Source organism: Gymnodinialimonas sp. 57CJ19 (assembly GCF_038396845.1).
In the GTDB taxonomy this organism is placed as follows: domain Bacteria; phylum Pseudomonadota; class Alphaproteobacteria; order Rhodobacterales; family Rhodobacteraceae; genus Gymnodinialimonas.
Genome location: NZ_CP151587.1, coordinates 808428 through 864814, shown reverse-complemented (window position 1 = coordinate 864814; position 56387 = coordinate 808428). Strand labels below are relative to the sequence as shown.

Below are 56387 nucleotides of genomic sequence, written 5' to 3'. Positions count from 1 at the left end.
CTCGATGGGTGGGTTGGCGGTCAACTTACCGCAATGCTGAAAGGCGCCGCGCAATTGGCGCCAGTGTGAGGCGCGCTTTTTCACTTCCCCTTGAGTTTGGCCCTCTGATCTCGAAGGCTACCATGCCGGTGATGGTGGACACGACGTCAACGTTCGGTGCTGACGTTTCCATGCGCCCTTTGGCGTGCGCGGCGAATGCCGTTGTCTTGGGTCGTGACCTTATCGCAATGCGCTTGGCACCGGCCTGAACCGCGTGGCCTCCTGTAGCATGGGGCGGCTTTCCAAATGGGGCCGCACCCCTCGCCCTTCGCGGTGAGGGCGCTATAGTCGCCCCGAAGATCGGGGGAGGACACCGAATGGCTGACCTAAAACGCGAAAGCGAGACCCACCAAAGTTTCGCCACCGCCGCCGAGTTGGAAAGTTGGCTTGCCGCTCACCACGCGACGGAATCCGTGCTTTGGGTGCGTATCTACAAAAAGGGCTCTGACGTTGCGTCGGTCACGTGGGACGACTGCGTAGTGGCCTGCCTGATCTGGGGCTGGATCGACGGCCAAAAGCGGTCCTTTGATGCCGGTTCCTACCTGCAACGGATCACCCCACGCCGGGCGCGATCCGGCTGGTCCCAGCGCAACGTGAAACATGTCGAACGGCTGATGGCCGAGGGTCGCATGAGGCCCGAAGGGTTGGTGCAGGTTCAAGCTGCCAAAGACAGCGGGCAATGGGGAAAGGCTTATGCCGGGTCTGCGGACATGGAGTTCTCCGCCGATTTTCTGGCGGCCCTAGCAGCGCAACCCTTGGCGGTGGAGCGTTTCGAGAGGCTGACCCGATCCAAAAAGTTCGCGATCTACGCAGCGCTCACCTCGGCCCGGAAAGAGGAAACACGCCAAAGACGCATGGCCAAGATCATCGCAGAACTGGCGGCGCCTTAGCTTTTGCGCACAGTGTCGCCGGGCAGGAACTCTGGCTCTAGTCGCACGACTTCTTCGGTCAGCTCATTGGCGACCATCAACTCTGCGGCGCGGCGACCAATCGCTTCGCGCTGGCTATCCATCGTGGCGATGCGCATCGGCAAACCGTCCAAAACTTCAAAGGAATTGAACCCGGCCAAACCGATCTGGTTTGGAATATCCATCCCCTTTTCAAGGCAGTAGAGCAGCCCACCCGCGGCATTCATATCCGTGTTATAGTATAGAAAATCTAAATCGGGCGTCCGTTCCAGCAAAGCCTGAGTCATGTTGCGCCCAGTCCCAAACCCCGAAGCCCCATCGTAGAAAATGCTGTCCGTCAGGCTGACGCCCGCCTCGTTCAACCCTGCCTCAAACCCGCGATAGCGTTTCTGCGCGCGGGCATCGGCGATGGAGCTGGACCCCAGATAGCCGATCTTCTTGTAGCCGCGCGCGACGATTTCTGCTGCCATGGCACGACCCGCTGCCTCGTGGCTGATCCCCACGGCCGCCGCGACAGGGTCACCGTCCACGTCCATGACCTCGACCACCGGAACGCCCGCGTTGCGCATCATCGCGCGGGCCGCTTCCGTATGCTCCAACCCCGCCACGATCAGCCCCGACGGCCGCCAGCTGAGCATCTCATAGATGACTTTTTCCTCTTGCTGCTGATCGTATTTCGATGAGCCGATCACCGGTTGCAGCTCTGTTTCTTCCAAGGCGGCACCGATGCCGTGCAACACATCCGGAAACACCATGTTGGACAGCGAAGGGATCACCACGCCCACCAGATTGACCCGATTGGACGCCAAGGCCCCCGCGATCTTGTTGGGCACATAGCCCAATGTCCGCGCCGCCTCGAACACCCGCTCGCGCGTCTTGTCCGACACATCTCCGCGGTTCCGCAACACCCGGCTGACCGTCATTTCACTAACCGAAGCGGCATCCGCCACGTCACGCAGAGTCATCTGCGGCTTGCCATCAAATGGATTCCGTCCGCGCAAGGGAATGTCCTTCAATCGTGAGCGCTACCATTTCTTGATACGCCCCCGACCCGCCCCTGCGCAAGCGCTTGCAGGATCGCGCTAAATCGCCGAAAACAACGCTTCTGGCCCCGTGGCTCAACTGGATAGAGCAGCCCCCTCCTAAGGGGCAGGTTGCAGGTTCGAATCCTGCCGGGGTCGCCAAAAACACCTGAAAAATATGGCCTATTTACAGGACGTTGCGCGGAAGCGTGCAGAAAGTCCCGTGAGCTTTCGCGGCGAAATCGGCTGAAACGGGCGATTTCTCGTACAAAACCTGTACAAAATTTGCACGTTTGTGCGTATTTCAGGGGTCAATCATGAGCCGCCATAGCTTTGATCCTAAAATCGCCGGACGTGTTGGCCTGAACGCGGCCGTCATCTTTCAGAACATCACCTTCTGGATCGAGAAGAACCAAGCCAATCGCCGGAACCTTCGTGATGGGCGGTATTGGACTTACAATTCGATCTCGGCCTTTAGTGAGTTGTTCCCCTATCTGAGCGAGAAGCAGATCCGCACAGCGCTCGAAAAGCTGGTCAGCGCAGAGCTGATCATCAAGGGCAATTTCAGCGATGATCGCTATGACCGGACCTGTTGGTATGCCTTGGGCAACTCCATTTGCCCAAATGGGCAAATCGATACGACCGAACGGGAAAATGATGCATTTGCCCCTGAGGGCAAGCCATCTGCCCCAGAGGGCAAATCCTATAAGAACAGATATAAACCATATCAAAAACCAAATCCTTCGCACGCGAAGGCGGCGGTGGAGGATGAAGTTTCTGAAAAGATTTTGTCAGCCTATCCCGAGGATCGCATTCGCGGCAAAGCGGTTTGTCTCTCACAAATCCGCCAAGCGTTGGCGGACGGAGTGGATGCCAAAGACCTCGAGGACGCCGTGCGGGCCTATGCAGCCGAAAGCGAAGGCTTCACCCGCTCCAAGGTATGTTTCTCCGACAACTGGTTCAGCTCTGGCCGTTGGTTGAAATACCTTCAGGAGGTTGAGGAGGCGCGTGAAGCGGGCAAAGCCAAAGAGGCCGAATTGCTGAAAGGTTTGGCCGACTGGGTCACAGACAAACATCCACTGTGCCGCCACATCACACCCGGCCAAGTGACCGCGTTGCTGGCCGCAAACCTGGTCAGCCCTACTGAAATCGAGGCGGCGGGGCTCCGATCATGAATGCAACTGGTCCCGACAAAGAGCAGAGAGCAAGGTTACCCGCCGATTACATCGGCGGGACTTGTGAGGGGCGGCAAGCCTCCCCTTCAAACCCCAACCAGACGCGCGCAAGCGGCGTCAAAGAGGGCCTTTCCGAGAGCGTGATCTTTCGATGCACCCCGTCGGAAAAGGCAGCACTCGTGGCCAAAGCGCGCGCCGCTGGCCTGCCCAATGCCACGCTGATGCGAGAGGCCTTGGGGCTGGTCGAGGCACGTCGGCGCAAGCCCGTCCCCCGTGTTGACCCGAGGCTGACCTTTGCGATTGCCCGTGTCGGCGGTAACCTCAATCAGCTCTCTCGCTGGATCAACGGCGCGGTCAAATCTGGCCGTGCGAGCCAGATCGATGCGCTCAAGGTCGCTGCTCAGCTGGTGGTCATCGAACGGCAGTTGGCACAGATTGTGGCGGCACACACAGGCGGTGACGCATGATCATCTCGTTCTTCTCCACTGGAACAGGTGGCGGTGCGGCCCCCGTAGACTACCTGACAGCGCGTGAAGTTCTGGTCTACGACGACAACCGCAACCTTATTCGCGATGACAGCGGTGAGCCGCAAACCAAGATCCGCGACCCGTTGCCCGAAGTGCTGCACGGCAATCCCGATCAGACCCGCGACCTGATCGACGCGAGCCCCAACAAATGGAGTTACACGGCAGGTGTGATCAGCTTTGCCGATAGCGATGATCCCAGTCCTGACGCCCAGCAAGAGGCCATTGAGCTTTTTGAGGCTCTGGCCTTTGCTGGGCTGGACAGGGATCAATACGATTGCCTTTGGGTGCGCCACTCGCATGAAGGCAATGTCGAGCTGCACTTCTGCACGCCACGACTTGAGCTTAGCACCGGCAAGGCCCTGAACATCGCTCCTCCAGGGCATGAGAACGCCTTTGCCAACCTTCGCGACTTGATGAACAAAACGCACGGTTGGGCAGACCCTTTGGAGCCAGAACACGCCCGCGAAGTGAGAGCGACGATTGAAGCGCCGACGCGCGCGCAAGGTCGCGAAGCGCTGCACGATTGGATCCTCGATCAGATTAGCGTCGGCACAATCACCGACCGCGCCAGCATGATCGATGCACTCACTGATGCGGGCTTCGAAATCCCCCGTGCCAGCAAAGATTACATCACCGCCAAAGACCCCGACACCGGTGAGCGCTGGCGATTGAAAGGAGAGATTTTCCATGACGACTGGCAAGCCGAACCGCCTCGCCGAGAAATTGAACGCGGACCTGAAGACAGTACGCAGCGACCACGCCGCCTTGATGGAATCTCAACTGGAAAGCTTCAGGAGCGATTTCAGCAGCATTGCGACCAGCGCGCTGCATACAATCGAAACCGATATCAGGTTCTTTCTCAGCGACAGCAGGAGCGAGTTGGAGAGGCGGAGCGAGACGATCAGGCGCTGGTTGACGATCTCACCCTGGGTGATCGTGGGGATGGTCTCATCCTGGATCGCGACAGTGCTGATCGCGAGTTGGTTTTGGACGGGCTTGATCACGCGTTCGGAGATGACGAGGCTTGGCCTGACACGGATCGAACAGGCGGGGCAGACATGGGTGACGCTGGACCCCGACCGGACCGAGTTGAAGACCTGCACGATGGCGCAAACGCCAATCATCTGCATCGAGATCAAGGAGCCTTAGATGACCAATCCACCGACAACGCCCCTGACAGCATTGGAGCGCGAATTGCTCGCATCCGTCGAACGGTTGGTGACGGCCTGCGAGAGCTCAGCCACGGAATTGCACGCCTTGGAGACGCGCTCGACCAGCAGGATCGAAAGCAAGGTGAATGGCTTGGCGCATTGCGTGGCGCTATTGATGAAATCACATCTCACGTCCGTCACCACATTAGTCGACTTGCTGCGCGAGGAGCAGAATTACGAGACTCTTCGGGCGGGATTAGAAACCAGCTGGAAACTAGCGAAAGACGCCGAGAGGCGGCTGAACGAGAGTTAGACACGCGGGAACTCAACCAAAGGCTCACCCATTAGGTGATATGGAAGAGCATATTTTTTCAGTCATTGTAAGTAGTTAGTCGATTGGAGCTCGGTGGAAGCCGGGCCTTCGCCGCTAATGCGGTTTGCTGGCTACCTCTACCAAAGAACCGAAATTTGCCCCCAATAATCACGGCAATAAGTACTTATCCGCCCATCGCTACCTATGGCTGCAGACTTAGAATGCCGGCCTTAACCGCAGGTTCGATCAAGTCGCTAGGTCCCCGTGATTGGTCCCCAAGAAGTTCCACTCTGTATTTCGCGCGACTGACGGCGACATATAGCCTATTGTGCGACGAATAGGATAGGAAGTGTTTGCTGTTTTCGCTCGACTGATCCTTCGAGGGAGGCAAGCGCCCCTTGTCAACACCAACGGCAACAACTCCAGAGAACTCTAGCCCACCAACAAAATCTGCATGGGCTACAACAAATTTCCCAGAAGCTTCGGCTTCACCAACGGCTTCAACGTCACCACGCTTCTTTAGCAGGATGTGAGGTTTGTTTTTTGTTTTGGCGTATTCCTGTAAGCTCTCGACCAAACCTTTGTCGAAGCCAACAATCAAAACTTTACCTTTCTTGCATCCCATATCCTTCTGCATGGCCTCCGCGCGTTCGTAAGCGCCTTCAATCATCGCCTGATCATTTGGATAAGAGCGGAACATGGGTTGCGCCGACATCCGCTCCTCCTCATCCGTGAAGCTCGATGCAGCGGCTTCAAGCGGATTGTCGAAGTTTGTAAAGAGAGTAGCGCCGGAAGACACAATCGAGAACGCCAGTTCTACGATCTGGGGAGAGGATCTGAAAACCGTCTGCAGTTTACTCTGATCCTCTTTTGTTGGTCCGCCGGTTAGCGTCTCAGAGATATCTTGATTAGTCCAACCATGATCGCCTACTGCCTGAGTACGGTCGACCGAATAGACAATTGGGAAATGGGTGTCACTTTTTGTGAAGTAGTGAAAAATGTGGAGTTCATTTATGTTGAACAGATGGGTTTCATCGATGAACACCGCATCATATCCATCCCTAACACGTCTCCTCCGCCATACAGGCGTATCAAGCTGACCGATGGCTGTTAGGACCACATCGTCAGTGTCAAACTGGGATACCGCCCCGAGCTGCTCTTGGTATTTCCTGAATATCGCAAAAACAAAGCCTTTGTCAGCGTCGCCGTTTATTGGGATTCCATACTTCAAAGAGGGAGCATTTTTGTAGGCATCGAAGTCCTCGGAAGCGCGCCCTTTGATCATAACGCTGATCTCATGTTGGAGCATTTCCGTAATCGCCCAGCCGTCTGTATCCCTTAGGAACTCTCTAAGGTCAGTCGACAAAAATCTCTCATGAGATGGAAAGTCGTTTTCCATCGCGCTACAATACGCTTCATTAACGTAAAGAAGCTGTGTTTCTTTTGACTCTAAGGCATCCCGGTCTATGAACTCGGACTCGCTAATATGCTGGGCCAGTTGCTCGGCACAAAGCTCACTCAATGTGCAAACCTTCAGAGTATTTTTCTCCAAAAAGCGATCACGATCCGCAAAATTGTCCGGGTCGAGCACCATAAGAAATTCAATGATAGCACGCTTCGTTGCTTCACTGTGAGTTACGAACACGATGTGAAGCGAGGTGCCTTGGGAAACTGACTTTTTCAGGGAAGCTATCGCCTTCAACATCAGGCACAGAGTTTTCCCAGTTCCAGCCGCACCTTCGATACGATGGGCACCATTTACATCTGCCTCAATGAACTCCCTTTGTTTTTTGGTCAGCATCTTCATCCAGTCATCAAACGACTGAAACATTGACGTTCCGTTAGTGCCCGGTACGGTGTCCAGCTCTGATACCTTCACGACGCTCGTAGACGCCGCAGCCTGCGTGGGCATCATTGCACGGGCTTTCGAAATGACCTCATCGACCTGTTCAAAAGCTTTCTTGAAATTTGTTATGCCTGCTTGTTCGCTATTTGCGTCGCCTTTCCCGTAACCCGTCTTGTAGACGAGCAAAAATTTCCCGGCAAAGTTTCGTTTCTTCAGGCGGTCAGCCCAGGGAGCTTGTTCAATAACCACACGATACGGTGTTGGCTTGTAAGGGTAGGGAAAAAGAATGGCTTTAGTACTGGCTGGAATGACCTTCTCCGAGAAGTTCAAAGACATATTCTGCCAAAGCTTTTTCGCAAACCTGAGGGTTTTCTGAAGTACAAATACCGTCTCGCCAGCATCTACTTCTTCTAGGAACCGGGACTGCTCCAAATCTATCACCAGGAAATGCGAGTCTTTCGAGGCGTTGGGACTAGCAAATGCGATTCCATCATCCAGCTTAATCAGCGAAACTTCAGGTGGAAATACGGCCGAGGTCACTCCTCCAGCAACCAACTCGTAAAGTGCACGAGCCAAGTCAAACTCGATGGTCTGAAAGAACCTGTTAGATACAAACTCGTCGACAGCGCCTTCTTCAAAAATAATGTACTTCATGTCATGCAATTCCCTTTTTCACGAATTTCCGGCCACAGACATCCGATATGAAATCCGCAGTGTAATTCTCTAGGCCAATTCGGCCGAACATATATGAGAATGTCTGCAGAATGTGTTCGATGTTCGGAGATGGGACTTGCCCTACTGGCATTGCGAAGTCGTCAAATTCGAATGAAAGGTGGATACCTAATTCAGAATCATTTTTCTCAGGACGATCTACGCCGTTAGCCACTTCCTTGGCTATACTTCGGGGCAAAAACGCACTTTCTCTTAGAAGGATGACGTGCCCGTCATTCTCATTCTCATCGGTCACGCTGGGAATGAAGTAAAAACTGGGAACCTTGTGCTGCACCAGCTCTTTCACAAGCGCCGATGCCTCTTTTTCATATGTATCTAGGAACCAGTTTCTGTCTTTAGAACTATCCGCGCTCAAAGCCTCGAGTGCATCCAGACGGTTCGCCTGCTCGTGTGCTTTGCCAGCAAGCTTTTTCTGTTGTCTAGATGCGTTCTCATCATCAAAGAAGCTGGAAACTACTTCCTGGCGTGGGATAGACGCCAATACGCTTGTGGCCACCCCTGCCTGTTTCAAGGTGCCTTCGAAGCTTCCGCGTTGTGACTTCAAGGCATTGCCGAACAATATCTCGAAGCCGTCACAGTGCATCCAATCAAACAACGTAACGACCGGCAAATAGTTCAGCACTGGATATTTATCATTTGCGATGTCGCACCTAGCTGTGATGCCTAACCCGTGTACACGCTTGCCCCGGTATCTGTCGGCAATAGCGCAGTTGAACAAAGTGCCTTGTGTGATTTCACCAAAAACCGGTTTCTGAACTTTCATTTCACTTCTTATGTCTTGTTCTTTTTTGCATCCTACGCCCGACATCCACGACCTACAACGGACACCTTTAGGTTGGCTCATTACTGCTTGAAACAATTCTCTCTGTGCCAGTTTACAAACTCAGTCCTGGGCCGGTTGGCGAGGCGGTCCGGCACCAAGATCTTGCCGGACGAGTTGATCATAGATGTCACGGCTTCGATATCGTTGCTCTGCCGGGAAACCAGAATAGTCAGGTCATCCGCCAACCCAACGAGGCCGCGATCAAACATCCAATGCGCGGTTCCGGACAGGGCAAGTCCGTTGCTGACAATGTCGGGGCCGTCATGCTCTACAGGTCTGATATGGGCGGCTTCCACCTCGGCGCGGCCACCGCCATTTATCAGGCGTAGGCCGGTGATGGCGCAACGCTCGCCGTAGGCGCGCAGGACGTTCTTTCTGAAATTACGATCGCGAACCGCCCGGTTGGTCAGTTGGTTGACGCGTTCCCGTGCAGGCATGTGTTGGAAAGGTGTTTGCGTGTCCTGAAACCCTGGCAACTGCATCGTGTCGCCCACGCGGGGCAGGATGTCCTCATCTCGTCCAAGACCACGTTCGACTATTCGGGCAAAGTCTTCAGCTGAAAGGGTTCTTACTGCGGCTTGTGCGCGTCCGGATATCTTGCCTTGATCGTTCAGCAATCCTCTTTCGATGATTGAATTCTCGTCTCGGAATGAAACAGGGTCGCCAAAATCAAGATACGTTCCTGCCTCGATCACCGCCAAGAACATGTCCTGCTTCCTAGGATCCGGAATGATTTCCTGGACCTTAGCGACAGCAAAGTACCCTTTGGTCTCTTTGACCTTGGTTGGCTCGAGGTAGACGATCCAATCACCTTCGCACTGTTGGGCTCGCGAGAGGTATTGCTTGGGAAACTGATACCGCTCCGAGGGAATGTCGTCGTAGATCGAGTCGCTGCGATGGATGAAGATACCGAAGGCCATCGGATCACCCGCATTGAAGGCGTTCCAGTTTTCGATCGGCCGCGCGTAAGGTCAGCACCGCACCTGTCAAAAATGGAAGTGCCAAGCCAGCTGTGGCGATAGCAATAATCGAAATCGCAGCCAAAACCGAGTATTCGGTGGGCTTTTGTGCCAACGATAGTTGACCCAAACCAATCAGGTAGAACACGCTGGTTCCCAGGAAGATCAGGTAAAGCGGGCCAAAGGGTTCAATCACCTCACGGCGAGTGCGCTCCAAGACTGAGTGCCGCAACATGCTCCAGCGTTTGCTTGCCTTGTTCACCAGATTACTCCCTTACCAACTCGATCCATGTGTGCACGTCATCATCCGTCACTTCACGACCTTCGACATGCGATTGATACCAGCGCGCGACAATGGCCCCGCGCTTCTCGCTTTTGACTTTTATGCCCTCGTCGGTGAGGTGCTTGTCCAGCGAGCTTTCGATGTGTTTGAGGGCCTCGAAATCATGCCCAGCCCGAATGGATTTGGTGCCCAAAAGTAGCCAGGCGACGTCAATATCGTAGCGGCTTTGCATCTTGACGAGGGCCTCGACCGGGACGCCGCGTTTGCCTTTTTCGTAGCTATGATAGGCACGATGTGACACGCCAATAGCTTCAGCCATAGCAGCCTGAGAAACGCCTATCTCATTGCGACAGATCGCGAGGCGAGCGCCAATCTCTGCAAACAATTCAGCATCATCTCGCACCATGCAAGTTTCCCAATTGACGAGTGCGCAATTTTGTATAAACATAGCACAAAATGACGCATATTTACGTTTTCAACCATCTGACCACGTCAGAAGGTGCAGAACAAGCGATTCCATGCGTGTCGCCGATTCAACTTTAGCGGACAAGGACGACTGAAATGGCAGAGACCAACTATTCGGACAGCTCTCAGATCCTGGGGCTTGGTAAAACGCCCGCGCAATGGGTCGAAGTCATGGCCGAGATGGGGATCGATATTTCGGAGCGCACCTTGCGCGAACGCGCCAATGACACGGGTGCATTTTATCGCCTTGGGCGAACCATGCTGATCACGCCCGCGCAGATTGATACGATTTTTGAAGGAGGCCAGTCATGCCGCTCCAAATTTACAAAAGGGGCCGTGTCTACTGGGCCAAGGGGTGGATTGAATACAACGGCAGGCCAATCGCCGGCCCATACCGGCGAAGCACTAAGGCATCTACAGAAGAGGGCGCACGGGACTGGATAAACCATGAGACTGAACGTCAAATCCGTCGCTATGTCGTGGGCGACGAACCAAGCAAGACGTTCTCTGATGCTATCATGCTCTACAACGCGTCACCAAAAGCAGCGAAGCAGTTGATCCCGATTGTCGAAGCAATCGGCGACCTGTCTCTGGGCGCGATTTCCGGCGCGTTATTGAAGAGCCTTGGACCGAAGCTGAAACCGAAAGCGTCGACCGATACCTGGTGGCGCGAAATTGTGACGCCCGCGTGTGCTGTGATCAACAACGCCCACGAGCTGGAGGGGACGCCTCTGATTCGCGTGAAGCCCTACGACAAGTTCGAGCGGATCGCGCAGGACAAGCGGCGGGGGAAGCTTAGCCGCGTCGAGCGCACGCCAGCTGACAAGGAATGGATCGAGGCATTTTGCCGTGCCGCTGATCCATACAATGCCGCGCTGGTCCGTTTCATGTTCGAGACGGCCGCACGGATCGATCAGGCCGTATCATTGGAGCCTGATGATCTACGACCGCATGAAAACAAAGTCCGAGTGAAAGCGCAGAAGGGCCATCCTGAAAGTTGGATCACTGTTTCGCCTCAGATGATGGACGAGCTTCTGGCGTTGCCGCCGAAGCGGCCAAAGAACCGCAAGACCGGCAAGCTGATGAAAGCGCGCGTCTTCGGCTATGGGAGTTCCACCGGCTACAACACGCGCTGGAAGACGATCTGCAAACGCGCTGGCATTCCGTACCTGTCAGCCCACCCCGCTGGGCGGCACGGGTTCTTCACTGAATTGGTTGTCCGCCAGGGCGTCGATCCGGTCACGGCAGCCAAGGCTGGCCGCTGGTCAGACCCCAATTTGCCCATGCGCATCTATGCCCACGCAGAGACCGATGAGGCCGACATTAGAGCCCGTTTTCGTACAAATCACGTACAGGATGACGCTGTACAAACACCCAACAGCAAGAAATCACAAAAGGAATAGCGCTATGAACGCATCCCTCCTAAGGGGCAGGTTGCAGGTTCGAATCCTGCCGGGGTCACCATTAGTTTCATGCAGGAAGTCTGGACAGTCGCCAGCCAGTGGGATGGCGCCGATACGGTGCTTTGGGCCGGGCTAGTTCGCCCGTGTCAGGACGTCCCGAATAGCCGATGCCGTGTCGCTGATATTGGCTGGCGACAGCGTTGGGTGAACCATGAACATCAGGCTCGTCGCACCAAGCTCCTTAGCGACCGGCAGGCTTTGAGTGGGTCGCCAGCCCGTTCCGTCGAACGCCTTCTCCAGATAAATCTCGGAACAACTGCCCTGCATGCAAGGAATGCCCATGGCGTTGATCTCTGCGACGATCAGATCCCGCGTCCACCCTTGGGAAAGCCTGGTCTCGTCTACATAGGCATAGAGCTTGTAGAAGGCATTCTGGCTATCAGGTTGGGTCACTGGCATCCTGATACAGTCATACGCACCCAATGCCTCAATCAGCGCCTGAGCATTCGCGGCGCGCTTCACCGTCCACTCGGGCATCCGCGTAAGCTGTATGCGGCCAATGGCGGATTGCATTTCCGTCAAGCGCCAATTGGTGCCGAAGCTTTCGTGCAACCACCGAAACCCCGGCGCGTGGTTCTTGTTATAGACCGTATCGAAGCTTTTCCCGTGGTCCTTGAACGACCACATGCGATCCCAGAGAGCGGCGTCATTGGTGGTGACCATGCCGCCTTCGCCGCCGGTGGTCATGATTTTGTCCTGACAGAACGACCAAGCGGCAGCGTGCCCGATACCGCCAAGCGGCGTACCCTCGTAGGTGCCACCGTGGGCTTGGGCGCAATCCTCGATCACCATGATCCCATGGGCATCGGCCAGTGCCATGATCCCATCCATATCGCAGGGCCACCCGGCAAGGTGTACCGCTATGATGGCCTTCGTGTTGCCCGTAATCATTGGCGCGATGGTTGCTGCCGACATATTGCCACTGTCGCGATCCACATCGACGAACACCGGTTTTGCCCCAGCGTTGGCCACTGTGGATACAGAGGCCATGAAGCTGCGAGGCGTGACGATCACCTCGTCCGAGGCGTCGCCGCCATAATGCGCCCCGATGCCCATACCCGCCAGAATGAGATCTAGCGCAAGCGTTCCATTCGCCACAGCAATCGCATGAGAGGTCCCCGCGAAACTGGCGAACTCTTGTTCGAAGGCGCGGCCCTCTTGACCCGTCCAGTAGTTGACCTTGTTTGACAGAAGAACGCGTTGAACCGCGTCAGCCTCTTCTTGAGTGAATGAGGGCCATAGGGCGAACTTTTTACTGATCACGTCATCTTCCTCGCAGGAACGCCGCAAACACGTGCGCCGGATTCAATGTCTTCAACGACGACAGACCCCGCACCAATGACAACGTCATCACCGATGCAGATACCTTCCCGAACCACCGCCCCAATGCCGATCCAACTCCGCTTTCCGATACGGACATTTCCAGCAAGCCGAGCTCCGGGGGAGACATGCGCGAAGTCGCCGACAACGCAATCATGATCTATGCTACATGCAGTATTCAGGATGACACCTTTCCCGATCCGGGCGTCGGCGTTTACAATCGCCCCGGCAACCAACAGGGACCCATTTTCGACTACGCTACTTGGCGACGTAATCGCGGAAGGGTGCACGAGGACCGGAGCATCGTCCAACTCAAATGCGCGAAAAATGCCCTCGCGGGCAGCATTGCTCCCAACGGCGCAGAACGTTGGAAAGTCACTTTTCTCGGGCTTTCCCTGCACCTTCCAAGATCCGATACTTGTTTTTTCAGGCCAAGCGTCGTCCAGGAAAGCGATATTATCATACCCAGACGCGATCGCAGTATCCGCCACGACTTTGCCATGCCCGCCTGCGCCTATGATAAGCATAGTCTTCATTCGGTGCCCGTGAACTTGGTCATCGTGGCTTCCCCATCCGCTGAAATGCCATCTTTCTTGATAACTTTCCCGATCGTCATCCAAATGATCTTTAGATCAAGCCAAAGCGTCCGGTTGTCGACGTACCAGACATCTAGCTCGAACTTTTCTTCCCAACTAATCGCGTTGCGCCCATTGACCTGCGCCCAACCCGTGATCCCCGGCCGGACCTCCATGCGGCGAGCCTGTTTGGGAGAATAGAGCGGGACATATTCCATCAACAGAGGCCGCGGGCCGACCAAGCTCATCTCGCCCTTAAGAACATTCCACAGTTCCGGCAGTTCATCTAGCGAACTGGAACGCAGTTTGTGACCCAGTGCAGTGATACGCTCCGCATCCGGAAGGGGCTTTCCGTCCGCGCCTGCAGCATCGCGCATGGACCGAAATTTAACCATCTTGAACGGCTTCGCATCCTTTCCCGGACGCACTTGGTGAAAGAAAACGGGCTTACCCATGTCCTTGCCAATACGGAGAACGAGGACGATAAAAATCGGGGACAGCAGGAGCAACCCAAGGGACGCGCCAAGGATGTTGAAGAGGCGTTTCATCCTTCGTCACCTTTGACGTGGGCCGTCGCACCGGTCACCCAAGACACCCAACGGTCGCCCAACAACTCTCGGCTAAACTCACGTTCTGCCAGATCAACAGCATTTTCGCCCATTTCAGCAAGAGCGCTTCTATTGTCTGCCGCAGCCTCTAAAGCGTCAGCGAACGCATCTGAGTCATCCGGCTGAACGGCAAATCCGCACCGATTTTCAGTCACCATTTCGGCGACCCAACCGGGATAGTTATTAATGACTGGCAACCCAGCAGAGATGTAATCGAAGAATTTATTGGGAGACGTGCCAAAATAGAACGCCGGTACATTGCGCAATACCTGTAGCCCAACGTCGGCACCTGCCATTAGTCCGGCCAGCTTCACTTTTGGCACAGGATCAAGAAACAAGACGTTGGCGATGTTCTCAACCCGAGCCCGTTCTTGAAGTTTTGCTTTTTCGCGGCCTTGCCCGACAAGCGCAATACGAATGTCATCTCTGCCTCTGGCTTGAAGCTCCCTCGCCGCATTCAAGACTCCATCAAGTCCATTGGCGTTGCCGTGGGTGCCGGTAAAGATCGCGAGCAACTGTTCGTCGGTCAAACCATCAGGGCGCCATGCCTCGTCCGGCGTTTTAAATAGATCAAGATCGCATCCGTTCGGCACCAGGGTAATGCGCTTTGTATCAACGCTCCGCGCAGCGATGCCCTCTTCAATCCCAGGCGACAGGCCGATTAACCGATCCGCAGAGCGGTAAGATGTCCATTCCAGAACAGACATCAACCAAAGTACTACGGGGTTCGTGATAACCCCCATAGCTTTGGGTAGCTCTGGCCACAGATCACGGACCTCGAAAACAAAGGGCTTCCGACGAAGCCACCGCGCAAATATTCCAGGTATTCCCGCTGTCAGAGGAGTGGTGGTTGCGAAAACCAAGTCACAGGGTTCCCGCAGCGCAACTCCGATCGACCCGATGGCAAACTTGGCAAACACACCTACGCGTTGCGCGAAGCCCATGTGGTTGCCGTAGTCCAACTCAAACTCAATGACATCGATCCCGTCGACCATGCCGCGTCGCCTCCCCTTTTCAAAGGAACTGGTTAACCCCGTTTTACCCTGAGCGTAGCTACCGCAAACTATCGTGACGCTATGGCCGGCCCGAATAAGCGCCTGCGCCATTCCATACGAACGCGTACCTGCAGATCCTTCCGGTGTGGAAAAGTGTTGGTGAAAATAGAGGACATGCATGATCAGAAGGTGACTTTCGTGATGAGTACTCCAGGCGGAGCAGAAAACTGAGTAGCAACATGACTTCAGAATCCAGGATTTTTCATTTCGAATCTGACGCAAACAAAAAAACACTCCCGACAAAGATAAAAAATAAAGCGTATCTTTCGAAGTTGCACTCCGCAACACAGAGAACGGCAAAAAGCACTACAAGTTCATCGACACCGCCATCAAAATTATATAGTAAAATGGAGAAATTATCGTGTAGGAAAAAAGCTGTGCGACTAGCAATGCCACGGTGATGTCATCGAGGCGCTCAGACTTATCTAGAAATCTAGAAACAATCGGATCCACATAAAATGCTAGTACTACAGTCCCCAAACCATTAAAAAGGCCCAAAAACTGCAATATCACTGGCGCGAATTCGGAGTACATAATGGCTAAGATGTTAAGGGAAAAAATAGATGCTCCGAACACGAAATATATCCAAGAAGCCATCGTTATGAGGCCTCGAAAATCTGATAAAATGCCTCCTACGCTCGAAATATCAGCAAGTCCGCTTTCGGCCTTACTAAAGCCATCAGATATCATATAGGACGAACAAAACCCCAATCTAAGGCTTCGAATAATACTACTGCCCTTTAAGAACTGCTCGGCAACCGCACAGAAGTATCGCAAAAATTTCCTTCTTTTAAAAACAATGAGCAACTGAATAACACTGGCACACAAGTACGAAAATAATATTGCCAAGAATATACTCGGCGCATCATTCTGAATGACAAAAAAACCGAGTACAGGCGGATAGAGAAAAATCATCAATCTCTTCAAGGTATTCATTACTTTTTCTATCGACGCGCCAAATGCGTTTAATCCGACTACGGAAGCCGAGGAGCGCGATATAATCGCCATGGAATCGAAGAACGCGTATGCCGAGAAAAATATAGCTACAAAAGTTATTAGAACGACGCTCAATTCACCGCCCCTTCGCGACTGGGTAATTTCCAAGAACTATTGGCAATGCAACCAAGAAATGCCAATTTCCCATATCTCCCGTAAAAAGAAGCGAGACGCAAATAGTGATGAACACACACCTGCCCAGCCTCGAAGAACGTAAGTATATTAACCAAAAAAGAACCCCGAAAAATACAGCCCCAACCAACCCGTGCTCACTTAAAATCTCCGCGATAATATTGTGAGGATATACTATTCTTTCACCAAATTGAAATGATATCATTGAATTCGAGGCCCAGTTGCCCAGACCCATTCCAAAAAACGGGCGCTGCGAGAACATTTCCAAAGATTCCAACCACATAAGTTGCCGAACACCAACGGAGCCAAAGTCCGAGGCAAGAAGTGTCCCCGAAATCATTCTTTCAAGAACAAGAAATCGACTGGGAAAAAGGTTGTTCGCAACAGCAACGTACCCAGCCAGCCAAAAAGCCGCTACAATGACCGGTAAACGATAATACTTCCCCCCGGATGTCATTAAGTATGTAGCACCAATCATATATCCAATAAGAGGTCCCTTTGACTCCGTCCAGAATAGAGCAAGCAAAAATATTACTGCTAAGGAAATATACAGGATTCTAGACCCTTCCCGTTGAACATCTAAGCAAAGCAATGACGAAACAGCCATTAACCAGCCGAAAATAATTGGACCATTTAAAAAGAACCTGACCTCTCGATCCCAAAATCCAAAATACCATTTGTAGGCTATTGTAAGCACCAAGACGAATATTGCACTTACAATAAGAGACCTGCGAAGCTCCACGGCATCATGCACCTGCACCGCTCTTCCAAGGATAAATACTAAGCCACTTGCGAATACTAACCCATCCAGCTTTCCCAACGCGAGTATAATACTGTCGGCTCTCAAAAATTGAATGATGCAGTAAAAAACAACTGTAGCGAAAATACAGTAAAGAGTGCGCTGTGCTCCAGTTCTCGACAACACTGCCAAGACGATACTCGATAGAAGTGCAAGGAATGTCAGAAACGCGGATACCAGAGCCCTTTCAATCGTAAACACATCCGCCAGTCCCAGCCCACCACTAGAAATGGACAAATAAAGCGCAAACGCCAGCACCACGCTAGAGAGTTTGTTACGCCACTGCTTCACCAATTCCTCCCGGAGAACAATGTTTTTACAAAACTTTCTATCGTCATTTTTGAAATTATACACCGCGGTAGAAATTCGACCTTCTTTTGCATTCCCTTTTTCATCGCCACGCCGGCCTTTGATTTGACTTATATCGAAACGAACGGTGCGAATTGAGATTATTGGGCCAATAATCCATCCAGTTAGTGGTTGATGGCTTCAAACCCAAACACCCCGCACATCCACGATACGGCCCTCAGGAACCGGGCTGGATTTGAACGATGCGTGGTCGACAAGCATGACATGTACATCAGCTTGAACGTCGCCCAAGGAAACCATGTGCGCGTCGCCAAATCCATCTGGAATTGCGTCAATGTTCGGCTCAACCACAAAGAGCTTCCCTTGATGGGCATGAGCGATGTTGCGCGCGATCTCTAATGCGGGGCTCTCGCGCAGGTCGTCAATGTCTGGCTTGAATGCCAACCCGTAGATAGCAATTACAACATCTTTCGCTGTCTTGTTTGGATGCGAACTGAGATGCGCACCAATCGCCGCATGAACTTTGTCGATCACCCATTCGGGCTTGGCATCATTCACCTCACGCGCTGTCCGGATCAGTTTCGCTTGGTCCGGGGCCGACGAGACAATGAACCAAGGGTCAACAGCAATACAATGTCCGCCGACACCGGGACCAGGCTGTAGAATGTTAACGCGGGGGTGGCGATTGGCGAGAGAGATCAGCTCCCACACGTCCATGTCCAGCTTGTCGCAGATGATGGACAGTTCGTTTGCGAAGGCGATATTTACATCGCGAAAGCTGTTCTCGGTCAGCTTTGCCATTTCGGCAACGCGCGGACCGGAGGCTATGACGCACTCTCCGGTAACAAAGTTCTGATACAGGCGAGCGGCGGTCTCGGAACACTTCGTCGTCACGCCACCAATCACGCGGTCATTGGTGATCAGTTCCTGCATGACCTTTCCAGGCAGAACACGCTCGGGGCAATGCGCAATACGTATGTCAGACGCTTCACCCGCGGTCTGTGGAAGAGTCAGATCTGGGCGAGCTTCTGCCAGCCAGTTCGCCATTGCTTCCGTCGCCCCAACAGGGGAGGTGCTCTCGAGAATTACAAGATCACCTGTCTTGAGAACTGGAGCGATCGCGCGCGCGGCGGCCTCGATATACTTAAGGTCGGGCTCATGGTGTTCGCCCTTGAAAGGGGTAGGCACCGCGATCAGGAACGCCTCGGCTGGTTCAGGATCAGTTGTGGCCTTGAGGTATCCTTCTGTGACGACGGCCCGCACCACCATATCGAGGTCCGGTTCTACGATATGGACCTCACCGCGATTGATTGTGTCGACCGTGTGCTGATTCACATCAATGCCGATGACCTCGATCTTACGAGAGGCAAACATCGCGGCAGTGGGGAGGCCGATATAACCCAATCCTACGACGGAGATCTTTTTGAACGTCGGCTCGGCCATAATTATTGCACCTCACTACTGTTGAAGAAGGAAATGATAGCGTCACGGATGCGCTCAGAAGCCTGTCCGTCACCATATGGATTGTGCGCACGCGACATTTTTGCGTAGGCCGCGGCGTCGTCGAGAAGCAGGGTCGTCTCTCGGACGATCAGGTCTGTATTTGTCCCCACAAGTTTCACTGTTCCAGCGTCGACCGCCTCAGGCCGCTCGGTGGTGTCTCGCATCACCAATACCGGCTTCCCCAAGGACGGCGCTTCCTCCTGCACGCCACCGGAGTCCGTGAGAATAATGTCCGCTCTCCTCATCAAGTGGACGAAAGGCAAGTAGTCTTGTGGAGGAACAAGTTTGACCCGCTTTAACGACCCAAGCAGTTTCTCCACCGGGCCCTTCACGTTTGGATTAAGATGCACAGGGTAGATAATCTGGACATCTTCCCGCTCCGCAATTTTTGAAAGCGCCCTGCACATGCGCTCAAATCCGTCGCCAAAACTCTCTCGGCGGTGCCCGGTGACAAGAATGATGCGCTTGGCCGGATCAATACCAAACTCGGCGTCGAATGCCGCGCTTCTTTTCGGATCGTCCTCAAGCCTTCCCACGACATCAAGCAAGGCATCGATGACTGTGTTTCCGGTAACAGATATTGTCGTGGAATCTACGGCTTCGGCTCGGAGGTTGCTGGCCGATTTTTCCGTCGGTGCAAAATGAAGCCGCGCGATCGTGCCGGTGACTTTGCGGTTAATCTCTTCTGGCCAAGGCGAATATATGTTGCCGGTACGCAACCCCGCCTCGACGTGCCCGACCGCGACCTGCTGATAATAAGCCGCCAGAGAGGCAGAGAGAGTTGTGGTGGTTTCTCCGTGAACCAGCATCAAGTCGGGAGAAAAGCGTTCCAAGATGGGTTTAAGTCCCGCGAGCACAGCTGCGGTGATTTCGGTCAATCCCTGACCCGGCTTCATAAGGTCCAAGTCGTAATCAGGTGTTATTCCGAACAGTCGCAAGACCTGATCCAGCATTTCACGGTGTTGAGCAGTCACCGCGATACGCACGTCAAGGTTTGGCGTATCCTTGAGCGCCGCATACACCGGCGCCATTTTGATAGCTTCTGGTCGCGTGCCAAACACCAATAGGACTTTTTTCATGTAAACTGCTCTGCTTTCAAAGGTTCTGAACTTATCAATTTATTCTTTTTGGAGAGGATCCATCTCCGAGCTCAACGCCTCAATCTCTGCCTTCAGTGCCTCGTACTCGGCCATTTTCCGGGCTAGGAATGACCGCGTTAAAGCCGCGCGTTTTGCGATGCCCTTCGGTGTTAGCACATAGGCATAGCGCCGCTTGTCCTTCGCTCCAGTGAAATTCCCAAGCTTCACTAGCCCTTTATCGACTAGCGCGTTGAGCACGTAATTCATTCGCCCGACGCTCACACCCACAGCTTTGGCGAGATCACGTTGCGACATCTCCGGGTTGTCCTGAAGCAATCGCAGGATGCGAAAATGCATATCTTCTTGAAGTTGGGAGCGTGTCATGTGGCAGTGATCTTCGAAGGCTACCGCAGTAGCGCTGCCTTTGCGGCGCCCTGCGGGAAGAATGTTGATGGTCCAGCCAGGCGCTTCATCGTTCAATTTTGAGCGCTATCCAAATAATCACATTCAAGCAATGCCAAAGTTCGCTTGGGCAACACTAAGCGCGTGTTATACTTGGTCGAAATAGTACGAAACGCGCGGCTGTTTCACGGAGATTGCCAAGTGGGACCGAATAACATCGGCATGCAGGTTCAGTGGTTCTTGGCCCAGGTGAAGCCAAACAGCGCCTCGATTGCGCAACGCAATCTCTTGCGGCAAGGGTTCGAGACGTTTCTACCACTGGAAGAGGCTACTCAAGCGCGAAATGGGTCGTTTGTGACCACGCATCGACCTGTCTTCCCCGGTTATATCTTTGTTGCTGTCAATGCCGCGCAAGGTGCGTGGAGGGCCATAAATTCGACGCAGGGCATTACACGGTTGGTAAGCTTTGGGCACGATCCCGCAACCGTTCCCCCGGATCTGATCAAGGCGCTAAAGGCACGGTGCGGTGCGTCGGGGTACCTGGTTTCGGAAAGCGAAATCTCCAGCGGCGATGCCGTTTCCTTCACCACAGGCCCCTTTGTCGACTTTGTCGGAGAAGTTGAAGAAACAGACTCTAAACGGCGGGTTTGGGTCTTGCTGGAGCTACTGGGTGGGCAGGCACGGGTGGCGGCAAAAGAGGGTCAGTTACGAACGATCTAGGACCGGTTCGAACGTCTCTTACTCTCGTCCCTTGCGACCTTGTCGAAAGCGTTCGGCACGGCGATCAGGGATTTTTCCGCAATGGCGGAAAAAGCGCTTCCACTGGTAGATCGTGGCACCACTGCTCGTACTTTACTTACCGCAAACACCGTCAGGCAACCGCCCATACACATCCCCCGAATTTGCCGCATTGGGGAGCTGCGCGATCACCGTGGTCATCGCTTCGGCGCTGATCCAGTCGGTGTGTCGCAAGGCATGTTCCTCTCCTAGGCTTAGGTTGAACTCGTATGCGCCAAGCTCGGTAAGGCGTGACAGGCAGGCGAAAGCGACCGCGCGTTGGATTGTTGTCACCTCGAAGGACAGTGCTTTCACGGGGGTAGACAGACCTGCAAGAACGGCGGCTTCATGTCCCTCCACATCAATCTTGATGAACGCGGGCGTGCCGTGGGTGGCGATCAAGTGGTCAAGCGTCACCACCGGCACGCGGATCGTTCTGTCCCATACCTGCCCGGCCCACTCCCGCGTGTCGTCGGCGGCCTCTATCAACTCGGCCGAAGCTGTGGAGACGGTAGGGTTGCTGGTGTTCAGGTGCAGGGCGATCTCTCCCATCGCGTCGCCCACGGCCTCGGGGCGAAGGGTCACTTGGGCGTCACGTCCGTGGATCAAACGCAGGGCGCGAAAGACGTGAGGTTGCGGCTCTAACGTGATCACTTTTGCGCCGAGACGGCGGAAACTGGCGGTCCGGTCCCCCACATGGGCACCCACGTCAAAGACCAAATCCCCCGGCCTCACGAAGCACGCATTCAGGCGATCCATCCGCGCCGTGCGGGCGGCGTCGCGGTAATACACATCCAGCGAATGCCCAATCGCGCTACCCATCGAGTTGGTCCAACACGCCCCCGGCCACGGCTGCTGTGTCCCGCCATGTGGGCAGCGCCGCGCCCGCCTTCAGGGCCGCGCGTGCCATGCGTTTTCGCAAGGGGACATCGGTCATTAGCCGGCCCAGAGCCCCCGCAAATTCGCCTGCCCGCTCCGGGGTCACCAAGAGGCCAGCGCCCTTGGGCACCGTATCCGGCACCGCGCCGGTCGCACATGAGATGATCGGCAATCCCCAAGACAGGGCCTCATCAAAGACCATGCCATAGCCCTCATACCGCGTCGCCAGCGCGAAGATGGAGGCCGTCGCATAAAGGCTATCCAAGACGTCCTGCGACACGCGCCCCATCAAGGTGACCCTGTCGGATAGGTCCAAGTCCGTGACCAAGCGGGCCAAGGCCTCGGCATGGGGGGTGTCGTGGATAGATCCGACGATGGCCGCCCGCCACGGCAGATCGCGGACCTCGGCCAAGGCGGTGATCAACACGTCATGGCCCTTGCGTGGATGTTGCAGCCCCACCGACAGGATAAGCGGCGGATCAACGGGCGCGGGCGTGCCGCCGCTCACGTCTGTCCCCGGTTGCGCGATGGTGATCTTGTCGCCGGGAACCGCATACTTGCCGCGCAGGATCGCGGCGGTGTGGCGACTGGGGACCAAGACCCTTTCTGCCATCGCCAGATTGGCCTTTTCCGTCGCAAACAGACGCGCGCGCGTGGCCGGGTCAAGTCCGGTCTCCAGTGCCAGGGGATGGTGAATCATCGCCACAATCGGGGCCTTCACTTGGGCCAGACCCTTGGGATCAATGGCGCCATAGACCAACCCATCAAGGATCAGAGCACGGCTTGGGTCCAACGCGGTCAATTGGGCAATCGCATCGGCCATGTCTTCGGGCGTGGGGTCAGGAAAAGACGCGCCCAACGCGATGTGGGTCACGTCATGACCAAGGTGGCGCAGCTCCTCCAGCAGTCGACGCTCGTAGATGTAGCCTCCGGTGACGGTGTTGATATCACCGGGAATGGCGAAGGCGGCAGACCGTTTCATTGCAATTGCTCCGGCGCATAGGTAGCCATTACGCGGCGTTCCAGCCAGCCGACGCTTGCATAGCCAAGCGCAGATAGGACCGCGACCAGGACCACAGCGCTCCATAGCATGTCGTAATCCGATTGCGACGCCGACAGTGCCATCAGGCTGCCGATGCCGTTGCCCGTGGCCAGCCATTCCACCACCGTCACCGCAAGGACGGAAGCCGGGACATTCATCCGGGCCGCTGCAAAGAAGGCCGGCAACATGGCAGGCACCTGCACACGGACAAGCACGGTCAACGGGCGGGCGGCATAGCTTCGCATCACGTCGACCACCTGCCCCGGCGCTTGGCTCAACCCGTGAAGGCAGGCCACAAAGGTGGGAAAGAACACCATGATCGCCACGAGGGTGATGGTCCCCACCGCACCGCGCCCCGTTACCAGAACCACAAGCGGCGCCGTCGTAATAATCGGCACCGAGCGGAGCGCGATGGCCAAGGGCATAGCCGTACCCGCCACTTTCGGCACCAAGACGATGAGCATAGCGAGGAGTGCGCCCGCGCCCAGCCCGGCGGCGTAGCCGGGCAACAGGAACATCGCGGTCTCTGCCAATGCCGTCCGCAGCGTGGCCCGCACCAACGGCGCGTCAGGGGCCAGAAACAGCGCGTCAAAAACCTCGACCGGGCCTTTGGCGAAGAACGGGCTGATGCCCAGAATCTTCAACCCGCCCCACCAGACCAAAAGCAGCACTGCCACAATGCCCAACAGCGCCAACACGGCATTTCCGCGCCGGTCCGCCCGTGGCGGTGACAGGATCACCGGAGGCTCCCCTTGCATGAACCGCCGTGCGATCCAGCCAATGGCCCAGAACCCGGCGACGGCCACCACTGTAGCCACCACGGCCAAAGCCCATGTCATCTCTACATTCATGGCGCGCATGGCGCGGATCGTCAGCACCCCCATGCCGCGCTCGGCCCCGGTGAACTCGCCCACCATTGCGCCCAGAAAGGCGGCAGGCGCGGCGATCTGCAATCCGGCGATGAAGTAGGGCAAAGCCGCCCTGGCCCGCACATGGACCAGCGCGGCCCACCGTCCGCGCCCATAACTGTGCACCAGATCAAGCCACCCCGCAGGAACCGCCCGCAAGCCCACCAGCAGAGGGATCAGCGTTGTGTAATATACCGCCAGCGCCGCCAGCACGATTTGTGGCCCGTCCCCCGGCCCGAACACGACCCTTAGGATCGGCCCCGTTGCCACCAGCGGCAGGCAGAACACCACCAGGGCCAAACCCCGCACCATCGCGTCACTGCGCGGCCAAACCGTGGCGATTACGGCCAGCAGCACCGCCGCCAGGTTCCCGATGATAAAACCCGCCACCGCATTGCCCAATGTCTCGGCCAAGGCGCGGCTCATCAGACCTGCGTTGTCATAGAGATAGCCGAGAATGGCCGTTGGCCCGGCCAGCACGAAGGTATCGGCAAGGACGTGGGCAAGCCCCTCCCACACCAGCACCGCGATGATAGACCCCAGCCATGGCATGTCAGGCCAATGGGCCGCGCGGCTTCGCGTCATTGGGCGGCCTTGGGCATCGTTTCTGCCATGCCACCCGACAGAGCGTCATAGACCCGTTCGACGATCCCCGCGAAGTCCGGCGTGTGAACTACATCCAAGGGACGCGGGCGTGGCAGATCGACGGGGATGTCAGCCACCACACGGGCCGGGCGCGGCGACAGAACGATGACGCGGTCACACAAGGTTACCGCCTCGCGCACGGAATGGGTGACCAGCACCGTGGTGGTGCCTCGCGCCTCCCAAATGCCGGGAAGGTCGTTGGCGAGTTGTTGCCGGGTTAGCTCATCTACCGCGCCAAAGGGCTCGTCCAGCAGCAACAGGTCTGGCCGCGTCGCCAAGGCCCTCGCCATGGCAGCCCTCTGGCGCATACCGCCCGAAAGCTCTGCCGGGCGCGTCTCGGCAAAGCCGTTCAGACCCACAAGATTGATAAGTTGGTCCACCTCGGCCTTGTCGACGGGCTTGCGGGCCAAGGATAGGGCCAGGTCGATATTCCCCCGCACCGACCGCCACGGCAGCAGGGACGGATCTTGAAACGCCACCGACAACCCCGCCTTTCGCAGCGTTTCGGCGGGCGGCGCGCCGCCGATGGTTACCGTTCCGGCAGAGGGCGGCTCTAACCCCGCAACGATCCGCAACACCGTGGACTTGCCGCACCCCGACGGGCCGACAAGGGCCGTGGTTTGGCCTGCCTTGAAGGTCAGGTTCAAAGGGCGCAGAGCCTCTACCCCGCCGGAGTAGGTTTTTGCCAGATCAATGCAGATAACCTCGGTCGACATGGGTTAGCCATGGACCTCTTCCAGGATCGAGCGATCCCAAAGGTCGGCCGTCACGTCACGATCCAACAACGCCAGCGTCTCGATGTTCGCGGCGACGGTTTCATCCGTCCACCAGCCAAAACCATTCGCGTCAGTGAGGTCCGAGAACATCAACGGCACTTGCCGCGCGGCCTGCAAAAGCTGCGTTTCCCGGTCCAGCCCCGCGTCGGGGAACATTCGCAAGGTCAGGTCAGTCGCGGCCTCGGTATCGGCGCGGTACGCGTCCCACCCCGCGACTTCGCCCGCCATCAGGGCCACGATATCGGCGCGGCGGTTGGCAATGCTGTCCTCGGTCGCGATGTAGGTTTGCGAATGCACCGCATAGCCGTGGTCGGCCAGCAGCATCGTGGTGTTCTCGATGCCCTGCACCGTCAGCGCGACGGGCAAATCGGTTTCCCACGACAGCAGGCAATCGACCTCTCCTGCCACAAGCGGTTGCGGCGAATACTGGGTGGGGATCACCTCTATCGCGTCAAAATCCACACCGTTCAGGGTGCAAAGCGCCCGCAGAACGGGTGTATTCGCCAAGGCCATGCCGATGCGTTTGCCTTCCAGATCGGCGGGCACATGCACCGGATTGGACGTCAGCGAGGTGATCGCAAAAGGGTTGTTCTGCATCGCCACGCCAATGATCTTGAACGGCGCACCCTCGGCCACGGCGGCAGCGGTGTAATCAGCCGCCGATATCCCCACCAGCGCAGTGCCCGCCACAACGGGCGGCTCTACCGGGGCGTTAGGCCCGCCGGGCAGCAGAGAAACTTCAAGCCCCGCATCACGCCAGAGGCCACGGTCAAGCGCGATATAACTGCCCGCGAATTGCGTCGAATGCAGCCACGACAATTGCAAACTCACCTGTGACTGCGCCATGGCCGCGCGGGGCAGAAAACCCATCGCGCCAGCCGCAACGCCGGAGGCAAGGATATGGCGGCGAGTCAGGCCGTTGAATGGGGGCATCACAATCTCACTTCTCAAAGTTTCGCGCGGAGCGCCTGCCACGCCGCATTGTTAACCAATTAGCTCATCGCCGTCCAAACACAGGCGCGTTTGGTCGTAACCACGTCAGGATAAGTCCCGGAACGACGGTGCACAGGAACACGAGGCCAAAGGCGACGCTCGTCGCCAGTCCCGCGCTCATCGACGCGCCGATCAGGGGGAACAGCACCGCCGCCGCCCCTTCCCGCAACCCCCAACCACTGATCGACAAGGGTAGGACCATCGCTAACAAAATCAACGGCACCAGAGAGATCGCTGCAAGAAGTGGCAAAGCCACGCCGAGGGCCATGGCACAAAAGCCGAAGGCGGCGATGTTACACAATGCGGTGCCAAGGCTGAGCGCCGCTTGCTGTCGCCAGACAGCAGGCGCGGTGACGGCGTAGCGAAAGCTGCGCAGACCGCGCCCCACCGCCGTGTCCGCCCGCGCCTGCCACCATAATCCAAGCGCCGTGATGCAAAGCGCCGCCGCCCCGATCGCAACGGGCACGACAAGCCAAGTAGGCCATGCCATGCCCGTGGGCACGATCAGGGCCAGCAACAGCCCCGTGCCCAAAACCGTCAGCAAACCCAGCTGTCCCGCCAACCGCTCGAACACCACCGCTTGGCCCGAGGCGACGAAGCCCGCCTGCCCTCGCGCCCGCATCGCGCGGCTGGCGTCACCTGCGACGCCGCCCGGCAGCGATTGGTTCACGACCTGCGACAGATAGTATTCGCGCAGAGCCTCGGTCACTGACATCTCAATCCCCAACCGCGCCGCGGTGATCCGCCACCGCAAGGCCGACAGTATCGTTTGCAACGTCAACGCCAAAGCCGCCACCGCCAGCCATCCCGGCTGCGCATTTCGCATCAATGCAAGCGCCTCTGCCCAATCCACAGCGCGCCACAAGAGCCACAGGATTGCCCCCAGTACGGCCAACTGTAAGGCTCTAAACACCCATTTAGAGCCTGTTTTCCGCATCATTCCGCAGGCCCTGAATGTACGTCGACCTGAAAGGCACTCAGCACGATATCGCGCACCTCATCCATCGCCAAAGCCGGTGATCCCGCGTCTGGCACCAAGCCTTCAGACGGGGCGATTTGCGCCAACGCCGAGACTAAATGCGCGGGTCCGATCACGTGGACCGGCACCTCGCGTCTGTCATCCAGACCAATGAAACTCGCCGCCTGATGATCCCCGATCACGATCATCAACGGCGGGTTTTCCGCATGAATTCGGGCGTAGTCGAACACCGCCTGCAGGGCGTAATCCACGGCCAACCGATATTGGAACCGCACCCTTTCCCGGTCTCTCCAAACGACCTCGGGCGTATCGCCAGAACTGGCCACCTCGTTGAAAACAGCGCCGTCGCCGATGTCATCCCATGCGATCAAGTCAGGCACAGGCACCCAGGGCGCGTGGGACGAAATCAGCGCTATCTGCGCGAACAGATGCCGCGTTTCCCCCCTCTGTCGCAACAGGCGGTCCATCATGGAAAGCGTGTACTGATCAGGCATGGTGACCCAGTTGAACGGCAACCCGGCGTAGCCCAGATCATCGGCATTCAGGATCGTCTCGAACCCCATCCCGCTGGCCTCCGGCCAATCAAGGGTGATTGCAGGCATCACCGCAGCGGTACGCAAGCCGGCATTGCTCGCATAGTGAAATAACGTCTCTCGTTCGCTGGTTAGAGCCGCGCCATAGCGCACCTGGTTATTGATCCACATGCCGTTAGAGACAGTCGAATGCGCCAGCCAACTTTGCCCCCCATGGGTGGGGGAGGTCAGAAACCCCGACCGCATGGAAAGGCCCCGTTCACGGAGGATCGCGTCATAGGCCGCAAGGGTTTCGCCATGAACCTCTGCGTAATAGGGCGTATCGAAACTGGTTCGCCCATAGCTTTCCACGAAAAGGATCAGCACATCCCGATCGATGATCTCAAACAGACCCGACGCGCCCGCATAGGGATCATTGGCGACCTCCTCTCGGAACGCGCGCAACTCGGCCAAGGTCTGGCGCACGGTGACCACACGCTCCACCCCGACACGGGCGGTAAAGGCCGTTCCCGGCATGCGGGCGGGGGCGTTCCAAACGTCCATGGTGTCGCCGACTTCAGCCACGACAACCGCCATCGCCACCAGCGCAGCGACCCCGGCCCCACGCGCCCAGAGCGGCCCCACCCCGATCCTGGCCCATACGCCCATCGCCCACCAAAGCGCCCGCGCCAGCATCGCCACGCAAAGCACCACAACCACGAAGGCTCCCGCCGCCAGCAGCCCCCCAAGCGTGCCCGACAAAAACCGGAACAAAGCCGCCACCAAAGGGAAATCCGCCACCGGGTTAAACCCCCGTGACAGCGTGTTGAAACTGACGAAATCGGCGCCCTTCAGCACCGCAATCACAGTCAGCAGAGCCGTCAAAACCGCCCTGACAAACAGCCCAACCCGCCCCCTCCCAAGGGCCATCACCGCCAAAACGATAGCAGGCAGCTCCAGAGGAAACGCCCACAAAGCGCCCCATGTCATCGCCTCGGGATGGTTGGGCTGCACCAACACCAGATGCAGGATCGCCGTCGCAAGGATCAGCCGCAGGGCGCTCATCCCCTTGCGCCGGATAGGTGCCGGACGTCCACCCAGAATGACCAGATCAAAGCAACCGCCGCCGCGCCCACGAAAACGCTCGCAACCGGCGCAGGCACCAAGGGGCATAGCGCCGTGATCAGGGCGGTGATTTGCACCACACATACGACTTTGCGGCTAAAGCGCTCCGGCAAGGCGCCATTCAACGAAGGGAAGGGAAACTGCGCCACCCAAAAGGCATAGCGAGGCAGGCCAAGGATCACCACGTAAGCGCCAACTGTGCCGCTCTGCCAAACCAGTAACGCCAGAACCAGCGCAAGGAGAGAGTCGACCTCCATATCGAACCGCGCTCCAAAGGCCGAGGCGCGCCCCTCTCGCCTTGCCAGCCACCCGTCCACACCGTCGAGCGCAAAGGCAACCACGGCCACGCCAAACACAGCCCACGACAGCGCGTATCCCGACATCAGGACAGCAACCAACACGGAAACCAACGCAAGGCGTGCAATCGTGGCCCCGTTGCACAGGCCAATGGTTCGGTGCGCAAACCGCTCTCTTACCCCGTTAAGGGCCAGCGCTATCACGACCCCATAGAGGCACATGCCCCCCAGAATGCCCGGGGAATTGCCCAGCAAAATCCAGCTGACCCCGGCGACAAAGCAGCCCCCGATCAGCCCCACGACGGCAAACTGCGCCGCTACAGAAAACCGCGCCAGCCCCACGTCAGAGGATTTGTCCAGGTTAGCCATGAGTTGCTTTGTCGACACCGATCTGCTTCGTTTTAAGGCATTAAAGATAATTTGGTCCGTTCCTCGCGAACCACAATTGATAATGCAAAACAGGGTAAGGCGAAAATGACAACTCCGACAGATACATACCGTGCCCCCGCGCGGTGGCTTCATTGGCTGATGGCGCTCTTGATCATCCCGATGATCATCGGCGGGGCCACCATGATCCAGGAAGGCCTGCCCCGTTCCCTCCAAGACACGCTGTTTATCTCCCACAAAAACGTCGGGTCACTCCTCCTGCTTCTGATCGTTGTGCGCCTGATCTACCGCTGGCGAAATACTCCCCCAGCCGAACCAGCCCATCTTCCCGCTTGGCAGATCAAAATCGCGAGCCTCACCCACGTTGCCCTCTATGCTTTGCTGCTCGTCATGCCCCTCGCCGGCTACATCCGCGTGCGCGCCGGTGGCTTCCCAATCGAAGCCCTGGACGCCATGGGCATCCCCGCCCTCGTCCCCCGCTCCGATGCCTTGGCCGCCGTGGCAAAATCCATCCACTTCTACGGCGCTTGGGCCCTCGCAATCCTCTTGGCCATGCACATCGGCGCGGCGCTTCAACACGGTCTCATCAAACGCGATGGCGTCTTCTCCCGCATGTGGCCCCGGTCTGGCTAAAGCGCCCCCGACGCGCCGCTTGGGTATATCAATAGTATATCAATTTGTCCCCTTCATCTTTCTGGCCCCTTCATCTTTTCAAAAATATCGTCAGGGGGGTCCGGGGGATGAAATCCCCCCGCTTGGTCGCCGTGCATTGCGCGGCGAAACCTCTCACTTATCCTGACTCCCAAAATAGAACAAACTATGAACATATATCCCCATGGGATTCGCAGAACTCACCATCACCTCCAACTTCACCTTCCTCACCGGCGGCTCCCACCCCGAGGAATACGCCCGTCGTGCCGCCATCCTTGGCATCGACGCCATCGCCATCGCCGATGAGAACTCCGTCGCTGGCATCGTGCGCGCCTGGTCCGAACTGCAAAAGATCCAGGCCGAGATCGACGATGCCAAAATCGCGGCTCTCGACCCCATCGGGCCGCCCAAACCTGCCCATATTCCAGCCGCGCCCCGTGCCAATATCGACCACGTTCCCCGCCTTCTGCCGGCGTCCCGCCTGATCTTCTCCGAAGGCCTCCAGATCACGGCTCTGCCCCGGGATCGTGCCGGATGGGCCAGCCTGTGCCGCCTTCTCTCCACCGGGCGCCTGCGGGCCGAGAAGGGCGCGTGCATCCTCCACCTCGAAGACCTTCTGGCGCGACATGAGGGGCTGGAGCTTCTCCTCCACGCCCCGCGCCGTGCCACCAAGGGCTGGCGGGACGCTGCCCGTCGCATCACCCCCTTGTCCCCCTGGCTGTGCCTCTCGCCTCAATACGATGGGCAAGACAGCGCCCGCTTCACCGCCCAGGCGCAACTGGCCCGGACCCTTGGCTTGCAGACCATCGCCTCGGCCCGTCCCCTGATGCACCACGGCGCGCGGCGCAGGTTGACCGATGTGCTCACCTGCATTCGCCAAGGCATCAAGGTCGAAGACCTTGGCACCGCCGCCCAAGCCAATGCCGAACAACGCCTGCGCGGTCTGCCTGAGATGCAGCGCATCTTCCAAGGCCACGAGGCGGCGCTGGCAAACACCCTCATCGTGGCCGATCGCTGCCAGTTTGATATCGCCAGCCTACGCTACGAATATCCTTCGGAAATCGCCGATGGAGAAACCGCCGCCGACAGGTTGCGGCGCCTTGCCCAGGACGGGTTGCACTGGCGCTATCCCCAAGGCGTGCCCGAGAAAGCCACCAAACAGCTCAGTCACGAACTCTCTCTCATCGCCAAACTGGGGTACGAGCCTTATTTCCTGACCGTCAACGACATCGTCGCCTTCGCCCGGTCGCGCAATATCCTGTGCCAAGGACGAGGCTCTGCGGCCAATTCCATCACCTGTTACGCCCTCGGCGTCACCTCTGTCTCGCCCGAGATCGGCACCATGGTGTTCGAACGTTTCGTGAGTGAGGCCCGTAATGAGCCCCCTGACATCGACGTCGATTTCGAACACGAGCGCCGCGAAGAGGTTATCCAACACATCTATGAACGCTACGGCCGCCACCGCGCGGGTCTGTGTGCCACGGTCATCCATTACCGCAGCAAACGCGCCGTGCGTGAAGTGGGCCGCGCCATGGGCCTGTCCGAAGATATCCTTTCAGCCCTGTCATCCCAAATCTGGGGATCATGGTCCAACGCGGGTCCCGAGGTTGCGCGCCTGCGGGAAGTCGGGCTCGACCCCTCCAGCCCGCGCCTTGTTCAGACCCTTCAGCTGATCCAGGACATCATCGGCTTCCCCCGCCACCTGAGCCAACACGTGGGCGGCTTCGTGATCACCGAAGGCCGGTTGGACGAGCTGGTGCCGATCGAGAACGCCAGCATGGACGACCGCACCGTGATTTGCTGGGACAAGGACGACATCGACGCCCTCGGCATCCTGAAGGTCGATGTGCTCGCTCTGGGCATGTTGACCTGCATCCGAAAGGCGTTTGATCTGCTGCAAATCCACCACCAGACCGATTACTCGCTGGCCACCCTGCCACCCGAAGACCCCGCGACCTACGACATGCTGTGCAAGGCCGATAGCCTTGGGGTGTTCCAAGTCGAAAGCCGCGCACAGATGAACTTTCTGCCCCGGATGCGGCCCCGGTGTTTCTATGATCTGGTGATCCAAGTGGCCATCATCCGCCCCGGTCCCATTCAGGGCGATATGGTGCATCCTTTCATCCGGCGGCGGAACGGCGAGGAAGAGGTCAGCTTCCCCTCGGACGCCCTGGGTCAGGTCTTGGGCAAAACCCTTGGCGTACCGTTGTTCCAGGAACAAGCGATGCAGATCGCTATTATCGGGGCGGGGTTCTCTCCTGAAGAAGCCGACAAGCTGCGCCGCGCGCTTGCAACGTTCAAAAAGCACGGCAACGTGTCCGAGATGCGCACGCGCTTTCTGCGCGGGATGCGTGACAACGGCTATGACGATGACTTCGCCGAGCGGTGCTTTAGCCAAATTGAGGGGTTCGGCGCCTACGGCTTCCCGGAATCCCACGCTGCCAGCTTCGCTTTGCTGGTCTATGCCTCCAGTTGGCTGAAACGCCACCACCCCGGCATCTTCGCCTGCGCCCTGCTTAACGCGCAGCCCATGGGGTTCTACGCCCCCGCCCAAATCGTGCGCGACGCCCGTGAACATGGGGTAGAGGTGCGGCCGATCTGCGTGAACCGCTCCCATTGGGATAACGTGATGGAACGCACCGAGCGCGGCGCGCTGGTCCTGCGTCTTGGGTTCCGACAGATCAAATCCATGCAGGAAGACGAAGCCGAATGGCTGATCGCCGCCCGTGGCAATGGCTATACGTCGGTGGAAGATGTCTGGCGTCTGGCCGGGGTGGAGGCCAAGATGCTCACGATCCTGGCCGAAGCCGATGCTTTCGCCGCCCTTGGGATCAGCCGCCGCGATGCCCTTTGGGCCGCCCGTGCCCTGACCCCGAAGCAGGAACTGCCCCTGTTCAAGGGCGATCTGGACGGAGAGGGAATTTTCGAGCCAGCCGTCGCCCTGCCGCAGATGACCGAGGGGGAAAACGTGGTGGAGGACTACGTCTCCATGCGGCTGACCCTGCGCACACACCCAGTGGCGCTGATCCGCGACCGCCTGAGCCCCGGCATCGACCCTCGGCTCCTGACCGCCCCCGCCCCGCGCGCCTCGCAAAAGCCTTGCAAGGCTTTTGACGCGCCTTCAGGCGCGTGACAGCTTTTTGCAAAAAGCTGCCAAGGCCCTTGCAAGGGCCTTCCCCCTCACAACCCGTACTGCGTCGCTTTTTCGCCGACCATGCGCATCACGCGCACCAGCTGTTGGCTGATCCCCAGCTCGCTCAGGGCGTGGCCCGCGTTGCGCACCATATGCAGCCGGCCTCCCGGCCATTTCGACGCCAGTGCATGGGCCGAAATCGGCGGGCAGATCATGTCATAGCGTCCCTGCACGATCGTGCCGGGGATATGCGCAATCCGGTGCACATCGCGCAGGATTTGGCCGTCTTCCTCCAGAAAGCCCTTGTTGACAAAATAGTGGTTCTCCAGCCGCGCAAAGGCTCGGGCATATTCCGCCGGGCTTTCACCGCCATGTCCATCGCTGTTCATCGACGCCAGCGCATTTTCCCACGCGGCCCATGACCGGGCAAAGCGGGTTTCAAGCATCAGATCGCCCGAGAACAGGCGGCGGTTGTAGGCGGCAATGAAATCGCCCCGCTCCTCTTCGGGCACGAGGCTGACGAAGCGTTGCCATTGCTCGGGCCAGAACTGCCCGGCCCCGCCGCCGTAGAACCAGTCCAGCTCTCTCTGCATCGACAAGAACACGCCGCGCAGCGCCAGATAAGCGACCGATTCCGGGTGCGTCTCGGCATAGACCAGCCCCAGCGTCGCGCCCCAGCTGCCGCCGAACACCGCCCACCGCTCAATCCCCAGCGTCGTGCGGATCTTCTCGATATCCGCCACAAGATGCCACGTCGTGTTATCCGTCGTCGAGGCATGGGGCCGCGACCGTCCGCAGCCGCGCTGATCAAACAGGATGACGCGCCAGATCTCGGGGTCGAAATACCGCCGCATCGCCGGGCTACAGCCGCCGCCGGGCCCGCCGTGCAACACGACCACAGGCGCGCCGCGGGGATTGCCGCATTGCTCCACATAAATGTGATGTCCATCGCCCACGTTCAGAATCCGCTGATCGAAGGGCTCAATCGGCGGAAACAAATGCGAAGCTGTGCTCTTTTGGCCCGAGAACTTATCCATATCCGTCCTATATAGAACGTGACGTTGGAAACGACACGACACGATTTTTGCCGACCCCGGCTCGTGCCAAGATTTGCAAAGGATGTAGGGGATGTCCATGACAGCTGCGCCCGTGAACACCGTAGATGACAGCGAAGTCGCCAAATTCGAGGCGATGGCCGCGGAGTGGTGGGACCTGAACGGCAAATTCAAGCCGCTCCACATGCTCAACCCCACGCGGCTCGATTACATCACCCAGCAGATCGCGGCTGAGTTTGGCCGTGACTTGAAGGCTGAGGCGCCTTTCGCCGGTTTGCGTATTCTGGATATCGGCTGTGGCGGCGGCCTTCTGGCCGAACCGATGGCCCGGTTGGGCGCCGATGTGGTGGGGGCCGACGCGGCTGCGGGCAACATCCCCGTCGCGCAGGTCCATGCCGCGCAATCGGGGCTAGAGATCGACTATCGCCACACCACCGCCGAGGCGATGGCCGACGCGGGCGAGCAATTCGACGTCGTCCTGAACATGGAAGTGGTGGAGCATGTGGCCGATCCCTTGGGCTTCCTGACCGCCTGCCAACAGCTTCTGAAACCGGGCGGTCTGATGGTCTGTTCGACCCTGAACCGCAACCCCAAGAGTTTTCTGATGGCGATCATCGGCGCGGAACACGTGATGCGCTGGTTGCCGAAGGGCACCCACGAATGGTCAAAATTCATCACCCCGGACGAGCTTTTCGCGCTGATTGGCCAAGCGGGACTCGACCCGGTGGATCGAAAGGGCTTCGTCTTCAATCCGGTGCTGTGGACTTGGGGGATCAGCGCGCGTGATCTGAGCGTTAACTACGTCACAGCCTCGGTCAAACGCGCCGCCTGAAACGGGGCCTAAGCGCCATCGCCTTCCAGCTTGCGGCGCACATCGCGCAGCAGCGGCAAGGCATCGCGGACCTTTCCGGGGCCAATCTCGGCCACGGCTTCTGTCAGGATCGGCACAATCGCGGCAATCGCCACCTCTCGTGCCCGACGCCCGGCAGGACTGATCGAGATCATCTTGCGCCGCGCATCGTCCCAATCGGGCCGCACATGGATATGTCCGGCCCATTCCAGCTTGTTCAGCGTGTTGGTCATCGCCCCGCGCGTCAGGTGAAACGCCCGCGCCAGTTGCGCGGGGGATTTTTCATCCTGAGTGGCCGCCAGATGGTTGAGCACGGAAAAGTGGCTCAACTCCATCCCCTTGGGCAAAGCTTTCGACAGCCGAGCCCGTGCCAGCTGGTCGATCATGAAGACCTCGCTGAACAGCGCAACAGAGAGAGGATCGTCGTGCTTGGACATACCGCGGAGTAAAGCGCCGCGCCGCAGCAAGACGCAAGGGGAATAGCGCCAATCGGGTCAGTCTGCCGCGAGTAAGGCGTCCAGTTTACCGTTCCGCTCCAACGTGGCCATGTCGTCGTAGCCGCCCACATGGGTGTCGCCGATGAAAATCTGCGGCACGGTGTGGCGGCCATTGGCACGGCTCAGCATTTCTTGCCGTTTGGCGGGCTCTGCGGCCACGTCGATCTCGGCGTAGCTCACGCCCTTGTCTGTCAGCATCCGCTTGGCGGCGTGGCAAAACCCGCAGAGCGGAGAGGTATAGAGCGTAACATTGGCCATGGCAGAGCGCTTTCCTGAGGAACAATAGAGGTCCCTATTTAGGTGTCTCCCCCCACCCGCGCTAGGGCCAAGACAGACACTTTTTCGGCACCGGCGCGGCGACAGGCCTCGGTCGCGATGGCGAGGGTGGCGCCAGAGGTCATGACATCGTCGATCAAGAGCACATTGCGTCCCTCCAACGCACTGCCTTTGCGGGGGTGGGGAATAATCGCCTCGTCCACGTTCTGGAATCGGGCATCGCGCGATCGCCCCTCCTGCGAGGGGGTCGGGCGCAGGCGAAGCAGCGCCATCGGTTCAACCTCGGCCGCGCAGTGACGCGCCAGCGACCACGCCAGAAGGGCCGCCTGATTAAAGCGGCGACGGGCAAGGCGGGTCCAATGCAGGGGCACGGGGACAAGCAAGGGATCATCCTCCAGCAAATCCGCCGCCGTCCGCGCCATCCAGGGGCCCGCGGCCCGGGCGATATCGGTTCGGTCCCCGTGTTTCAGAGCCAAGACCAGCCTTCGGCCCACCCCTTCATAGGCAAACACTGCCCGCCCATGGTCCCAGGCGCGGGGCACGCGCTGGCATTCGTTGCAAATCAACGCTTCCCCTTCCGCCGCGGTTTGGCCAGGCAACCCGGTGCCGCAAAGATCGCAAGCTGCCCCCAGAATGAACGGCGTATCGCCCCAACAGGTGCCGCAAATCGCAAAGGCATCCTCGACCCGTGCCGAACAATTAAGGCATTCCGGCGGAAACACCGCATGCAGCATGGTTTGCAAACTCATACCTGTCCCCTAGATACCGCGCAGTGATCCCCTGCGCAGAGCCTCAATTTGCAACAGCCACAGCCCCGCCTGACCGACCAGAACGCGCTTGCCGCGCACCGCGCCCGTGCGACCCGAACCGCCCATATTGCAGACGCGCGGTTCCTTCACGACGAGGCCATTGCCGAGCTTCAGGAAAGACTCGAGGACGTTAATAGAAGGTTTACGCACCCGGTAATTGTGAGCGATTTCCCCACAATTTGGTGCGAATTGCTTCCAAATGCCCCAATCATCCCCATGACAGAGGCTCTGGACCTGAAACCGGGTGCCCATGATCTGGTGGTGCACGCCATGGGCCTGCATTGGGCCGATGATCCCGTGGGCCAGGTGGTGCAATGCGCCCGTGCGTTGCGACCCGATGGGTTGTTCCTGTCCGCGGCTTTCGGTGGCAGCACCCTGACGGAGTTGCGGCAAGCTTTGGCACAGGCCGAAAGCCAAGTGATGGGCGGGCTGTCGCCCCGCGTCGCGCCGATGGCCGAGGTCCGCGATATGGGGGCGCTGTTGCAACGGGCCGGCTTGGCCTTGCCCGTGGCAGATACGCTTAGAAAAACAGTGACTTACGGTAGTGCCCTCGCGCTGATGCACGACCTGCGGGCGATGGGGGAAACCAACGCCTTGGCGGGCCGCCACCGGGCCATTCCGCCCCGTGCCCTGTTCCCCACCACAGCCGCGATCTACGCGCAGATGTTTCCCGCCGATAACGACCGCATCAGCGCCAGCTTCGAGCTGGTGTTCCTGACCGGATGGGCGCCCCACGACAGCCAGCAAAAACCCCTGCGCCCCGGTGCGGCCAAGTCACGTCTGGCGGATGCGTTGAAAGTGCCCGAGTTTGGCGAGGACGCAAAGCCCGTTCCCAGCCGCCCGCAAGACGACAAACAAGATTGAGATGACACCGATGCAAGACACCCAAGCCCCCGCCCTGCCCCATGCACCTGCCGACCACCCGAAGGTGAAACGCGGCAAGGTCGGCGTGCTTCTGGCGAACCTTGGGACGCCGGACAACTACGATTACTGGTCGATGCGCCGCTACCTGAGCGAGTTCCTGAGCGATAAGCGCGTCATCGACTACCCGGCGTGGAAATGGCAGCCTTTGTTGCAGCTGATTATCCTGTCGAAACGGCCCTTCACCTCGGGTGCGGCGTATAAATCCATCTGGAACCACGAGGCGGGCGAATCGCCTCTGGCCACGATCACCAAGGATCAGACGGCGAAGATGAAGGCGCTGATGGCGGCGCGCTACGGCGATGATGTGATCGTCGACTACTGCATGCGCTACGGCAACCCCTCGACCCAATCCAAGGTTGATGCGCTGGTCGCCCAGGGATGCACCAAGATCCTGTTTTTCCCGCTTTATCCGCAATACGCGGGGGCGACGTCGGCCACCGCTTGCGACCAGTTCTTCCGCGCCCTGGAGTCGGTGAAATGGCAACCACAGGTGCGCACGACCGAGGCGTATTTTGACAACCCCCTCTATATTGACGCGCTGGCCCAGAGCATTGAGCGGGCCTATGCGGCGATGGAGAAAAAGCCCGATATCCTTGTCGCCAGCTACCACGGCGTGCCGCAACGCTACCTGATGGAGGGCGACCCCTACCATTGCCATTGCCAGAAAACGACGCGCCTGCTGAAAGAGCGGTTGGGGTGGGATGACACGCAGATCATCACCACCTTCCAATCCAAATTTGGGCCAGAGGAATGGTTGCAGCCCTACACCGTGGAAGAGGTGGCGCGACTGGCAGAGCGCGGCAAGAAATCCATAGCCGTATGTGCGCCTGCCTTCTCGGCCGACTGCATCGAGACGCTGGAAGAGATTAACGAAGAGATTCGTGAAAGCTTTGAGGAAGCGGGCGGCGAGAGCTTCACCTATATCCCCTGCCTCAACGACGATGACGCCCACATGGAAGCGCTGGCCAGCGTGGTGCAAAACAACCTGTGCGGCTGGTTGGACTGAAAGCCGCGCCTCAGCACAAGAAAAGCGGGCCCTTAAGCTCGCTTTTAATCATAAAATCAAAGATTTGGCGCTTTTTTCAGGCGGCCTGAAGCTCTGACACCGGACGGCCGGTGAACGTCTGATTGCCCACGCGCACGATGACTAGACCACTGGACAGACGTTTCACGAAATTTCCCTGAATGGACACACATGTCCCGATAATAACGGTGGTCAGCACAGATCATCTCCCCAGATACTGTGTCTACAGTTTAGACAAACAGGTTAACAAATCACTCAAAAAATCGACATTGTTGAAAGATTCTCGAAAATTTTCCGAAAATCTCTTTGAATGCTGGTCTAGAGCCAATCCCTCAGGATCGGGATTAGCGGAATGTCGGCGGGCGGCATGGGGTAGTTGCGCAGCTCAGCCGGACGCACCCACTTCAACGCCTGTCCTTCACGGGACTGGGGAATCCCCTCCCATTTGCGGCAAGCGAACAAAGGCATCAGCAGGTGAAACTTCTCGTAGGCGTGGCTGGCGAAGGTCAGCGGCGCGAGGCAAGAGGCCCAGGTGTCGATGCCCAGTTCTTCCTGAAGCTCTCGGATCAGGGCCTGTTCCGGGGTTTCGCCGTCTTCGACCTTACCGCCGGGAAATTCCCATAGGCCGGCCATGGATTTGCCCTCGGGGCGCTGAGCCAGAAGCACACGGCCATCGCGGTCAATCAACGCGACAGCGGACACCAGAAGGACGCTCATGATCGGTAATCGGCGTTGATCTGGATATAGCCGTGGGTCAGGTCGCAGGTCCAAACCGTTGCGGCCCCGTCGCCAACGCCCAGATCGACATCCACCAGCAATTCCTGCTGCTTCATATAGGCCGCGCCAGCGTCCTCGGTGTAGCTTTCCGCGACCCAGCCGTTTTCGGCCACAAGGATATCGCCGAAGCGGATTGTCAGAAGATCCCGGTCCGCCTTTGCGCCGGATTTGCCCACGGCCATGACGATCCGGCCCCAGTTCGGATCCTCGCCCGCGATGGCGGTTTTCACCAGCGGAGAGTTCGCGATGGAACGGGCAACGCGGGTGGCGTCCTCGTCGCTATCGGCCCCGCTGACGCGGACCTCCACGAACTTGGTGGCCCCTTCGCCGTCGCGCACGATTTGGTGGGCGAGGTCTTGCATCACCGTCAAAAGCGCGGCCTGAAAACCTTCATGCGGCGCGGTGAGCGGCGCGTTACCAGCGAGGCCCGTGGCAGCCATCAACACGGTGTCGGACGTGGAAGTATCGCTATCTACCGTCACGGCGTTGAAGCTTTGCACGTTACAGGCCGACAGCATCGCTTGCAGCGCAGCGGGCGCAATGGCGGCATCGGTGAAGATATAGCCCAACATCGTCGCCATATCCGGCGCGATCATACCCGAGCCCTTGGCGAATCCCATGATCGTCACCGGCGTGCCATCAAGGTCCAGCGTGGTCACAGCGCCTTTGGGGAACGTGTCCGTCGTCATGATGGCGCGGGCGGCGGGTTCGGTCGCGCTGGCATCAAGGCTGGCGGCAATCTTGGGCAAAGCGTCGGTGATCTTGGTGGCGGGAAGCGGCTCTCCGATCACACCGGTAGAGGATGTGAATACGTGAGAGGCCGGGAGATCCAGTGCGGAAGCGGCGGCGGCGGCGATCAGATCAACATCGGTGACGCCACGCTTGCCGGTGAAGGTATTGGCGTTGCCGGAGTTCACGACAATTGCAAAGCCCGCCTCTGGCGGGACAATGGCAAACCCCTCATCCCCGGAAAGGCCCGCAAGCTTCGCCTGACAGTCCAACACAGCGGCGGACCGCGTGGCAGAGCGGGTGAATACGCCCGCTATCGACGATCCCGGCGCGATTTCGGCCAGCATCACATCGACGCGGTTGGCTTTCTTGATGCCAACAGCGCCCGCCGCAAAGCGGACGCCGTCAATCTTGGGAAGCTCAGGGAAGCTGGCAGGCGCCAGTGGAGAGACGGTTGGCCCATCTGTTTTAGGGGTAGTCACGCGCGTCTCTCCTTGCTGAGCTTATTCCGCGATCAGGTCTAGGTTGCGGATCATGGCAGGGTCAATCTCCACTTCCGCGCGGGAGACATCGGCCGCCTCGGTCAGCTCTTCCAGACGGGCATCGACGCGGGCGCGGCGCACGGCCTCTTCCAGCTCGGCGCGGACATCTTCCAGCGTTGGAGCGGCCTGTTCACGGGTCTCGTTCAGCAACACGACGTGCCAGCCAAACTGCGTCTGCACGGGGGCAGAAACTTCGCCCGGCTCCAGCTCGAACACGGCTGCTTCAAATTCGGGCACCATCATGCCCGCGGTGAACCAACCCAGCGCGCCGCCGTTCGGACCCGAGGGGCCTATGGAATTTTCAGCCGCGAGTTCGGCGAAATCTGCGCCTGCTTCCAGCTCGACCAGCATGTTTTCCGCATCTTCCTGACCTTCCAGAAGGATGTGGGCGGCGTTGTATTCGGTGGTAGGCTCGACCGAGCCGTACGCCTCATCATAGGCAGCTTGCAGTTCTTCGTCGCCCAGATCGGCCATGGCGACATCGTCCATATACATGGCAGCAAGGAAGGCACGGCGTTCGTTTTCCAGACCCAATTCCATCGCGCGGGTGACGTTGCCTTCGGCTTCATCGGCCAACACTTGCTGTTGAATCAACTGTTCCAGCATGCCTTCAAACAGCACCTCATCGGGCAGTTGCTGGTATTCGGCTGGCAACATCTGACGCATGGCGATCAGGTGGCCCACGGTGATGTCGTTGCCGTTTACGGTGGCCAAAACGGTCTCGGCGCTGGCGTGACCATCGGCATAGGCCGGCGCGGCAAGAGCAGCGACAAGGCTGACCGAGGCTAAAAGCTTCTTCATGGACGAAATTCCTTTGTGTGGAGCGACCATCCCAAAAGGCAGGATCGCCTTACGTTGACTATCATCAGGCCGCCCCTTATCTCGCTTACGGGTTACACGAGCCCCGGGATTGACCGTTGGCGCTATAGGTAGACCGCGCCGCAGGGTCTAACAACCCGAGGGGCCACACGAATTGTTCAGACGGCGACGGCCCGCCTTAGAGGTCGTGATAGAGGTTGATAAGTATGCTCGGACTGGGAACGATTGCGAAAAAGGTGTTTGGATCGCCAAACGACCGCATGGTGAAAGCCGTCCGACCGATCATCGCAAAGATCAATGATATGGAGCCCGAGTTCGAGGCGCTGGACGACGCTGGCATCATCGCCAAGACCGATGAGCTTCGTAACCGCGCCCTGAACGGCGAAAGCCTTGATGACTTGCTGCCCGAAGCCTTTGCCAATTGCCGCGAAGCTGCCAAGCGGGCCTTGGGGCTGCGGGCCTTTGACGTGCAGATGATGGGCGGCCTGTTCCTGCATCGTGGCAACATTGCCGAGATGAAAACCGGCGAGGGCAAGACCCTTGTGGCCACCTTCCCCGCCTATCTGAACGCGCTGACAGGCGAAGGCGTCCACGTGGTGACGGTGAACGATTACCTCGCCAAGCGGGACAGCGAATGGATGGGCAAGGTGTTTACCGCGCTCGGCATGACAACGGGTGTTGTCTACCCGCGCCAGCCCGACGCCGAGAAACGCCAAGCCTACGCCTGCGATATCACCTACGCGACCAACAACGAGTTGGGCTTTGACTATCTGCGCGACAACATGCGCGGCTCCATCGCCGAGATGGCCCAGCGCGGTCACAACTTCGCGATTGTGGATGAGGTGGACAGCATCCTGATCGACGAGGCGCGGACGCCGCTGATTATTTCGGGTCCGACCCAGGACCGCAGTGATTTGTATCTGTCCATCGACAAGATCATCCCCTTGGTGCGCGAAGAACACTACACGCTGGACGAAAAGACCCGGCAAGCGACTTTCACCGACGAAGGCAACGACTTCCTTGAAGAAACGCTTTCTGCCGAAGGTATCCTGCCCGAAGGCCAGTCGCTTTATGATCCAGAGTCGACCACCATCGTTCACCACGTGACCAACGCCCTGCGGGCGCACAAGGTGTTTTCCAAGGACAAGGAATACATCGTCCGCGACGGCGAGGTTGTTCTGGTCGATGAATTCACCGGCCGCATGATGCCCGGACGCCGCATGTCCGAAGGTCTGCACCAAGCGATTGAGGCCAAGGAAGGCTGCAAGATCCAGCCCGAAAACGTGACGCTCGCCTCGGTGACGTTCCAGAACTACTTCCGCCTGTATAAGACCCTCGGCGGCATGACCGGCACGGCCACCACCGAGGCCGAAGAATTTGCCGACATCTATGGCCTTGGCGTTGTGGAGATCCCCACCAACCGCGGCATTGCGCGGATTGACGACGACGATGCCGTTTATCGCACCGGGGCCGAGAAATACGCCGCCATCGTCGAAACCATCCGCGAAGCCCACGCCAAGGGTCAGCCGGTTCTGGTCGGCACCACCTCGATCGAGAAATCCGAGATGTTGGGCCAGATGCTTACCGAAGCGGGCCTGCCCCATTCGATCCTGAACGCCCGCCAGCACGAGCAAGAAGCCAAGATCGTTGCCGATGCAGGCAAGTTGGGTGCGATCACCATCGCCACAAACATGGCCGGCCGCGGCACCGATATCAAACTGGGCGGGAACCTCGAGTTCCAGATCATGGAAGCCATCGCTGCCAATCCCGATGCCGACCCCGAAGAAATCCGCGAGCGGATGGAAGCCGAACACGTGGCCGCCGAACAGGCGGTGAAAGATGCGGGCGGCCTCTATGTTCTGGCCACCGAGCGTCACGAAAGCCGCCGCATCGACAACCAGCTGCGCGGTCGTTCCGGTCGCCAGGGCGACCCCGGCCAATCCAGCTTCTTCCTGTCGCTGGAAGACGACCTGATGCGTATTTTCGGGTCGGAACGGTTGGACAAGATGCTCAACACCCTCGGCATGAAAGAGGGCGAGGCGATCGTTCACCCCTGGGTCAACAAATCGCTGGAGCGCGCGCAAGCGAAGGTCGAAGGCCGCAACTTCGACATCCGTAAGCAATTGCTGAAATTCGACGACGTGATGAACGACCAGCGGAAGGTTGTCTTTGCGCAGCGCCGCGAGATCATGGGCGCCGAAGACATCGCCGAAGTCGCCAAGGACATGCGCGATCAGGTGATCGAAGACATGATCGACACCTACATGCCACCCAAGTCCTATGCGGACCAATGGGACGTACACGGCCTGAAAGAGGCCGCGCAAAAGGTGCTTGGCCTTGATCTGCCGATCGAGACCTGGGCCGACGAAGACGGCGTCGATCAAGAAGAAGCGACGGCACGGCTGGAACGCGCGGCAGACGAATACATGGCCTCCAAGGCGGCGCAATTCGGCCCCGAGCAGATGCGTAACATCGAAAAGCAGATCCTGCTGCAAACCATCGACCAGAAGTGGCAGGAACATCTGCTGGCGCTGGAACATCTGCGGTCGGTCGTGGGGTTCCGGGGTTACGCGCAGCGCGATCCGCTGAACGAATACAAGACCGACAGCTTCACGCTGTTCGAATCGATGCTCGACAGTCTGCGCGCCGATGTGACCGAGAAACTGGCCCGCATCCAGCCGCTAACCCCTGAGCAGCAAGAGCAGCTTCTGGCGCAACTGCGTCAACAGCAAGCGGCTGCGGGCGGCGGTACCACGGCAGGCAATGCCGAGGCAGAGGCTTTCGTGGATGCCAAGCCCGGTTTCGTGGAGGATGACCCAAGCACATGGGGCAATCCCGGTCGCAACGACGATTGCCCCTGTGGGTCTGGCAAGAAGTTCAAACATTGCCACGGGCGGCTTTCATAGCAGCGAATCGGTGTCGCAGGGGGCTGTTCAGCCCTTTGCGGCAAAACTGAGAAGACTTCAGACAATCCGCCCCGGATTCCGTGCATTTCCGGCACATTGATGCCCCAGTAATGAAAGATACCCACCCCTTGAGATTTTGAGGTGGAGTGTCCCGGAGATGCTGAATTCCCTAGTTATTCGTGTGGCTGCAGGCGGCACTATGGTTCTTGGCGGTGCCTTATACGCGATGGAATCGGGCTGGATTGAGGGCCCTAATCCGTCCCAAGAAATTAATCATTTTGTTGAAGAACAGACGTTAACCTCGTCTTCGCGCCCGGCGCGGTCGATGGCCCCGCAATTGCCGTTGATCGAGCAAAGCGACGTGACCCTGCCCATGGCAGAGCAAGCTCTTGCCCCCGAGGCGACGGTTGTCCCGGCCTCTTTCGACGATCCATTGCCCACGCCCAATGCCCCGATCACCGAAGAAACAGAGCTTAGCCCCCTTGGCCTGCCCTGCGATATCTCGGTCACGGCAACGGCTATGCCAGCGGCCATGGTGGCGCTGGATGTGATGGCCCCGTGCCGTACCGATGCAGCGGTCACGATAGAGCACTCTGGCTTGCAGATCGCTGCCAACACCGATGCCCTTGGCCTGCTGACCCTTGATATCCCCGCCTTTGAGACGCCTGCCTTCTTCTCGGTCAGCTTTGATGATGATCTGACAGAGACCGTCCTGGTCGGCCTGCCTGATCTGCGCGACTATGACCGGATCGGACTGAGCTGGTTGGGCAACATGGGGTTGGAATTGCACGCGATGGAATTCGGCGCCACGTTCGGAGGGCCGGGCCACGTTTGGCAAGATGCCCCCGCCAGCCCCGAGGCCGCGACGTCCGGCAATGGTGGCTTTCTGACAACAGTGGATACGGGCGTCAGCGTTGCGCAGATCTACACATTGCCCCGCGCCACTTTGCGCGAAGGTGACAGCGTGCGCTTGTCGATTGATGCACCCGTGACGCAGGCCAATTGCACCCGCAACGTGTTGGCCCGGACCCTGCGGGCCGAGGCCGGCAATCCTGTTGATGTGACCGAGCTGACCTTCACCGTCCCGTCCTGCGACGCGGTGGGTGACGTTCTGGTCTTGCAAAACTTGCTGGACGACCTGAGACTCGCCTTGAATTGAGGCCAACGCACCGGGTTTTCGCATGTCGAACCATCTTTGGGCGGTCCTTGGGGCCGCCCTTTTTTCATGCCTGATCGGGCCTGTCGCCGCACAGGATGTGGAATTACGCTCGCTGGACGGGTCGGTAGAGCTTGAAGGCAACCTGATCTCTTACGACGGGGCGTTCTACCGCTTGGACACGGTCTATGGCGCGCTGACCGTATCGGCAGAAGGCGTGTCTTGCGCCGGGCCGGGCTGCCCGGATTTGACTAACTTCGTCGCCGAAGCCCGCGTGGCTGGAGCCGCTACGGTGGCCGAAGGGCTTTTGCCGGAGTTGTTAGAGGCCTTCGCGCACTCCCAAGGGATGCAGGTCTCGGTGGAGGAGGGAACCGACTACGTCTTGCGCCGCGCCGATGGATCAGCGGCGGCCCGCTTCGCGGTGACGCCGGGCAGCACCGATGACGGGTTTCTGGCGCTGCTGAACGATGAGGCGGACATCGCGCTGGCCCTGCGCGAGCCTTCCCGCGCCGAAGTGGCCGCCTCCGAGGCCGCAAGCCCCGACGACCCGCCGCTGGACGACCGGGTGCGCGTTTTGGCACTGGATGCGCTGGTGCCGGTGGTCTCTGGGCACAACCCGATAAACGCGTTGTCCCTGCCGGACGTGGCGCGGCTGTTTTCGGGAGAGGTAGTGAACTGGCAAGAGTTGGACGGCCCCGACGCGCCTGTCGCCCTGCATATGTTGGCCCCCGGCTTGGGCCTGTCGCAAGCCTTCGAGGCACGGGTACTGCTGCCCTCGGATGCCGAAGTGGGGCCAGAGATCATCCGCCACGAAAGCGCCGAAGCCTTGGCGATTGCCGTCGCCCACGATGCTTATGCGGTGGGCATCACCGCGCGATCCGGCGTGGGCCCGGCCCGCGCGGTGCCGCTGATAGGCCAATGTGGCTTCCCGCTGAGCGCCAGTGTCGACGCAGTGAAGGCCGAAGATTACCCCCTGACCGCGCCGGTCTATATGTACCTAGCACCCCGTCGCTTGCCGCTGCTGGTCCGGCAGTTTCTGGCGTTTACGGAAACCGAACTGGCCGAAACCCATGTGGCGGAGGCGGGGTTTGTGAACCAGCTTCTGACCCGCACGCCGCTGGCGTTGCAGGGAGAGAGGCTTGGCAACGCCATTCGCGCCGCGGGCGAAGACGTGGGCCTGGACGATCTCCAGCATGTGATGGAGGTGTTGGGCACCGCTGAACGTCTGTCCACGACATTGCGGTTCAACCCCGGTGGGGCGGCGTTGGACATCCAGTCCCGAGCCTCGGTCGGGCGGTTGGCTGCAGCAGTGGAGCGCGGAGCCTTTGATGGGCGACAGCTGATTTTTGCGGGTTTCTCGGACAGTGACGGACCGTCGGTGGTGAATGCACGGCTATCGCTGCGCAGGGCGGGGGTCGTAAGGGACGCCGTGTTGGCCGCTGCGATCGCGGGGGGCGAGCGGGTAGAGATGGTTTCCGTCGGCTTCGGCGAAGCGATGCCGATGGCCTGCGACGACACCGAATGGGGCCGCGCAGTGAATCGGAGGGTCGAAGTGTGGTTGGATTAGGTTTGGCGGTTCTTGTGGTATGAGAGGCGGACTGGGGCGCTGCCCCAGACCCCGGAGGTGTATTTGCCAAGATGAAGGAGGGAGCCGCGTTAGAGGTAGCCTTCTGCCCGGAAGCTGAGTTCACGGGCTTTACCGATGACAAGGTGGTCGTGGATGGCGATGTTGAAAACGCCAGCAGCATCGCGCATGGCGAAGGTCATTTGCACGTCCGCCTCTGATGGGGTGGGATCGCCGGAGGGGTGGTTGTGCACGAGGATCAAGGCGGTGGCGTTGAGTTCCAGGGCGCGCTTGACGACCTCACGGGGATAGACGGGGACGTGATCGACGGTGCCGTTTGCTTGGGCCTCATCAGCGACGAGGACGTTCTTACGGTCCAGGTAAAGGACGCGGAATTGTTCCAGATCGCGGTGGGCCATCGCGGTTTGGCAATATTCCAGCAGCGCATCCCAGGACGACAGGATTGGTTTCTGGATCACTTTGGCACGGGCCATGCGGTGTCCTGTCGCCTCGATCAGTTTAAGTTGGAAGATGACTTTGGCGCCGACGCCGTCCACCTCTTTCAGGCGAGCCTCGGGCGCGGCGAGGACGTGGTTGAGGTCGCCAAATTGGGCGATGAGGCGTTTGGCAAGCGGTTTGGTATCGCCCCGAAGGATGGCGCCGTAGAGGATCATTTCAAGCAGCTCATAATCCGGCACGGCATCGGCGCCGCCTTCGGTGAAGCGCGCGCGCAGGCGGTCGCGGTGTTTGAGGCGGTGGTCTTCGGCCCCTTTGGAGGGACCAGCGGCCTTGCGGGGGGCCACCGGGGCGGCGTCAACGAACCGGGGCGATGCTTCATCAAAGGAGAAGGTGGGTTGATCGGACATGCGGCGAGGGTATCGCGAAAATGGTTAACAGATCGTTATTCCGCCCCCCGGAGGTGGGTCAGCGGTAGGACCAGGTGTTCAGGATTTGGCCAGTGATCGTTGCGGCCAAAGTCACGGGGTCGGTGACCCGGACACGGTCCCGGTCGATATTGATCGTCACGAGATAGCTTTCCGCCTGGGTGGGATGGGCGAGCAACACGGCTCGGGTCAGCATGTTGGCATCGTGGCGCGGGTCCCGGTAGGCCAGAAGCAAGTGGACCGCCGCAGCCGCATTGCCCAGGTCGACCCGGTTAAATTCCAGAACCTCGGTGTCCGGGAACAGGTCGGCCCAGATCGGGTAGAACTGCATTTCAAGAACCTCGGCTGCGGCAAGGGCGCGGGTTGCGACCGGGTCATCGGCGTCTTCGTGCATCGGAACGAAGCCGTCTGTGATCTGCATATTCTCCAGAAAAGTAAGCTCCCCCCCGTCGCCAATCCGCGAGAACTCCACGATCAGCACCTCGGCCCTGTCGGGATCGGATACGGTTCTGACGGCAAGGTTGGGGTGGTTGGGCAACAGAAGATCGACCGGGGCGAGAATGGGGATGCCGTGGGCGGCCGCGTAGTCCTCATCGAGGGCGAACGGGTCCGGGCTCTGGAAGGCAGTGGCCGACAGAGTGGTGGGGCTGGAACCGTCCTGGGCCTGTCCTGTCAACGGAAAGGCAATGGCAGCCATTAGCATCAGGAAAGCAGCGCGCATGGAAAAGTCCTTTGGGCAAAGGACTAAGGGTAGGCAGAACTGTGCTTTCAGGTCAAATCTTAGCCGTAAGTCGGGTGGAACCGGCCTGAGGGCGAGAGGGTGAAGATCTCGAACCCGTCCGCTGTCACGCCGATGGAATGTTCAAACTGGGCGGAGAGGCTCTTGTCCCGTGTCACGGCGGTCCAATCATCGGACAGCACTTTGGTTTCTGGCCGCCCGAGGTTCACCATCGGTTCAATCGTGAAGAACATGCCCTCTTCCAGCACGGGGCCGGTGCCGGGGCGTCCGTAGTGCAGCACGTTGGGTGGAGAGTGGAACACTTGCCCCAAGCCGTGACCGCAGAAATCACGCACGACGGACATGCGCTTGCCCTCGACGAAGGACTGAATCGCATAGCCGATATCGCCAAAGGTTTTGCCAGGCTTCACCACTTCGATGCCTTTGAACAGCGCGTCATGGGTTACCTGGATCAACCGCTCGGCCTTGCGGGGCAGGTTGCCTGCCACATACATCCGAGAGGTATCGCCGAACCAACCATCCACAATCACCGTCACGTCGATATTCACGATATCGCCGTCTTTCAGCTTCTTTTCGCTGGGGATGCCGTGACACACCACATGGTTGATGCTGATGCAGCTGGCATGCTTGTAGCCACGATAGCCGATGGTGGCGGATTTGGCCCCGGCCTCGTCCACCCAAGCCTCGATCTGCGCATCGAGGGCGGCGGTCGTGACACCGGGCACCACAAGGGGCGCGATCCGGTCCAGAATGTCAGCCGCCAGCGCGCCCGCCTGGCGCATGCCGGCGAAATCTACCGTTTGGTGAATGCGGATGCCGTCCTTCGTCAGGCGGCCTTTGAAATCGTCCAAGGGAAGTCTCCATCGCCCGTGTCTTGGCCCTAAATAGGCCCGCTTTTCGCAAATTGCCAGTGATGGCGTGGGGCAAGCGCCTGCAAGTGTCTTAACCGGGGAATTGCCTTGCCGGGTCAACGGGCATCGGGCCTGTCAGGGTGATGCCTTCGGTCGTGATATCGGTGCCGTGGCAAAGGACCTCCACCCCCGCATCCCGGGCCGCGTCGAAGGCTTGCGCATAGGCCGGGTCCAGATCGGGGGCGAGGCGGAAGCGGGTGCAATCGGTACGCTGCACCACATAAAGCATCACGGCCCGCCCCCCGGATTGTGCGATTTTCGTAAGCTCGCGCAGGTGTTTGGCCCCCCGGGCGGTCACGCAATCGGGGAACTCGGCCCAGTCTCCCTCGCGCCGGAGATGGCAATTCTTGACCTCCACATAGGCATCGGGGCGGCCCGGCTCCGACAAAAGGAAGTCGATCCGAGAGCTTTCATCCCCGTATCTCTGTTCCGGTTTCATGCTGGAGTAGCCTTGCAGCGCCTCAATCCGGCCCTCGGTCAGCGCCTCTTTCACCAAGGCGTTGGACAGGCCCGCATCAATGCCCGCAAAGTGCCCGCCCGGCAGTTCCACCAGCCGCCAGCCGTATTTCAGCTTCTTTTTGGGGTCGTCATTGGGCAGCAGCCAAATTCGCGCATCGTCGTCCTTCAGGCCCAGCATTGCGCCGGGGTTGGGGCAATGGGCGGTGATCTCGGTCCCATCCTCCAACACCGCATCGGACAAAAACCGTTTGTAACGGCGCAAAAGGCGGGCGGGGACAAGGGGGGATGGAAAGCGCATGAGGGGGGACGTATACCCGAAGGTAACACAATCCAAGGGACTTGGAATATGGGCAACCCAACTGCCGCTATGCTTGTGATCGGGGATGAGATCCTTTCGGGTCGCACACGCGATAGCAACATGCACCATCTGGCGCAGGCCTTAACGGATCACGGCATCACGCTGGCCGAGGCACGGATGATCAGTGACGATCACGCAGGCATCGTACGCCATGTGGCCGAGCTTTCCGCCGCCTTCGACCATGTCTTCACCTCGGGCGGGATCGGGCCCACCCATGATGACATCACGGCAGAGGCAGTGGCAGAAGCGATGGGGGGCCCTTGCGGCATCCGCGACGATGCCCGCGCCATCTTGCAAGCCCATTACGACCGCTCCGGGCAGGAGCTGAACGAGGCCCGCTTGCGCATGGCCCGCATCCCCGATGGGGCCAGCCTGATCGATAACCCGATCAGCGCCGCGCCGGGGTTCACCCTTGGAAACGTTCATGTGATGGCGGGCGTGCCCACGATCTTCACTGCGATGCTGGCGGGGCTTTTGCCGACGCTGACGGGCGGCGCGCCGATGGTCAGTGCCTCCTTGCGGGTTGAGCGGGGCGAGGGCGACATCGCGGGGCCTCTGGGTGATCTGGCAGAGGCAAACCCGGACGTGTCCCTTGGCTCTTACCCCTTCACCCACAACGGCATTCACGGCTCTAACGTGGTGGTCCGTAGCCAAGACGCGCAGGCCGTTGACCGTGTGATGGCGTCCTTGCGTGCGCTGTTCCCCGAGGCGACCTGAGCACCCCCCCATGAACATTACCGATATCTTCCCCGTTCTGACGGCCACCTGGCCCGCCGCCGCGACGCGTAGCGTTGGCCCTTTCACCGTTCCCTCCCCTGATCCCGGCGGCAACCGGGTCAGCGCCGCCCGCCTCACCGATCCAACTGCGAGGAGCGTCAGCGAGGAGGAGTTGGCCGCCGCAGGCGCGGCGATGGCGGCCGAAGGCCGCGCGCCGCTGTTCCAGGTTCTCGATACGCAAGCCCCGCTGAACGCCCTACTCGATGCGCAGGGCTACACCGCCCGTGACCACACCGTCGCCATGGTTATCCGCTCAGCCGATCTTGCCGCCACGCCGCCGCCTGTCACCGCCTTTGACATCTGGCCGCCTCTCGCCATTCAGACCGAGCTTTGGGACGCAGGCGGCATTGACGCCGCGCGCCGCGCCATCATGGACCGTGCCGATTGCGTCAAGGCAGCGCTGTTTGGCCGGATCATCGACAAGCCCGCAGGGGTCGCCTACGTCGGCATTCACGGGGACATCGCCATGCTCCACGCGCTGGAGGTCGCCCCGGTGGCGCGGCGCAAAGGCATGGCAGCCCATATGATGCGGACAGCGGCCAAATGGGCGGCAGACAATGGGGCGACGTGGCTTTCCATCCTCGTGACGCAACAAAACCACGCGGCTCAAGGGCTTTACACTTCCTTGGGGATGCAACCTGTGGGAACCTACGCCTATCGAGAGAAAGTAGGCGGAACAGCCCAGTGATATCTTCTCGCCCGTTTAGCCGTTGCAACGCAGCTTTGCTGTGCATGGGGTTGGCTTGCCTGCCATCCTTGGCAAACGGGTTCGAGCTGGCATTTCCCGGCACCGCCGAGCTTATCACCTCCACCAGCGTGGCCGATGGCCGTCATCCCGTCGCAACGGGCCCTTGGTCCGAGGCCGGCTTGCCGTCCCACGATGCCTTTGGGGTCGTGCAACAGTTTACTTGGCAGGTGTCCGGCGCGGATATCACCACCGTTACCCTGCTCTCTTCCCTGCGGGAACAGATCGAAGCGCAGGGGTTTGAGACGCAATTCAACTGCTTTGCCCGTGCCTGTGGCGGGTTCGATTTCCGCCATTCCCTGCCCGTGGGCTCGGCCCCCGAGATGCATGTCGATCTGGGGGATTTCCACTACCTCTCGGCCGCCTCCGATGATGGCGCATCCGAGGTAGCTTTGATGATCTCTCGTGGCGGGTCAGTCGGGTTCGTGCATTTGGCCCTGATCCAGCCCCCGTCCGAGGCCGAAGACCCGGTTGTCCAATCCTCTCGCGGGCCTGACATTGCCATCAGCGACGTTGCCCCCGACGCCCTGATTGACCGCCTTTCCAGTGTCGGCTCTGCCCCTTTGGACGATTTGCAGTTTGAAACCGGGGCCTCGGAACTGAGCGGAAATAACTACGCCTCCCTGGCCGCACTTGCGGTGTATCTGGCCGAAAACCCCGCGCTTCATGTGGTGCTTGTCGGGCATACCGATGCGGCAGGCTCCTTGTCGGGCAACATCGCCCTGTCGCGGGCCCGCGCGCTCGCGGTGAGGGCTTATCTGACCGAAGACCTCGGCGTGGACCCGGCGCAGGTCGAGGCACAGGGCATTGGCTACCTCGCGCCCCGCGCCACCAATGCCACACCGGACGGGCGCGAAGCCAATCGACGCGTCGAAGTGGTCATCGCTGATCCCCAATAACAGGGTCTAACTTGGGCGTTAGAGCCTGTTATTAGAGGCAAGCGCACCGGTCAGAACAGTCTCGATCCAAGAAGCCCTTCCCTTCCTATACAAAAAATCCCGGAGGATGCACGAGGCATCGTCCGGGATGAGTTGAGCTATCGGGGCGTAAGTTTGCAGAACGTCCCCAAACAGCGCGGCAAAGCGGGGATCACCAGTCTTCAGGACCTTTGTCACGGAAGGCTTCGACAAGGTAATCAATGAAAGAGCGAACCTTGGGCTGGATGTAGCGGCCCGGCGGGTACACGGCGTAGACGCCTTGGACGTCCGTCGGCAGGTCCGGCATGGCGTCAACCAACAGGCCCTGTCGCAGGGGTTCGGCATAGAGGAAGCTGGGAAGGTAGGCGATGCCGAGCCCCCCCACCGCGGCGTTCAGAAGGCTTTGCCCGTCGTTGACCGTCAACCACCCGGCGGTGCGCACCTGACGCTGCTCACCCGAGGGGGCGGTCAGTTTCCAGACGTTGCCCGATGAGGCGTTGGAATAATGCAGCAGCTTGTGTTCGTTCAGGTCGTCGATCCGTTCGGGCCGGCCATATTCCTCGAAGTAGGAGGGGGCGGCGATCATGCGGCGCTGGGTCTCGCAGATCTTGCGGGCCATGAGAGAACTGTCTTCCAACTCTCCCACGCGGATCGCCATGTCGAAGCCTTCTGAAATCAGCTCTACATAGCGGTTATTGAGGACCATGTTCACGGTAATTTCCGGGAAAGCATGGAGGAATTCGCCCAGAATGGGCGAGACATGATTAACGCCGAAATCCGTCGCAATCGAGACCCGCAACGTGCCGGAAGGGGCGCTTTGCATGGCCGTCACAAGGGCATCGGCTTCGCCTGCATCATTCAGAACGCGGCGGGCGCGGTCGTAGTAGGCAAGGCCGATTTCCGTGGGACTAACCCGCCGGGTCGTGCGGTTCAGCAGCCGTGCGCCAAGGCGCGCCTCGAGGGAGGACACGTGTTTCGAAACAGCCGATTTAGAGATCCCCATTTTCTTCGCGGCATCTGTAAATCCACCTTGGTCCACCACGGTGGCGAAGGCTTCCATTTCTGTAAGACGATCCATACTCGTTCTGCCCTTATACTTGTTGCCATCGTTCTGGCGTTGAATTGGGGCAAAAAAGGGATGGGGCTTTGTTCAAAGAGCGATTATTCCGCGGATCGTTCAAGGCACGGCAACAAAGGATTACCTTTTGTTTACGATTGCACCCGGATCACCGGTGGCGTTAGCGTCCCGGCAACAATCATCCGAAACAATCAGAGGGTTCACGATGAACTATGCTCTTGCCCGCGCTGAGATGGCCGCCGCATTCCGCCTTACTGCCCGCGAAGATATGCACGAGGGGGTGGCGAACCACTTTTCCCTGGCGGTGAACGATACGGGCACACAGTTCCTGATTAACCCCAAAAAACATTTCAGCGTGATGAAAGCGTCGGATCTGTGGGTGATTGATGCCGATGACCCCTCGACCATGGAAGGAAACGACGCGCCGGATCAGACGGCTTGGGGGTTGCATGCATCCCTCCATCGGCACGTACCCCACGCACGCTGCGCGATGCATGTGCATTCGACCTATGCCACGGTTCTAGCGTCCTTACAGGATTCGCGGTTGCCCGCGATCGACCAGAATTCGGCCATTTTCCATAACCGACAGGTGGTGGATGAGAACTACGGCGGTCTGGCCCTAGAAGAAGAAGGAGAGCGCTGCGCAAGGTTGTTCCAGGACCCCAGCATTCGCACGATGATCATGGGCAACCACGGCGTGTTGTTCATCGGAGAGACCGTGGCAGAGACCTTTAGCCGGATGTACTATTTTGAACGCGCCGCAAGGAACTACATCATCGCCCTGTCGACAGGACGGGCGTTGAGGGAATTGCCGGAAGAAGTGGCCGAACTGACCGCAAGGCAGATGGAGGCGGACGTGGGTGCGGACCAAGATGTGTTGGACGGCATGCGGGCTGTGCTGGATGCCGAAGGGTTGGATTACGCTGCGTAAAGCGTCGGACTAGGTAACGATGTGCGGCGGATAGGGCGCGTATCAGAGCAGATGTTCCGGGCGGGGCTGGTGTTGGAGCCTCCGGCGGGAGTATTTTTGCCAAGGTGAATGAGGGAGCGTGGAGCACTTTGGCGAAGCGGGCAGTGAAAAAGCGAACAGCGACAAAGAAGACGGAATCGCGGGCGCGGCGTTGCGCAAGGGTGTTTCGGCGCTGGTTGCTACGGGGCGTGTTTGGGGTGGCCGCGTTGATGGTGGCGTGGATTGTGCTGTACGCCTTCGTGCCGGTGCCCACGACAATCTATATGCTGCAAGAGCGGGCCCGGTTGGGCGGTGTAGAGCGCGACTGGGTGGCGATGGAGGACATCGCGCCGGTTTTGGCGCGGTCCGTGGTGGCCGCGGAAGACGCGAATTTCTGTCTGCATTGGGGGTTTGACATGTCTGCCATTCGAGATGCGATCGCCGAGGGCGCGGACCGGGGTGGGTCTACGATCAGCCAGCAAACGGTCAAAAACGCGTTTCTATGGCACGGTCGATCATGGGTGCGTAAGGCGTTGGAGGCGGCGATCACACCGGTGATGGAGCTGATATGGCCCAAGCGGCGCGTGTTGGAGGTATATCTGAACATCGCCGAATTCGCGCCCGGCGTATTCGGGGCAGAAGCCGGCGCGCAACATCATTTTGGGGTCGCGGCGGCGGATTTGAGTGCGCGGCAGGCGGCGCTTATGGCCGCGGTATTGCCGAACCCACAGCAGCGCAATGCCAGTGCCCCATCGGATTTCGTGAACCGCCGTGCCAGGTCTATTGCAGACGGAGCGGCTACAATCCGCGCTGATGGCCGTGCCGATTGCTTTGCGAATTGATTTTTCCTGATCCAGATTGCAAAGACAGCAAGAACCCGAAAAAGAGCAGCCCCCGATGAACCGCCTCTATCATTTCCCATTGTCCCCGTTTTGCCGGAAGGTTCGCCTGATCCTTGCGGAGAAGCGTATTGAGGTGGAGCTGGTGGATGAGAAGTATTGGGAGCCCTCCAACGAATTCCTGCGCCGCAATCCGGCAGGCAAGGTGCCGGTCCT

Annotated in this window: 58 protein-coding genes and 1 tRNA gene (2 of these 59 cut by a window edge); 23 read left to right on the top strand and 36 right to left on the bottom strand. The window is 58.9% G+C overall.

All coding sequences use genetic code 11. The annotated features are described in order from the left end of the window. Window positions 1–40, top strand: the end of a protein-coding gene (locus AADW23_RS04225; RefSeq protein ID WP_341863282.1) for an L-serine ammonia-lyase. Its footprint begins 1373 nt before the window's first position; 40 of the gene's 1413 nt are visible here — the last part of the coding sequence; its start codon lies off the left edge, out of view; its stop codon occupies window positions 38–40. Window positions 41–356: 316 nt separating this feature from the next. Then, window positions 357–929, top strand: coding sequence for a YdeI/OmpD-associated family protein (locus tag AADW23_RS04220; protein ID WP_341863281.1), 573 nt, complete (start codon window positions 357–359; stop codon window positions 927–929). Here the strand turns inward: AADW23_RS04220 and AADW23_RS04215 are convergent. Beyond that, window positions 926–1912 carry a LacI family DNA-binding transcriptional regulator gene (locus tag AADW23_RS04215; RefSeq protein WP_341864270.1) on the bottom strand — a complete coding sequence of 329 codons (987 nt, stop codon included), beginning with the start codon at window positions 1910–1912 and terminating at the stop codon, window positions 926–928. The genes AADW23_RS04220 and AADW23_RS04215 overlap by 4 nt on opposite strands. Window positions 1913–2054: 142 nt before the next feature. Between AADW23_RS04215 and AADW23_RS04210 the strand changes: the two genes are divergently transcribed. The 4 genes from AADW23_RS04210 to AADW23_RS04195 all read left to right on the top strand — a co-directional run bounded on the left by AADW23_RS04210 (window position 2055) and on the right by AADW23_RS04195 (window position 5170). Then, window positions 2055–2131: transfer RNA gene (locus AADW23_RS04210), tRNA-Arg, on the top strand. Window positions 2132–2286: 155 nt separating this feature from the next. After that, window positions 2287–3144: a hypothetical protein gene (locus tag AADW23_RS04205; RefSeq protein ID WP_341863280.1), complete on the top strand. Its 858-nt coding sequence runs from the start codon at window positions 2287–2289 to the stop codon at window positions 3142–3144. Window positions 3145–3323: 179 nt separating this feature from the next. Further along, window positions 3324–3611, top strand: a complete 288-nt coding sequence (gene mobC / locus AADW23_RS04200; protein ID WP_341863279.1) for a plasmid mobilization relaxosome protein MobC — start codon at window positions 3324–3326, stop codon at window positions 3609–3611. Further along, entirely contained in the window at window positions 3608–5170 is a 1563-nt protein-coding gene (locus tag AADW23_RS04195) for a relaxase/mobilization nuclease domain-containing protein (RefSeq protein WP_341863278.1), read from the top strand. The genes mobC and AADW23_RS04195 overlap by 4 nt, the downstream gene beginning before the upstream one ends. A gap of 167 nt (window positions 5171–5337) precedes the next feature. On the opposite strand, the gene AADW23_RS04190 is transcribed toward AADW23_RS04195, so the two are convergent. The 5 genes from AADW23_RS04190 to AADW23_RS04170 form a co-directional block, all read right to left on the bottom strand. Continuing rightward, entirely contained in the window at window positions 5338–7635 is a 2298-nt protein-coding gene (locus AADW23_RS04190) for a UvrD-helicase domain-containing protein (protein ID WP_341863277.1), read from the bottom strand. A 1-nt stretch (window position 7636) separates the two neighbouring features. Continuing rightward, window positions 7637–8476, bottom strand: a complete 840-nt coding sequence (locus AADW23_RS04185; protein ID WP_341863276.1) for a hypothetical protein — start codon at window positions 8474–8476, stop codon at window positions 7637–7639. A gap of 80 nt (window positions 8477–8556) precedes the next feature. After that, a complete protein-coding gene (locus AADW23_RS04180) occupies window positions 8557–9456 on the bottom strand; it encodes an HNH endonuclease (protein ID WP_341863275.1) in 900 nt (299 codons plus the stop codon). 4 nt (window positions 9457–9460) lie between these two features. Beyond that, complete coding sequence (locus AADW23_RS04175; RefSeq protein ID WP_341863274.1) at window positions 9461–9757, bottom strand: hypothetical protein; 297 nt, start codon at window positions 9755–9757, stop codon at window positions 9461–9463. 4 nt (window positions 9758–9761) lie between these two features. Further along, the gene (locus AADW23_RS04170; RefSeq protein ID WP_118070176.1) at window positions 9762–10184 is read right to left on the bottom strand and encodes a helix-turn-helix transcriptional regulator; all 423 of its coding nucleotides are present in this window, start codon (window positions 10182–10184) and stop codon (window positions 9762–9764) included. A gap of 155 nt (window positions 10185–10339) precedes the next feature. Here AADW23_RS04170 and AADW23_RS04165 point away from each other — a divergent pair, with 155 nt between their 5' ends. Beyond that, window positions 10340–10687 carry a hypothetical protein gene (locus AADW23_RS04165; RefSeq protein WP_341863273.1) on the top strand — a complete coding sequence of 116 codons (348 nt, stop codon included), beginning with the start codon at window positions 10340–10342 and terminating at the stop codon, window positions 10685–10687. A gap of 74 nt (window positions 10688–10761) precedes the next feature. Beyond that, on the top strand, window positions 10762–11646 hold the full coding sequence (locus tag AADW23_RS04160; RefSeq protein WP_341863272.1) for a tyrosine-type recombinase/integrase: 885 nt from the start codon (window positions 10762–10764) through the stop codon (window positions 11644–11646). 132 nt (window positions 11647–11778) lie between these two features. Here AADW23_RS04160 and AADW23_RS04155 read toward each other — a convergent pair whose 3' ends face one another. From AADW23_RS04155 to AADW23_RS04115, 9 genes are all read right to left on the bottom strand, one after another. Further along, window positions 11779–12969 carry a DegT/DnrJ/EryC1/StrS aminotransferase family protein gene (locus AADW23_RS04155; protein ID WP_341863271.1) on the bottom strand — a complete coding sequence of 397 codons (1191 nt, stop codon included), beginning with the start codon at window positions 12967–12969 and terminating at the stop codon, window positions 11779–11781. Then, window positions 12966–13562: an acetyltransferase gene (locus tag AADW23_RS04150; RefSeq protein WP_341863270.1), complete on the bottom strand. Its 597-nt coding sequence runs from the start codon at window positions 13560–13562 to the stop codon at window positions 12966–12968. The genes AADW23_RS04155 and AADW23_RS04150 overlap by 4 nt, the downstream gene beginning before the upstream one ends. Then, the gene (locus tag AADW23_RS04145) at window positions 13559–14149 is read right to left on the bottom strand and encodes a sugar transferase (protein WP_341863269.1); all 591 of its coding nucleotides are present in this window, start codon (window positions 14147–14149) and stop codon (window positions 13559–13561) included. The genes AADW23_RS04150 and AADW23_RS04145 overlap by 4 nt, the downstream gene beginning before the upstream one ends. Further along, on the bottom strand, window positions 14146–15384 hold the full coding sequence (locus tag AADW23_RS04140) for a glycosyltransferase family 4 protein (RefSeq protein ID WP_341863268.1): 1239 nt from the start codon (window positions 15382–15384) through the stop codon (window positions 14146–14148). Before AADW23_RS04140 ends, AADW23_RS04145 begins: the two co-directional genes overlap by 4 nt. Window positions 15385–15570: 186 nt before the next feature. Then, window positions 15571–16335 (bottom strand): hypothetical protein, encoded by a 765-nt coding sequence (locus tag AADW23_RS04135; RefSeq protein ID WP_341863267.1) that lies wholly within the window; start codon window positions 16333–16335, stop codon window positions 15571–15573. Between the two features lies 1 nt (window position 16336). Beyond that, window positions 16337–17482, bottom strand: a complete 1146-nt coding sequence (locus AADW23_RS04130; RefSeq protein ID WP_341863266.1) for an O-antigen ligase family protein — start codon at window positions 17480–17482, stop codon at window positions 16337–16339. A 198-nt stretch (window positions 17483–17680) separates the two neighbouring features. Beyond that, window positions 17681–18943 carry a UDP-N-acetyl-D-mannosamine dehydrogenase gene (gene wecC / locus AADW23_RS04125; RefSeq protein ID WP_341863265.1) on the bottom strand — a complete coding sequence of 421 codons (1263 nt, stop codon included), beginning with the start codon at window positions 18941–18943 and terminating at the stop codon, window positions 17681–17683. Between the two features lie 2 nt (window positions 18944–18945). Then, a complete protein-coding gene (wecB, locus tag AADW23_RS04120; protein ID WP_341863264.1) occupies window positions 18946–20082 on the bottom strand; it encodes a UDP-N-acetylglucosamine 2-epimerase (non-hydrolyzing) in 1137 nt (378 codons plus the stop codon). 39 nt (window positions 20083–20121) lie between these two features. After that, complete coding sequence (locus tag AADW23_RS04115; RefSeq protein WP_341863263.1) at window positions 20122–20562, bottom strand: MarR family EPS-associated transcriptional regulator; 441 nt, start codon at window positions 20560–20562, stop codon at window positions 20122–20124. Window positions 20563–20685: 123 nt separating this feature from the next. Here AADW23_RS04115 and AADW23_RS04110 point away from each other — a divergent pair, with 123 nt between their 5' ends. After that, complete coding sequence (locus AADW23_RS04110; RefSeq protein ID WP_341863262.1) at window positions 20686–21204, top strand: transcriptional activator RfaH; 519 nt, start codon at window positions 20686–20688, stop codon at window positions 21202–21204. Window positions 21205–21336: 132 nt separating this feature from the next. Here AADW23_RS04110 and AADW23_RS04105 read toward each other — a convergent pair whose 3' ends face one another. The 8 genes from AADW23_RS04105 to AADW23_RS04070 all read right to left on the bottom strand — a co-directional run bounded on the left by AADW23_RS04105 (window position 21337) and on the right by AADW23_RS04070 (window position 29785). Next, complete coding sequence (locus tag AADW23_RS04105; RefSeq protein WP_341863261.1) at window positions 21337–22083, bottom strand: FkbM family methyltransferase; 747 nt, start codon at window positions 22081–22083, stop codon at window positions 21337–21339. Beyond that, entirely contained in the window at window positions 22076–23122 is a 1047-nt protein-coding gene (locus tag AADW23_RS04100) for a glycosyltransferase family 4 protein (protein ID WP_341863260.1), read from the bottom strand. Before AADW23_RS04100 ends, AADW23_RS04105 begins: the two co-directional genes overlap by 8 nt. Next, entirely contained in the window at window positions 23119–24675 is a 1557-nt protein-coding gene (locus tag AADW23_RS04095) for an ABC transporter permease subunit (RefSeq protein ID WP_341863259.1), read from the bottom strand. The genes AADW23_RS04100 and AADW23_RS04095 overlap by 4 nt, the downstream gene beginning before the upstream one ends. After that, a complete protein-coding gene (locus tag AADW23_RS04090) occupies window positions 24672–25451 on the bottom strand; it encodes an ABC transporter ATP-binding protein (RefSeq protein WP_341863258.1) in 780 nt (259 codons plus the stop codon). Before AADW23_RS04090 ends, AADW23_RS04095 begins: the two co-directional genes overlap by 4 nt. Before the next feature lie 3 nt (window positions 25452–25454). After that, window positions 25455–26444, bottom strand: a complete 990-nt coding sequence (locus AADW23_RS04085) for an ABC transporter substrate-binding protein (RefSeq protein WP_341863257.1) — start codon at window positions 26442–26444, stop codon at window positions 25455–25457. A gap of 64 nt (window positions 26445–26508) precedes the next feature. Continuing rightward, window positions 26509–27444 (bottom strand): lysylphosphatidylglycerol synthase transmembrane domain-containing protein, encoded by a 936-nt coding sequence (locus AADW23_RS04080; RefSeq protein ID WP_341863256.1) that lies wholly within the window; start codon window positions 27442–27444, stop codon window positions 26509–26511. Beyond that, window positions 27441–29060: a sulfatase-like hydrolase/transferase gene (locus AADW23_RS04075; protein WP_341863255.1), complete on the bottom strand. Its 1620-nt coding sequence runs from the start codon at window positions 29058–29060 to the stop codon at window positions 27441–27443. The genes AADW23_RS04080 and AADW23_RS04075 overlap by 4 nt, the downstream gene beginning before the upstream one ends. Continuing rightward, entirely contained in the window at window positions 29057–29785 is a 729-nt protein-coding gene (locus AADW23_RS04070) for a CDP-alcohol phosphatidyltransferase family protein (RefSeq protein WP_341863254.1), read from the bottom strand. The genes AADW23_RS04075 and AADW23_RS04070 overlap by 4 nt, the downstream gene beginning before the upstream one ends. 105 nt (window positions 29786–29890) lie before the next feature. Here AADW23_RS04070 and AADW23_RS04065 point away from each other — a divergent pair, with 105 nt between their 5' ends. Next, window positions 29891–30436 (top strand): cytochrome b, encoded by a 546-nt coding sequence (locus tag AADW23_RS04065; RefSeq protein ID WP_341863253.1) that lies wholly within the window; start codon window positions 29891–29893, stop codon window positions 30434–30436. 202 nt (window positions 30437–30638) lie between these two features. After that, window positions 30639–33587, top strand: coding sequence for an error-prone DNA polymerase (locus AADW23_RS04060; protein WP_341863252.1), 2949 nt, complete (start codon window positions 30639–30641; stop codon window positions 33585–33587). A gap of 47 nt (window positions 33588–33634) precedes the next feature. Here AADW23_RS04060 and pip read toward each other — a convergent pair whose 3' ends face one another. Beyond that, window positions 33635–34624 (bottom strand): prolyl aminopeptidase, encoded by a 990-nt coding sequence (pip, locus tag AADW23_RS04055; protein ID WP_341863251.1) that lies wholly within the window; start codon window positions 34622–34624, stop codon window positions 33635–33637. Between the two features lie 97 nt (window positions 34625–34721). Here pip and ubiG point away from each other — a divergent pair, with 97 nt between their 5' ends. Then, window positions 34722–35474, top strand: coding sequence for a bifunctional 2-polyprenyl-6-hydroxyphenol methylase/3-demethylubiquinol 3-O-methyltransferase UbiG (gene ubiG / locus AADW23_RS04050; RefSeq protein WP_341864269.1), 753 nt, complete (start codon window positions 34722–34724; stop codon window positions 35472–35474). 8 nt (window positions 35475–35482) lie between these two features. On the opposite strand, the gene AADW23_RS04045 is transcribed toward ubiG, so the two are convergent. Genes AADW23_RS04045 through AADW23_RS04035 form a run of 3 tightly spaced genes read right to left on the bottom strand, consistent with a single transcriptional unit; the run spans window position 35483 to window position 37014 of the window. Further along, window positions 35483–35929, bottom strand: coding sequence for a MarR family transcriptional regulator (locus tag AADW23_RS04045; protein WP_341863250.1), 447 nt, complete (start codon window positions 35927–35929; stop codon window positions 35483–35485). 57 nt (window positions 35930–35986) lie between these two features. After that, on the bottom strand, window positions 35987–36247 hold the full coding sequence (grxC, locus tag AADW23_RS04040) for a glutaredoxin 3 (protein ID WP_341863249.1): 261 nt from the start codon (window positions 36245–36247) through the stop codon (window positions 35987–35989). Window positions 36248–36285: 38 nt separating this feature from the next. Continuing rightward, window positions 36286–37014, bottom strand: coding sequence for a ComF family protein (locus AADW23_RS04035; RefSeq protein WP_341863248.1), 729 nt, complete (start codon window positions 37012–37014; stop codon window positions 36286–36288). Window positions 37015–37062: 48 nt separating this feature from the next. Here AADW23_RS04035 and AADW23_RS04030 point away from each other — a divergent pair, with 48 nt between their 5' ends. Together AADW23_RS04030 and hemH are read left to right on the top strand one after the other, a co-directional pair. Next, window positions 37063–37938 (top strand): methyltransferase domain-containing protein, encoded by an 876-nt coding sequence (locus AADW23_RS04030; protein WP_341863247.1) that lies wholly within the window; start codon window positions 37063–37065, stop codon window positions 37936–37938. A 10-nt stretch (window positions 37939–37948) separates the two neighbouring features. Then, on the top strand, window positions 37949–39004 hold the full coding sequence (gene hemH / locus AADW23_RS04025) for a ferrochelatase (RefSeq protein ID WP_341863246.1): 1056 nt from the start codon (window positions 37949–37951) through the stop codon (window positions 39002–39004). A 76-nt stretch (window positions 39005–39080) separates the two neighbouring features. Here hemH and AADW23_RS04020 read toward each other — a convergent pair whose 3' ends face one another. The 4 genes from AADW23_RS04020 to AADW23_RS04005 form a co-directional block, all read right to left on the bottom strand. After that, window positions 39081–39221 (bottom strand): hypothetical protein, encoded by a 141-nt coding sequence (locus AADW23_RS04020; RefSeq protein WP_341863245.1) that lies wholly within the window; start codon window positions 39219–39221, stop codon window positions 39081–39083. Between the two features lie 119 nt (window positions 39222–39340). Beyond that, window positions 39341–39739: an 8-oxo-dGTP diphosphatase MutT gene (mutT, locus tag AADW23_RS04015; protein WP_341863244.1), complete on the bottom strand. Its 399-nt coding sequence runs from the start codon at window positions 39737–39739 to the stop codon at window positions 39341–39343. Beyond that, window positions 39736–41010, bottom strand: a complete 1275-nt coding sequence (argJ, locus tag AADW23_RS04010) for a bifunctional glutamate N-acetyltransferase/amino-acid acetyltransferase ArgJ (RefSeq protein ID WP_341863243.1) — start codon at window positions 41008–41010, stop codon at window positions 39736–39738. Before argJ ends, mutT begins: the two co-directional genes overlap by 4 nt. Window positions 41011–41031: 21 nt before the next feature. Then, a complete protein-coding gene (locus tag AADW23_RS04005) occupies window positions 41032–41871 on the bottom strand; it encodes a peptidylprolyl isomerase (protein ID WP_341863242.1) in 840 nt (279 codons plus the stop codon). A gap of 224 nt (window positions 41872–42095) precedes the next feature. Between AADW23_RS04005 and secA the strand changes: the two genes are divergently transcribed. The 3 genes from secA to AADW23_RS03990 all read left to right on the top strand — a co-directional run bounded on the left by secA (window position 42096) and on the right by AADW23_RS03990 (window position 47518). Next, window positions 42096–44795: a preprotein translocase subunit SecA gene (gene secA, locus AADW23_RS04000; protein WP_341863241.1), complete on the top strand. Its 2700-nt coding sequence runs from the start codon at window positions 42096–42098 to the stop codon at window positions 44793–44795. 157 nt (window positions 44796–44952) lie between these two features. Next, on the top strand, window positions 44953–45954 hold the full coding sequence (locus AADW23_RS03995) for a hypothetical protein (protein ID WP_341863240.1): 1002 nt from the start codon (window positions 44953–44955) through the stop codon (window positions 45952–45954). 22 nt (window positions 45955–45976) lie between these two features. Further along, window positions 45977–47518 (top strand): phosphate ABC transporter substrate-binding/OmpA family protein, encoded by a 1542-nt coding sequence (locus tag AADW23_RS03990; RefSeq protein WP_341863239.1) that lies wholly within the window; start codon window positions 45977–45979, stop codon window positions 47516–47518. A gap of 89 nt (window positions 47519–47607) precedes the next feature. On the opposite strand, the gene radC is transcribed toward AADW23_RS03990, so the two are convergent. The 4 genes from radC to sfsA form a co-directional block, all read right to left on the bottom strand. Continuing rightward, window positions 47608–48381: a DNA repair protein RadC gene (radC, locus tag AADW23_RS03985; protein ID WP_341863238.1), complete on the bottom strand. Its 774-nt coding sequence runs from the start codon at window positions 48379–48381 to the stop codon at window positions 47608–47610. 58 nt (window positions 48382–48439) lie between these two features. Continuing rightward, window positions 48440–49120, bottom strand: coding sequence for a hypothetical protein (locus tag AADW23_RS03980; RefSeq protein WP_341863237.1), 681 nt, complete (start codon window positions 49118–49120; stop codon window positions 48440–48442). Window positions 49121–49179: 59 nt separating this feature from the next. Continuing rightward, the gene (map, locus tag AADW23_RS03975) at window positions 49180–49989 is read right to left on the bottom strand and encodes a type I methionyl aminopeptidase (protein ID WP_341863236.1); all 810 of its coding nucleotides are present in this window, start codon (window positions 49987–49989) and stop codon (window positions 49180–49182) included. A 91-nt stretch (window positions 49990–50080) separates the two neighbouring features. Next, on the bottom strand, window positions 50081–50806 hold the full coding sequence (gene sfsA / locus AADW23_RS03970) for a DNA/RNA nuclease SfsA (protein WP_341863235.1): 726 nt from the start codon (window positions 50804–50806) through the stop codon (window positions 50081–50083). A gap of 48 nt (window positions 50807–50854) precedes the next feature. Here sfsA and AADW23_RS03965 point away from each other — a divergent pair, with 48 nt between their 5' ends. The 3 genes from AADW23_RS03965 to AADW23_RS03955 are packed head-to-tail and all read left to right on the top strand — an operon-like array spanning window position 50855 to window position 53287. Continuing rightward, the gene (locus tag AADW23_RS03965) at window positions 50855–51583 is read left to right on the top strand and encodes a molybdopterin-binding protein (protein ID WP_341863234.1); all 729 of its coding nucleotides are present in this window, start codon (window positions 50855–50857) and stop codon (window positions 51581–51583) included. A gap of 10 nt (window positions 51584–51593) precedes the next feature. Then, entirely contained in the window at window positions 51594–52331 is a 738-nt protein-coding gene (locus AADW23_RS03960; protein ID WP_341863233.1) for a GNAT family N-acetyltransferase, read from the top strand. Beyond that, complete coding sequence (locus AADW23_RS03955; protein WP_341863232.1) at window positions 52328–53287, top strand: OmpA family protein; 960 nt, start codon at window positions 52328–52330, stop codon at window positions 53285–53287. The genes AADW23_RS03960 and AADW23_RS03955 overlap by 4 nt, the downstream gene beginning before the upstream one ends. Window positions 53288–53477: 190 nt before the next feature. Here the strand turns inward: AADW23_RS03955 and AADW23_RS03950 are convergent, their stop codons facing one another. Next, window positions 53478–54383, bottom strand: a complete 906-nt coding sequence (locus AADW23_RS03950; protein ID WP_341863231.1) for a LysR family transcriptional regulator — start codon at window positions 54381–54383, stop codon at window positions 53478–53480. A gap of 205 nt (window positions 54384–54588) precedes the next feature. On the opposite strand from AADW23_RS03950, the gene AADW23_RS03945 reads away from it, so the two are divergent. The 3 genes from AADW23_RS03945 to AADW23_RS03935 all read left to right on the top strand — a co-directional run. Next, window positions 54589–55314: a class II aldolase/adducin family protein gene (locus AADW23_RS03945; RefSeq protein ID WP_341863230.1), complete on the top strand. Its 726-nt coding sequence runs from the start codon at window positions 54589–54591 to the stop codon at window positions 55312–55314. Between the two features lie 128 nt (window positions 55315–55442). Further along, the gene (mtgA, locus tag AADW23_RS03940; protein WP_341863229.1) at window positions 55443–56174 is read left to right on the top strand and encodes a monofunctional biosynthetic peptidoglycan transglycosylase; all 732 of its coding nucleotides are present in this window, start codon (window positions 55443–55445) and stop codon (window positions 56172–56174) included. Window positions 56175–56229: 55 nt separating this feature from the next. Next, on the top strand, window positions 56230–56387 hold the 5' end (the start) of the coding sequence (locus AADW23_RS03935) for a glutathione S-transferase family protein (RefSeq protein WP_341863228.1). 508 nt of this gene lie beyond the right edge of the window; the window shows 158 of its 666 coding nt (coding positions 1–158); its start codon is at window positions 56230–56232; its stop codon lies off the right edge, out of view.

Excerpts from the sequence above, each read along its gene's own strand:
- pip (WP_341863251.1), bottom strand. The coding sequence starts at position 34,624 with ATGGATAAGTTCTCGGGCCAAAAGAGCACAGCTTCGCATTTGTTTCCG.
- radC (WP_341863238.1), bottom strand. The coding sequence starts at position 48,381 with ATGTCCGATCAACCCACCTTCTCCTTTGATGAAGCATCGCCCCGGTTC.
- AADW23_RS04220 (WP_341863281.1), top strand. The coding sequence starts at position 357 with ATGGCTGACCTAAAACGCGAAAGCGAGACCCACCAAAGTTTCGCCACC.
- AADW23_RS04080 (WP_341863256.1), bottom strand. The coding sequence starts at position 27,444 with ATGATGCGGAAAACAGGCTCTAAATGGGTGTTTAGAGCCTTACAGTTG.
- AADW23_RS04005 (WP_341863242.1), bottom strand. The coding sequence starts at position 41,871 with ATGAAGAAGCTTTTAGCCTCGGTCAGCCTTGTCGCTGCTCTTGCCGCG.
- AADW23_RS04190 (WP_341863277.1), bottom strand. The coding sequence starts at position 7,635 with ATGAAGTACATTATTTTTGAAGAAGGCGCTGTCGACGAGTTTGTATCT.
- AADW23_RS04185 (WP_341863276.1), bottom strand. The coding sequence starts at position 8,476 with ATGAAAGTTCAGAAACCGGTTTTTGGTGAAATCACACAAGGCACTTTG.
- ubiG (WP_341864269.1), top strand. The coding sequence starts at position 34,722 with ATGACAGCTGCGCCCGTGAACACCGTAGATGACAGCGAAGTCGCCAAA.
- AADW23_RS03990 (WP_341863239.1), top strand. The coding sequence starts at position 45,977 with ATGTCGAACCATCTTTGGGCGGTCCTTGGGGCCGCCCTTTTTTCATGC.
- secA (WP_341863241.1), top strand. The coding sequence starts at position 42,096 with ATGCTCGGACTGGGAACGATTGCGAAAAAGGTGTTTGGATCGCCAAAC.
- AADW23_RS04070 (WP_341863254.1), bottom strand. The coding sequence starts at position 29,785 with ATGGCTAACCTGGACAAATCCTCTGACGTGGGGCTGGCGCGGTTTTCT.
- wecC (WP_341863265.1), bottom strand. The coding sequence starts at position 18,943 with ATGGCCGAGCCGACGTTCAAAAAGATCTCCGTCGTAGGATTGGGTTAT.
- AADW23_RS04105 (WP_341863261.1), bottom strand. The coding sequence starts at position 22,083 with ATGGGTAGCGCGATTGGGCATTCGCTGGATGTGTATTACCGCGACGCC.
- AADW23_RS04195 (WP_341863278.1), top strand. The coding sequence starts at position 3,608 with ATGATCATCTCGTTCTTCTCCACTGGAACAGGTGGCGGTGCGGCCCCC.
- AADW23_RS04085 (WP_341863257.1), bottom strand. The coding sequence starts at position 26,444 with ATGCCCCCATTCAACGGCCTGACTCGCCGCCATATCCTTGCCTCCGGC.
- AADW23_RS04075 (WP_341863255.1), bottom strand. The coding sequence starts at position 29,060 with ATGAGCGCCCTGCGGCTGATCCTTGCGACGGCGATCCTGCATCTGGTG.
- AADW23_RS03945 (WP_341863230.1), top strand. The coding sequence starts at position 54,589 with ATGAACTATGCTCTTGCCCGCGCTGAGATGGCCGCCGCATTCCGCCTT.
- AADW23_RS04150 (WP_341863270.1), bottom strand. The coding sequence starts at position 13,562 with ATGAAGACTATGCTTATCATAGGCGCAGGCGGGCATGGCAAAGTCGTG.
- hemH (WP_341863246.1), top strand. The coding sequence starts at position 37,949 with ATGCAAGACACCCAAGCCCCCGCCCTGCCCCATGCACCTGCCGACCAC.
- AADW23_RS04165 (WP_341863273.1), top strand. The coding sequence starts at position 10,340 with ATGGCAGAGACCAACTATTCGGACAGCTCTCAGATCCTGGGGCTTGGT.
- AADW23_RS03995 (WP_341863240.1), top strand. The coding sequence starts at position 44,953 with ATGCTGAATTCCCTAGTTATTCGTGTGGCTGCAGGCGGCACTATGGTT.
- AADW23_RS04035 (WP_341863248.1), bottom strand. The coding sequence starts at position 37,014 with ATGAGTTTGCAAACCATGCTGCATGCGGTGTTTCCGCCGGAATGCCTT.
- grxC (WP_341863249.1), bottom strand. The coding sequence starts at position 36,247 with ATGGCCAATGTTACGCTCTATACCTCTCCGCTCTGCGGGTTTTGCCAC.
- AADW23_RS04140 (WP_341863268.1), bottom strand. The coding sequence starts at position 15,384 with ATGCATGTCCTCTATTTTCACCAACACTTTTCCACACCGGAAGGATCT.
- AADW23_RS04180 (WP_341863275.1), bottom strand. The coding sequence starts at position 9,456 with ATGGCCTTCGGTATCTTCATCCATCGCAGCGACTCGATCTACGACGAC.
- AADW23_RS04170 (WP_118070176.1), bottom strand. The coding sequence starts at position 10,184 with ATGGTGCGAGATGATGCTGAATTGTTTGCAGAGATTGGCGCTCGCCTC.
- AADW23_RS03980 (WP_341863237.1), bottom strand. The coding sequence starts at position 49,120 with ATGCGCGCTGCTTTCCTGATGCTAATGGCTGCCATTGCCTTTCCGTTG.
- AADW23_RS04205 (WP_341863280.1), top strand. The coding sequence starts at position 2,287 with ATGAGCCGCCATAGCTTTGATCCTAAAATCGCCGGACGTGTTGGCCTG.
- AADW23_RS04095 (WP_341863259.1), bottom strand. The coding sequence starts at position 24,675 with ATGACGCGAAGCCGCGCGGCCCATTGGCCTGACATGCCATGGCTGGGG.
- AADW23_RS03965 (WP_341863234.1), top strand. The coding sequence starts at position 50,855 with ATGGGCAACCCAACTGCCGCTATGCTTGTGATCGGGGATGAGATCCTT.
- AADW23_RS04060 (WP_341863252.1), top strand. The coding sequence starts at position 30,639 with ATGGGATTCGCAGAACTCACCATCACCTCCAACTTCACCTTCCTCACC.
- AADW23_RS04145 (WP_341863269.1), bottom strand. The coding sequence starts at position 14,149 with ATGAAACGCCTCTTCAACATCCTTGGCGCGTCCCTTGGGTTGCTCCTG.
- AADW23_RS03950 (WP_341863231.1), bottom strand. The coding sequence starts at position 54,383 with ATGGATCGTCTTACAGAAATGGAAGCCTTCGCCACCGTGGTGGACCAA.
- AADW23_RS03960 (WP_341863233.1), top strand. The coding sequence starts at position 51,594 with ATGAACATTACCGATATCTTCCCCGTTCTGACGGCCACCTGGCCCGCC.
- AADW23_RS04065 (WP_341863253.1), top strand. The coding sequence starts at position 29,891 with ATGACAACTCCGACAGATACATACCGTGCCCCCGCGCGGTGGCTTCAT.
- AADW23_RS04215 (WP_341864270.1), bottom strand. The coding sequence starts at position 1,912 with ATGACTCTGCGTGACGTGGCGGATGCCGCTTCGGTTAGTGAAATGACG.
- AADW23_RS04160 (WP_341863272.1), top strand. The coding sequence starts at position 10,762 with ATGCTCTACAACGCGTCACCAAAAGCAGCGAAGCAGTTGATCCCGATT.
- mutT (WP_341863244.1), bottom strand. The coding sequence starts at position 39,739 with ATGAGCGTCCTTCTGGTGTCCGCTGTCGCGTTGATTGACCGCGATGGC.
- AADW23_RS04045 (WP_341863250.1), bottom strand. The coding sequence starts at position 35,929 with ATGTCCAAGCACGACGATCCTCTCTCTGTTGCGCTGTTCAGCGAGGTC.
- AADW23_RS04090 (WP_341863258.1), bottom strand. The coding sequence starts at position 25,451 with ATGTCGACCGAGGTTATCTGCATTGATCTGGCAAAAACCTACTCCGGC.
- AADW23_RS04100 (WP_341863260.1), bottom strand. The coding sequence starts at position 23,122 with ATGAAACGGTCTGCCGCCTTCGCCATTCCCGGTGATATCAACACCGTC.
- sfsA (WP_341863235.1), bottom strand. The coding sequence starts at position 50,806 with ATGCGCTTTCCATCCCCCCTTGTCCCCGCCCGCCTTTTGCGCCGTTAC.
- wecB (WP_341863264.1), bottom strand. The coding sequence starts at position 20,082 with ATGAAAAAAGTCCTATTGGTGTTTGGCACGCGACCAGAAGCTATCAAA.